The organism is Pseudomonas sp. B34(2017), assembly GCF_002112915.1.
In the GTDB taxonomy this organism is placed as follows: Bacteria; Pseudomonadota; Gammaproteobacteria; order Pseudomonadales; family Pseudomonadaceae; genus Aquipseudomonas; species Aquipseudomonas pharyngis.
The window spans coordinates 57,672-115,342 of the sequence record NZ_NEJA01000011.1 but is presented as its reverse complement, the minus strand read 5'-3'; the positions used below and the strand labels follow the sequence as shown (position 1 = coordinate 115,342).

Genomic DNA, 57,671 nt, shown 5'->3' with positions numbered 1-57,671 from the left:
CGGTCTCTACAGTGAGGGGTAAACCCACCACAAAAACCAAAGCCGAACACGCCCCGCTCCTCCCCACTCAAAACGATGAGCGTTAGCTCGAGTACCGCTTTTGATCGCAGGGCCCGTCGGCAGGCTGAGTGGAGGGATTGATCCGGGGGTGGGAGCGCAGCGACCGTGCGGCGCAGCCGCATGCATCGAGAGGAGGTGCAGCGGAGCAAACCGTAGGCGATGCCCCCGGATCAATCCCGGAGCGAAGGAACCCCGAGCCTAAGCGAGGGGCCGTACGTCAGGGTTAGAGACCTTTTGGTTACTTTTGGGGCGTTTGCCAAAAGTGACCCGCCGTAAGGGCGGAACCCTAAGCAGCCATAACCGCAGCAACGGATCTGCCCCAATCCCAATCCCAATTGACTCAAATTCCCCCTCATGGTCTCCTACACAACTTGTTACGGGTGCCCTTCACAGGGTGAAACGGGAAACCGGTGAATCATGTGCTTTACTCTAAAGCCATGTCAGTCCGGTGCTGCCCCCGCAACGGTAAGCGAGCGAAGCGTCAGATCCACTGTGCCCACAGGCATGGGAAGGTGACGCTTGCAGGTCGGCAGACAGCCACCCCTCGTGAGCCCGGAGACCGGCCCGCAACACACAGTGCGCATCTTGCGTCGCTGAACATAACAAACCCGCGGTGGGCGGGCGCTGTTCGAACCTCTGCGTGCCCGGCCGCAGGGGTTTTCATGCGCTCTATTCACCCGCTGACACTTCAGAGGGAAGCGCCATGTCGATCATCAGCAGCACCGGCAGCAATTCGGACAAGATCTCCAGCACCACCACCCTGAGCCAACGCCTGACCGCCGCCGCCTGCGCGTCGATCCTCGGTGCGTGCCTTGTGTATTTCGCCGGTTTCTCGCACATCGAAGCGGTGCACAACGCTGCTCACGATACCCGCCACAGCGCCGCGTTCCCGTGCCACTGAGACCTGACGACATGATCAAGCGTATTGCGCAGACCGCAGGTTTCACCGGCCTTCTGGCCGCCCTGCTCCTGACGTTGCTGCAAAGCTTCTGGGTATCACCGCTGATTCTGCAGGCCGAAACCTTCGAGAAAGCCGAACCGGTGGCCGAAGTTCACGAACACGCTGCCGGCACCGCCGCCCACACCCACGATGCCGAAGCCTGGGAGCCGGAAGACGGCTGGCAGCGCGTGGTGTCCACCACCGGTGGCAATCTGGTGGTTGCCGTGGGTTTCGCACTGATGCTCGCGGGCCTGTACACCCTGCGTGCGCCGACCAAAACCTCGCAAGGCCTGCTCTGGGGCCTGGCCGGTTATGCGACTTTCGTACTTGCACCGACCCTGGGCCTGCCACCTGAGCTGCCGGGCACCGCCGCCGCGGATCTGGCCTCGCGTCAGATGTGGTGGATCGGCACCGCCGCTTCCACCGCTGTCGGTCTGGCCCTGATTGCATTCAGCCGTCACTGGCTGATGAAGATCCTCGGCGTGGCGATCCTTGCCGTGCCGCACGTGATCGGCGCGCCGCAACCGGAAGTGCACTCGATGCTCGCCCCGGAAGCCCTCGAAGCGCAGTTCAAAATCGCTTCGCAGCTGACCAACGTCGCGTTCTGGTTGGCCCTGGGCCTGATCAGCGCGTGGTTGTTCCGCCGCAAAAGCGAAGGTCAGTACCAGGCATGACCGATGACAGCGCAGCGCCGACCTTCGTGGTCGGCCTGGGCTGCCAGCGCGGCTGCCCGGCCAGCACGCTGCGCGCCTTGCTTGATCAGGCATTACAGGCACATCGAATTGATCTGGAGAAGGTCAAGGCGCTGGCCAGCATCGACCTCAAGCGCGACGAACCTGGCCTGCAGGAACTCGCCGCCCAACTGGCGCTGCCGTTGCTGTATTTCAGCAGCGAAGAACTGGCCAGTTATCAGCAACGACTGAGCCATCATTCACAGATTGCCTTCGAACGCACCGGTTGCTACGGCGTAGCGGAAAGTGCCGCGCTGGCGCTCGCCGAGCAGTTGATAAGCGGCCCGGCAAAACTGCTGATACCCCGGCAAAAATACACCCAGGCAACTCTGGCATTGGCCGGCGCGGCGTAAATTCCCGATAATTCACGCTTTCGATCATGAGCATTCTTCATCTGAAGGGCTTGTGAAGCACTGCCCTGCCCCTTTTCTACAGGATCCAACGATGACCGTTTACTTCATCGGCGCCGGCCCCGGCGACCCGGAATTGATCACTGTCAAAGGCCAGCGGCTGATCCGCAGTTGCCCGGTGATCATCTATGCAGGTTCGCTGGTCCCGACGGCGGTGCTGGAAGGTCATTGCGCGGAAACCGTGGTCAACAGCGCCGAGCTGCACCTGGAACAGATCATCGACCTGATCAAGACCGCCCATGCCAAGGGCCAGGATGTGGCGCGGGTGCATTCGGGCGATCCAAGCCTGTATGGCGCGATTGGCGAGCAGATTCGTTATTTGCGCGAGCTGGATATTCCGTTCGAAATCATTCCCGGCGTGACCGCCACCGCCGCGTGCGCCGCGCTGTTGGGCGCTGAACTGACCCTGCCGGACATCTCGCAAAGCGTGATTCTGACCCGCTATGCGGACAAGACGGCGATGCCGGTTGGCGAAGAACTCGGTAGTCTGGCGCAGCACGGGGCGACCATGGCGATTCATCTGGGGGTCAATCATCTGGAGAAGATTCTGGCCGAGTTGCTGCCGCATTACGGCGCAGATTGCCCGATCGCGGTGATTCATCGGGCGACTTGGCCGGATCAGGATTGGGTAGTCGGAACGCTGGAGGATATTGCCGAGAAGGTGACGACCAAGGGGTTTCGGCGTACCGCGTTGATTCTGGTTGGGCGGGTGTTGGGTAGCGATCACTTTAGCGAGTCGTCGCTGTATCGCGCGGGGCATGCGCACCTTTATCGACCGTGAATGGGACGCGGAGCGTCCACGGCTGCATTCCCACGCAGAGCGTGGGAACGATCAACCAACGAACGATCATCGTCCGGCAGGCATAAAAAACGGCGCTCACGGGGCGCCGTTTTTCATGTCGCAGCGAACACCTTAGTAGTAGGCGTTTTCTTTCTGCGTGTGGTCGGTCACGTCGCGAACGCCCTTGAGCTCCGGAATGCGCTCGAGCAAGGTGCGCTCGATGCCTTCCTTCAGGGTCACGTCCGCCTGGCCGCAGCCCTGGCAACCGCCGCCGAACTGCAACACGGCAATGCCGTCTTCAACCACATCGATCAGGCTGACCTGACCGCCGTGGCTGGCCAGTCCCGGGTTGATTTCGGTTTGCAGGTAGTAGTTGATGCGCTCGTTGATCGGGCTGTCGGCGTTGACCATCGGGACTTTGGCGTTTGGCGCCTTGATGGTCAGCTGGCCGCCCATGCGGTCGGTGGCGTAGTCGACGACGGCATCATCGAGGAACGCTTCGCTGAACGAGTCGATGTAAGCGGTGAAGCTTTTCAGCCCCAGCGCCGTGTCTTCAGGTTTCTCTTCGCCCGGCTTGCAGTAGGCAATGCAGGTTTCGGCGTACTGGGTGCCAGGCTGGGTGATGAAAACGCGGATGCCGATGCCCGGGGTGTTCTGCTTGGAGAGCAGATCGGCCAGGTAATCATGGGCGGCGTCGGTAATGGTAATAGCGGTCATGGAAACTCCTCGCAGGCTTGGGGCGGAGTTTACGCCAATCGGCGCGCGGCACAAAGTCCTAGTATTTACGTAGGAATAGTTCGCAAATCGGCTAGGTGCCAGGTTCACCGTCAATCCGCGCTTTAAGCCATTGATAACTGCGTTTTTCCACCCATTCGTAGCTCAGCCACGAACCGATAGCGATGGCCAGCGCACAGACGACAAACATCAAATACGGGTTGATCCCGTAGCGTCGGGCCAGATAACCGCCGGCCGACAGCACCAGCACGTGCATCAGATATACAGAGTAGGAACAGTCGCCCAGCAGCTTCAGCAGCCTGTTGCGCTCGACATGGCGCTCCAGCGCCATGCTGGCCATGACCAGCACCGCACTGGGCACGCCCCAGTTCAGCAATCGGGGTTCCGGCGGCAGGTGATAGATAGCCAGCAACGCCGCACTGATCCCCAATAAGGGCAGCCACAGCGCCGGGCCGATCCAGCCGCGACGGTAGAGCATGCCGATGCCGATCCCCAGCAGGAACTCATAAACGATGTCCGAGCGATAGAACTCGCTGACCCAGCCAAATCCGGTCCAGGCCTGGCACACCGCGAACAGCAGCGCCGCGACCACCAGCAAGCGCACCTGCAACCGAAACAACAGCGCCCAGGCGAACAACACGTAGAACAGCATTTCGTAATTCAGGGTCCAGCCGACATTCAGGGTCGGGTAGATCCCGTAGCCGCCGGGGTTTTCGGTCGGGATAAATAGTAACGACAGGAACAGATGACTCCAGTCCACCGTCTGATCCGGCAGCAATGGCCGGGCGAACACCACCAGCAACGCCATCAGCACGGTGTAGAGCCAATACGCCGGGACAATCCGGAACAGTCGATACAGCAAAAACCGCGCGGGCGGCAGCGCCTTGCCTTCAGTGGACAGGAAAATCACCAGCCCGCTGATCACGAAAAAGATATCGACGCCCACGGCACCCTTGTCGATGAACAGCTGACCTATCGGCCCCCGCGCCTCGAAGTCGAAGAAAATCTGCATGAAATGATGGCAGACCACCGCCCACGCGGCGAGCGCTCGCAGGGCCTGCACTGAAATCAACATCGATGGCGCTCCCGATCCCGTACTTCACAGAATTGGGACAACCGCCATCGCTCAAACGATCAAAGATTCTCGTACCGGTTCATGTCCAGCACGCCCTCTTCCACCGGCTCGGTTTCGTGGATGTACTGGCTCAAATCGTGGAAATAGAACCAGAACTGCGGATGACTGCGGCGAATCCCCCAGCGCTCGACGACTTTCTCGAACTGCGCCGCGTCCTTTGCCCCTTCCATCGCATCGACAAACGCCGGCACCTGGTCTGCCGGAACGTTGAACATGAAATTCGGGTAGCTGCTGAGCACGCCCGGGTAGATCGTCAGCGTGTCCAGGCCCGGCTGATAACGCAGCGATTCACCGAGCAGGAACGCCACGTTGCTGTGGGCGCGGTTGCGCAGCAGGCTGTAGACCTCGCGCTTGCCGCTGCGGGTTTCAACCCGGAGCATGGTGGCTTCCGGCAATTGATCGATCACCTTCAGGCCCGCCGCCGGGCGCGAAGTCAGGCGACTCAGCGCCTGTTCGGCGTTTTGCAGCGCCGGGTCGATGTTCGGGCGCGAGCAATAGGCGTCTTCACAGCGGTTGATCGGATCCGGACGCGCGTTGAGATCGCCGTAACGCGCCAGCAATTGCATAGCGAAATCGCGTTTCGGGTCTTTCTCGTCGAGTTTCAGCGCGGTCGGCTTGTCGTCGTCGATGGCTTCGTAATCGAGCCACATCTTGAACTGGCCGCTGCTCTGGTACCAATCGTCGAGGTAGCCCTCACGGGAATCGGCGGGCATCAGGCGCAGGAAGTTCTGTTCGGCGCCGTTGCGGATCAGGTCGAAATACAAGCGCGTTTGCGCCTGATGGGAGACGTTGCCGAACACATCGAAATTCACTGCCAACTGATAATAGGTGCGCTCCAGCAGCGGATAGTCGAACAGCCACATCGTCTGCGGCACCTCGCCGATCAGGCCCTTGGTCACCGAAGCGCTGTCGAAGTGGCGGAAGATGCTGAGCAAGGCGTTATCGTTGCCGGCCCACAGGGTCGACCAGCTCGGCGCCGGCAGGTCGGCGTAGCTGTCACGGCGCAGGGCTTCGTATTGGTTTCGCTTGTTGCGGTAGTTGTGCCACAGGCTCAGGACGCTGCCGACATCGTCGTTCTGCCCCGGCATGGCCAGCAATGGCGTGGCCTGGCCGCGATAGTTCGGGTCGGTGATGTAGAGGTCGTGTTCCGGGGCCTGGAACAACGCCCAGAAGTTGTCGCGGATCACGTCAGTCGCGATCTGCCCACGGCACACCGGGCCGCGAATGAAGGTGCGCACGAAGTATTCTGCGTTATCGAGCATGAACTGATAGCGCGCCTGCGCCGGAATCGCCTCAAAGGTCGCGAACGGGTTGGCCCGGCTCTGCGGCCCGTAGCCCGGCAAGGCATTGACCTGCCAGTTACCGTTGTAGAACAGGCTTTTGACCCGCGCCATCTTCGCCGCGCTCAGCGGATAAGTGATGTGGGTCTTGTGCACGATCACGCCCTGCACCGGCCACAGGCGGTAATACACCTGAGTACCCGGATCGTCGTTCGGGCGACGGGTGGCGATCAGATCGATTGGTTGCCCGGTCGGCGTGCGCGAGCGCACCCACTGGAAGTAATGCCCCGGCTCGCCGTCCTTGAAATAGATGTGCGCGAGGAACCAGTGCTCGAACAGCCAGCGCCCGACCAGACTTTCCCGCGCGCCAGGCTGGTTGAGCAGATTTTCCCACTGGACGATCTGCATCGCCTCCTTGGCGCTTGGCGCCAGGCCTTGCTCATCGATCGGTGCGCCGGAAGCGAGCCAGCGTTGCAGTGTCTGATATTGCTGATCGGTCAGCCCGGTCACCGCCAGCGGCATTCCCTCTCTCGGATGGGCGCCGGCATAGCCTTCGAACTCGGCGGGCATCGCGCACAGGTTTTCGCGGTTGAGACCCAGGACAATGTCTTGCGGCAGTTTGGCGTTGGGGGTCAGCGGGGTTTTGTGTCCCAGCTCCAACATGCGCGCCATCAGTGCGGCCTGGCTGCCCTGGGCGTCGAGCACCGAGTAGAAGTCTTTCTGCTGCCAGGCCCGCTTGCCGAAGGCGTCATAGAACAACCGCGTGGTCGGTGCCGCCTGGGTGCGTTCGCCATCGTAGACCGGCATCTTGCTCGCGCCCCGCGCTGCGCCTTCACCGCTGCCCAGGTTGAGCTGACAGGCAGAGTCATAACACGCATGGCAGGCCACGCACTTCTCGGTGAAGATCGGCTGAATATCGCGGCTGTAAGAAATAGCGGGAGAAATCGAGGGTTGCTGCGCAGCGGCGCCCCAGCTTAAGAACAGCAAAAAAATGCTGATGACGCGGTACGACATGTCCCTGATCCTGATCCTGGAGAAAAACGCCGCGATTCTACCGTTATGACGCTCGTACCAACATGAGCGATATTCATGCAAAAGCGCCACATGCTCTAAAACCGCACAGGTTTGTTATGATCCCGGCCCTTCGTCATGGTCTTTTTCGAGTAGCCCCAATGTCCGATCGCAGCGTCCGCCTTCAAGCTCTCAAGCAAGCTCTCAAAGAGCGCATCCTGATTCTCGACGGCGGCATGGGCACGATGATCCAGAGCTACAAGCTCGAAGAGCAGGATTATCGCGGCAAACGTTTCGCCGACTGGCCGAGCGACGTCAAGGGCAACAACGACCTGTTGGTGCTGACCCGCCCGGACGTGATCGGCGGCATCGAGAAAGCCTATCTGGATGCCGGTGCCGACATCCTCGAGACCAACACCTTCAACGCCACGCAGATTTCCATGGCCGACTACGGCATGGAAGAACTGGTATACGAACTCAACGTAGAAGGCGCCCGTCTGGCGCGCAAGGTCGCCGACGCGAAAACCCTCGAGACCCCGGACAAGCCGCGTTTCGTCGCCGGTGTTCTGGGCCCGACCAGCCGTACCTGCTCGCTGTCGCCGGACGTCAACAACCCGGGCTATCGCAACGTTACCTTCGATGAGCTGGTGGAAAACTACACCGAGGCCACCAAAGGCCTGATCGAGGGCGGCGCGGACCTGATCCTGATCGAAACCATCTTCGACACTCTCAACGCCAAAGCCGCGATCTTCGCCGTGCAAGGCGTGTTCGAAGAACTGGGCTTCGAGTTGCCGATCATGATTTCCGGCACCATCACCGACGCCTCCGGCCGCACCCTGTCGGGCCAGACCACCGAAGCGTTCTGGAACTCCGTGGCCCACGCCAAACCGATTTCGGTCGGTCTGAACTGCGCCCTAGGTGCCCGCGAATTGCGTCCGTACCTGGAAGAGCTGTCGGACAAAGCCAGCACCCACGTTTCGGCGCACCCGAACGCTGGCCTGCCGAACGAGTTCGGCGAGTACGACGAACTGCCGGTGGACACCGCCAAGGTCATCGAAGAATTCGCCCAGAGTGGTTTCCTCAACATTGTCGGCGGTTGCTGCGGCACCACCCCGGGCCACATCGAAGCCATCGCCAAAGCCGTCGCCGGCTACGCGCCACGGCAGATTCCGGACATTCCCAAGGCTTGCCGCCTCTCAGGCCTGGAGCCGTTCACCATCGATCGCAGCTCGCTGTTCGTCAACGTCGGCGAGCGGACCAACATCACCGGTTCCGCAAAATTCGCCCGCCTGATCCGTGAAGACAACTACACCGAAGCCCTGGAAGTCGCCCTGCAGCAGGTCGAGGCCGGCGCCCAGGTGATCGACATCAACATGGACGAAGGGATGCTCGATTCGAAGAAGGCCATGGTGACCTTCCTCAATCTGATTGCCGGCGAACCGGACATCTCCCGCGTGCCGATCATGATTGACTCCTCGAAATGGGACGTGATCGAAGCCGGCCTCAAATGCATCCAGGGCAAGGGCATCGTCAACTCGATCAGCATGAAAGAAGGCGTCGAGCAGTTCATCCATCACGCCAAACTGTGCAAGCGCTACGGCGCGGCCGTGGTGGTGATGGCGTTCGACGAAGCCGGCCAGGCCGACACCGAAGCGCGCAAGAAAGAAATCTGCAAACGCTCCTACGACATTCTGGTCAACGAAGTCGGCTTCCCGCCGGAAGACATCATTTTCGACCCGAACATCTTCGCCGTGGCCACCGGCATCGAGGAACACAACAACTACGCTGTGGACTTCATCAACGCCTGTGCCTACATCCGTGACGAACTGCCGTATGCCCTGAGCTCCGGCGGCGTGTCCAACGTGTCGTTCTCGTTCCGTGGCAACAACCCGGTGCGCGAGGCGATTCACTCGGTATTCCTGCTGTATGCGATCCGCGCCGGCCTGACCATGGGCATCGTCAACGCCGGTCAGCTGGAGATCTACGACCAGATCCCGCAGGAACTGCGCGACGCCGTTGAAGACGTGATCCTCAACCGCACGCCCGAAGGCACCGACGCCCTCCTCGCCATCGCCGATAAGTACAAGGGCGATGGCAGCGTCAAGGAAGCCGAGACCGAAGAATGGCGCAGCTGGGACGTCAACAAGCGTCTGGAGCATGCGCTGGTCAAGGGCATCACCACCCACATCGTTGAAGACACCGAAGAGTCCCGTCAGTCCTTCGCGCGCCCGATCGAAGTGATCGAAGGCCCGTTGATGTCCGGCATGAACATCGTCGGCGACCTGTTCGGCGCCGGCAAAATGTTCCTGCCGCAGGTGGTGAAATCCGCCCGTGTGATGAAACAGGCTGTGGCGCACCTGATTCCGTTCATCGAACTGGAAAAGGGCGACAAGCCGGAAGCCAAGGGCAAGATCCTGATGGCCACGGTGAAGGGCGACGTGCACGACATCGGCAAGAACATCGTCGGCGTGGTACTGGGTTGCAACGGCTATGACATCGTCGACCTCGGCGTGATGGTGCCAGCCGAGAAGATCCTGCAGGTGGCCAGGGAGCAGAAGTGCGACATCATCGGACTGTCCGGCCTGATCACCCCGTCGCTGGATGAAATGGTCCACGTGGCCCGCGAGATGCAGCGCCAGGACTTCCACCTGCCGTTGATGATCGGCGGCGCGACCACCTCCAAGGCACACACGGCGGTGAAGATCGAACCGAAGTACAGCAACGACGCAGTGGTCTACGTGACCGACGCCTCCCGCGCCGTGGGCGTGGCGACGCAGCTGCTGTCCAAGGAACTGAAAGCCGGTTTCGTTCAGAAGACCCGCGAAGAGTACATCGACGTCCGCGAGCGCACCGCCAACCGCAGCGCCCGCACCGAACGCCTGAGCTACGCCGCCGCGATCGCCAAGAAGCCGCAGTTCGACTGGGCCACTTACACCCCGGTCAAACCGACCTTCACCGGCACCCGCGTGCTGGACAATATCGACCTCAACGTCCTGGCCGAGTACATCGACTGGACGCCGTTCTTCATCTCCTGGGACCTGGCCGGCAAGTTCCCGCGCATCCTCGAAGACGAAGTGGTCGGTGAAGCCGCGACCTCGCTGTACAAGGACGCCCGCGAGATGCTGACCAAGCTGATTGACGAGAAGCTGATCAGCGCCCGTGCAGTGTTCGGCTTCTGGCCGGCCAATCAGGTGCACGACGACGATATCGAGCTGTACGGCGATGACGGCAAGCCAATGGCCCGCCTGCATCACCTGCGCCAGCAGATCATCAAGACCGACGGCAAACCGAACTTCTCCCTGGCCGACTTCGTCGCGCCGAAGGACAGCGAAGTGACCGACTATGTCGGTGGTTTCATCACCACCGCCGGGATCGGTGCCGAAGAAGTGGCCAAGGCTTATCAGGACGCTGGCGACGATTACAACTCGATCATGGTCAAGGCCCTCGCCGACCGTCTGGCCGAGGCCTGCGCCGAGTGGCTGCACCAGCAGGTGCGTAAGGAGCACTGGGGTTACGCCAAGGATGAAGCGCTCGACAACGAGGCGCTGATCAAAGAGCAGTACTCCGGCATCCGCCCTGCTCCCGGCTACCCCGCGTGCCCGGATCACACCGAGAAGGCCACGCTGTTCGCCCTGCTCGACCCTGAGGCCCAGGAAATGCGCGCCGGTCGCAGCGGCGTGTTCCTGACCGAGCACTACGCGATGTTCCCGGCGGCAGCGGTCAGCGGCTGGTACTTCGCCCATCCGCAGGCGCAGTACTTCGCGGTGGGCAAGGTCGACAAGGATCAGGTGCAGAGCTACACCTCGCGCAAAGGCCAGGAACTGAGCCTGACCGAGCGCTGGCTGGCGCCGAATCTGGGTTACGACAACTAATCCGGCTTCATGCGACACCCTGTGGGAGCCAATTGGCTCCCACAGTTATTTCTGTGGCTTCAAAGGCGTTGGCTATGCTTGTCTGACACACACGGCAGACGAGGGATTTATGGACGATCCAGTCGACAACAAGCCACCGACGTTCTGGCAGATGCTGCATAGCGTCATGGCGGCGGCGTTCGGGGTGCAGAGCGGCAAGAACCGGGCAAGGGACTTCACCCACGGCAAGCCCAGCCATTTCATCTTTTTGGGTATCGCGTTCACGGCGGTGTTCGCGCTGACGCTGTTCGGCATTGTGCAACTGGTGGTGCACCTGGCGGGCGTCTGACGGCCCTAGTGCATCAGGGTCTGCAGATTGAACGGGTAGCGATACGAAACCGGGCGCCCTTTCGCCGAGAGCTTGCGAAAGTGCACGCCGTAGTCCGGCGAGGCGCCCATGGCAAGGATTCGGCGGGCATGATCCCTGTCGATCAGTTGCAGCAACGGAATCTGCCGATCCCGGCCGCCATACTGATTCAGATCGACGCCTTGCGCGTGATCATGCAGCTCGACCAGTGCCCAGCCACCCAGGGTGAAATGGCCGCCGAGCAACGCGCTCAGACGCCCGTCGACCACCGCCTGCAAGGCTTCGGGCGAGGTGTTGACCGCGCTGAACAGCACGTCCTTGCCCGGAACCTTGCCGGCCTCGGACGCGGCACGCATCACGCCGAAGGCCATTTCATCATTGGCTGCCCATACCAATGAAACGTTGGGATAGCGGACCAGCAACTGCTTCGCCTGCTCGTAAGCCCGCTGCTGGGTCCAGCCGCCATAGACCAGTTGCCGCAAACGCACCTGCGGATTCTCCGCCAAGGCCCGCTGCATGCCCTTTTCGCGCAATTGCGCCGATGGCGTGATCTTGAGGCCGGAAAACGCCAGCAGATCGATGCTTTCACCGGGCGCCACGGGCGGATGCAGGCGAATCAGTTCCTTCATCATCAGGTAGCCGCCCTCCTCGTCGTTGGGCACCAGGCTACCAATGCGATCCGCGCCCTCTGTCACCAGTGCCTGCTGGTTGGACGTCAGTCCCGAGTTGACGATAAAAAGCTTCACACCACTGCCATTGGCCAAGCGCAGAATCTGCGGTGCCACGTACTGTTCGTTGACGAACACCAGATAATCCGGGCGATCTGGCCCCTGCAGGGCCAGTCGCGCCTGAGCCAGGGTCAGTTCCGGCTGACGCTGGGCGTAGAGGATGCGCAGGTCGATGCCCAGATCCCGGGCGGCAGCCTGCATGAATTGCGAATAACTGACCCAGAATGCTTCCTGCGTCGAGCCCGGATTCAGGAACAGCACCGACTCCGCACGCGCGCAGGTACCGAAAACCGCGCCGAACAGCAGCAGGCTGAGGTGAAGAAGCTTGAACATGAATCATCCGGGCCCAAGGAAAAATGGCCGCGCATTATAGCCATTGATCACCTGGCCTTTGGCGCTTGATCCCGCCTTTTGTCCGACAATCGTCGCAAGCGGGGCCCGGACGAGTCGTTTTACTGATGGCTGACCCAGAATACCGCCGTTCCAACGACCAGAATGATCAGGAACAGAATCGCCCAGGCATCGACGCTGCTATCGCTTTTCCTTGCTTTGGTTGGGTTGCTCATTGCATCGCCTCCTGTCGGTTTTATCGGTGATTGCAGAAAGACTCGTCCACAGTAAAGACGATGATTGTCCGCACGACAAATGTGGTTTAGTTGACAGTGATTCTTTTTAGGCGATTTGGTTCTTTACATATACTCAAACATCACTTTTGCGCATAACTGCAAACGGGTATATTGCCCCGGCTCCGTCAGGGAGTGCGCGGCCGTGCGCGCAGAATTGCAGAGGAACCATCGGACTTCAGCAAGCGAAAACGCAGCGTTTCCGAGTGGCCAAAGCCTGAGAACAGGACTTATATGTACGTATACGACGAGTACGATCAGCGGATCATCGAGGACCGCGTCAAGCAGTTCCGTGATCAGACCCGACGCTATCTGGCAGGTGAGCTGAGCGAAGAAGAATTCCGCCCCCTGCGCCTGCAGAATGGCCTGTATATCCAGCGTTTCGCGCCGATGTTGCGAGTGGCGGTGCCTTACGGCCAGCTGACCTCGCGTCAGGTGCGCATGATGGCCAAGATCGCCCGCGACTATGACAAGGGCTACGCCCACATCAGTACGCGGCAGAACGTGCAGTTCAACTGGCCGGCGGTCGAAGACATCCCGGACATCCTCGCCGAACTGGCCACTGTGCAGATGCACGCCATCCAGACCAGCGGCAACTGCCTGCGCAACGTCACTACTGACCAGTTCGCCGGTGTCGCAGCCGACGAGTTGATCGACCCGCGTCCGTGGTGCGAAATCGTTCGTCAGTGGACCACGTTCCACCCGGAATTCGCCTACCTGCCACGCAAGTTCAAGATCGCCGTCAACGGTTCGACTTCCGACCGCGCGGCCATCGAAGTCCACGACATCGGCCTTGAGCCGGTACACAACGCTGCTGGCGAACTCGGTTTCCGCGTGCTGGTCGGCGGTGGTCTGGGTCGTACCCCGGTGGTCGGTGCGTTCATCAACGAGTTCCTGCCATGGCAGGACCTGTTGAGCTACCTCGACGCGATCCTGCGGGTGTACAACCGCTACGGGCGTCGCGACAACAAATACAAGGCGCGGATCAAGATCCTCGTCAAGGCGCTGACGCCGGAAGTCTTCGCCCAAAAAGTCGATGCCGAGATGGAACACCTGCGCGGCGGCCAGACCACCCTGACCGAAGCCGAAGTCCATCGCGTCGCCAAACACTTCGTCGACCCGGACTACAAGGCACTGAGCAGTCAGGACGCCGAACTGGCCGCCCTCGACAAAGAGCATCCGGGTTTCGCCCGCTGGCGCACCCGCAACACCCTGGCGCACAAGAAGCCGGGCTATGTGGCCGTGACCCTGTCCCTGAAGCCGACCGGCGTTGCACCGGGTGACATCACCGACAAGCAGCTCGACGCCGTCGCCGACCTGGCCGACCGCTACAGCTTCGGTCAACTGCGCACCTCCCACGAGCAGAACATCATTCTGGCCGACGTCGAGCAGAGCCAGCTGTTCACCCTGTGGGGCGAGCTGCGCGAGCAAGGTTTCGCCACTCCGAACATCGGCCTGCTGACCGACATCATCTGCTGCCCTGGCGGTGATTTCTGCTCCCTGGCCAACGCCAAGTCGATCCCGATCGCCGAATCGATCCAGCGCCGTTTCGACGACCTGGACTACCTGTTCGACATCGGTGAACTGGACCTGAACATCTCCGGCTGCATGAACGCCTGCGGTCACCACCACGTCGGCCACATCGGCATCCTCGGTGTGGACAAGAAAGGTGAAGAGTTCTACCAGGTCTCGCTCGGCGGCAGCGCCAGCCGTGACGCCAGCCTGGGCAAGATCCTCGGCCCTTCCTTCGCCCAGGAAGACATGCCGGACGTGATCTCCAAACTGATCGACGTGTACGTGGAACAGCGCACCGAAGACGAGCGTTTCATCGACACCTACCAGCGTATTGGCATCGACCTCTTCAAGGAACGCGTCTATGCAGCGAATCATTAAGAACAACGAGGTCGTCGACGAAACCTGGCACCTGCTGCCCAAGGATTTCAACATCGACGAAATCAGCAACTGTGACGACCTGATCGTCCCGCTGCAGCTGTGGCGTGAACACGCCCGCATGCTCAAGGCCCGCGATGGCGGTCTGGGTGTGTGGCTGGACGCCGATGAAGAAGCCGAAGAAATCGGTGACGACGTCAATGAGTTCCAGGTGATTGCCCTGAACTTCCCGGCGTTCACCGATGGCCGCAATTACTCCAACGCCCGCCTGCTGCGTGACCGCTACGGTTTCAAAGGTGAACTGCGGGCGATTGGCGACGTACTGCGCGACCAGCTGTTCTACATGCGCCGTTGCGGTTTCGATGCCTTCGCCCTGCGCGCGGACAAAGACCCGTACGATGCCCTTGAAAGCCTCAAGGACTTCTCGGTGACCTATCAGGCCGCCACTGACGAACCGCTGCCGCTGTTCCGTCGCCGCTGAACATGCGCCTGAGCCCGGCTACCGGGCTCAGGATCGCACCGTTTCCCCCCACTGTTTCAGCTCACAGGCGCGCAGAACCCTGTGCTTGCACACTGCTCAGTCCTGGATGCCGGGCCAGGGCCTGTTCGGTCAACTGTCGGGTCAGTCTCGCCATTTGGTTTCGATAGTTTTCGAAGATCGCCATCATTCTTTGAGTCGCAACCGGCCGTGGCAGCTCTGCCTGCACCTCCAGTCGCGCGAACGCGTCAGCACTGTCATTCAGCAGGGTCAGAAACTGTTCCCGATATATCGTATGCAAGTACTGCGACCAGAAAGGCTGTGTCTTGATCGACGCCAGCAGTGCGGGTGAGTTTTCTGCCTTGACGACCTCGGTGTAGGCCCGGTCCAGTTGCTCTTCGGTGATCTCGACATCGAGTCGGACATTGATGTCCCGTGGCTGGGCAGGCAGATCCAGTCGCTGGGCAAGCCCGACCCGGTAGCCGAGGTTCAGCTCCAGCGCCTGCTGACGACTGAGCGTGCCATCCTGCGTACGGCTGCTTATCTCGATCAACGCCTGCTTTTCCACTTCCTGCAAACGGAACAGGCCCCGCAGCAACCGGATCAGCTCCCCTTCAAGAGACTGCGCACCGGAGCGCGCAGCCTCCATTGCCCGGTAACACAACACCCTGACTTCGATATCACTGAACAGAGCCGAGGCATCTGCAGCACTGACTCGACCGACCCAGGCCATTCGAAACAGCGCGTTACGCAGTTCATCGCTTTCTGAAGCGGCCTGCAACACGTTCCAGACTCGCTGGGCCAACTGTGTATGTTGGCGGGTGTAGTCGGCGGTGTAACGCATTTGCTCGAGCACCAGAAAGAAATCCCTGGACCGCGGGTTGGTGATCAATGCCGCCCAGGTCCGCTGCATCTGGACGACCAGATCGCCTGCCACGCCCGAGACCCAGTGAGCACCCAGTGCATCCGTACGCAGCGCCTCCGGCACTCGCTGGATGTAGTCGGCAGTAATCACGCCCAGACTGATGCCACGATCCCGCTGGTAGGTTGCGATTGCTCTCAGGGTGGCAGGCGAAAGCGGATTGCCGTCGACATTAGTACCTCGGTTCAGCTCCAGACGAGCCGTGAACACTGAGTCGGGCAGTGTCGCGATCATGTTGTCACGCAGATCCAGGGTTTGCAGTTCAGCCAGACCGTATACGCCCAATGGCCACTGACTGATGCCACTGGCACGCAATGACAGGTGACGCAAGCGACTCCAGGAGGTCACGGCCGGCAAGCGGCCGAGATCAGGATTGAAACTCAGGTTCAACGATTGCAGATGTGTCATTGCGGCTAGCGAAGCCTGTGCTTCAGCGGTCAGATGAATCTGATTGTTGCTCAGATTCAGATGGGTCAGCCGTGACATGCTCTCAAGCGCCAGGGGAACCCGAGTCAGCCCGTTTCCGGTCAGGCTCAAGTCGTTCAGATTGGGGAAGTTATGCAAAAAAGCATTCAAACCGGCACTGGCGCCCACATTGTCCATTACCAGTGCATTGACATGTCGGAAGTCGGCGACGATGACAGGCAGGTCGCCAAGCGGTTGCGGATCAAACACCAGTCTGTAGAACGTCCGGGAGGCTTGCGTTACGGTAGCGGATTCCCTGCGCCAGGCCTGCAGAATCGCCTGGGCGGCCCTTGCCTTGCTGCGCGGAGGAACTTTGCGCCTCGGGCCGTCGCCCACCTGATATCGGGTGTCGCGATGAACCCATTGCTCCAGCGTATTACGCATTGACTCGTATTGTTGCCTCAACCCCTCGAGCGTCCGGACTGCCAGTACATCGTCGCTGTCCAGTGTCTTCACGAAATGATCGATTTGCGCAGCCGAATGCGAGGGGAACAACTCCCGGGCACGTTGTATCAGTACAGATGATCGCCTGGATGCCGGGTCTGCAGGTGGCTCGGCCAGCCAGGTCGATCGTTCCACCAGGCGATCAGCCAGGACCATGGGCGAGCGATAACCTTCACGCAACGCTTCCTTTTCCAGCAGGCGGGCGAAAACCTCGCGTCGTTGATGAGCCATCGCAGTGATTTTTCGACGCAAGACCTCCTCTCCTTTGTCGACGTCAACCTTCAGGGATTTTCGTGCGTGCTCCGGCAGGCCGTCCCACAGCGCATGAAAGAAACTCTCGCGAGTGCGACCGTCGTGAGTTGTAAGCACTTTTTCGTCCGCATCGAGTGCTTGAAATCGATCCGTGTAGGCTTCGATAAAAACCTTGTGGCGCGCAGTCGTACTGCCGATACTCGCGCGCTCGTCCGAATGCACCGCCCACTCCACAATCTCGATGAACACGTCGGCAGGCCACCCCGGCAGACTGGCCAGGCTATCCAGCACCAGCAGATCGCTGGACAGCCCACAGGCGGCGTCCAGATAAAGTCCTTCGTAGGCGCGATTCAACCGAACGACTTGCTCATAGCGCCGCGCTTCTTCGGCCAGACGCAAAGGCACGCTACCGGACTCGAGCTCTTCCAGTTCTCCCGAATCAGCGTTGGCCACCAGTTCATCGGCAACGCTCGCTGGCAGACCGGCAAATGCCTCACGTACCGGCTCGGCCAGGGATTCGCGAAGAACGTCGGTCTGGAGATCGACCCGATGGAACAGTCCCAGGCGTGATTTGTTCGCCTTGCCGGCGATCACGACCCTCAGCTGTTCGATCTGTCCGGCCTGGTCAGCGGGCGCCGAGCCTAGCAAGCGCAATCGTTGAGGGCTGTCGAGACCGGCCAGCAACACCGGATAGTAATCACCCTTGTGAAGCCGTTCTTCGCCGATCTTCAACCGCTGTAGCGCCTTTGCCGGACCATAGCGTTCGATTTCCTTTCCGACGACACTGACCACACTCACCGCGAGGTTTTTTGGCCACCCAGGGGCGGACGTAAGGAGGAAAAGTTGCAAGTCCGGATTGGCAGCAGAAGCGGATAAAGGGTTATTCAACTGTTTCATGAATTGCTCGACAGCCGCATCGGCGCGAAATCGCCTGACGCTGTCGACGAGCACGGCCATCGGCTTGCTTCGATCAATGAACAGTTGCCGCAACGGCTGTTCGCCGATATCGATGGTCGCCAGGACTTGTAAAGCCTGCGCATCGGTAAGGTGTTCCTGGCGATACCCCAGACGACGGAACAGTCTCAGGCGGTTCCAGTCCTGGGGAAGTTCGGAGTCGTGTCGCCAGGCGCCGGCGCGGTTGGTTTCCAGTACGGGGGAGTAACGGTCCGCCACGTCAGGATGGGCCACCTCCCAAACATCGGACTCAGGCCTCGGCCGTACGACATAATTGTCGGAGTCAATGCGCAAAAAAAGGTTGCTGTGCTCTCGGACGAGCCCCTGTTCGTCCATTTCGATCCCGCGAGGCATCGCCCGGTGTCGCCTGTAGGCCGCCAGATCGACATTCCACAACCGCAGCACACCCGACGAGATAGGCACTGAACGCAGTCGCTGGATGAAGGGGGAGGCCCTGACCACCTTGTAGGTACCGATCGCTACCTTTACGCCTGCGGTCGCAGCAGACATTACAATCAGGTTCTCGATGGTATCAAAGAGATAATCCGTGGCCCGCTCCTGGTCCCCCGCTGCCCAGCTGGAAATACCTTCGTAAATATTGTCAAGCAACTGGATACCGGCCACGGCAAACATGACTTCACCAACAACAGGCACAAATGAGGCGAAGAACAGTGCCGTATTGAACGCAATGGTTTTGTAGGTATCGAGCCTGGCCAACCGGGTCTTTTCGTCCTCGTCATCCGTCGGGATCACCAGCAATCGTGCATCTGCGCGGATGCGTTCGGCCTGCATCTGGAACATTGCCCGAAACAGATCATTCTTATGCTCTTTACCCAGATCAAGCTCTTCGAGCGGGAGATAGATAGAGTCCTTGGGCAGGATCGGAGGTGTCACCGACAACAAGCGCTTATCCAGAGCAGCGAGAAACTCGGGGCGATCCTTGAGCTTGATGAACCCCATGAAAAAACCGAGAAATTCGGTTGTTCTCAGGCGACGACTTAGATCTACCTCAAATCGGTTAAACGACAGATACTCTTTCAAAGGGTGCAGCGAATCACCCGGCAGGTAAATCACACATCGGTCGTCGTTTTCGCTGACGGGCGCTATGGATATCGGACCATGCAGTTGTACGCCCAGTATTTTCAGAGTCTTGTACGCGAGGACATTCTGATCCGGTTGGTTCGATGACTCTTCGTTCCCCACGGTATGAAGCATACGGTATACATCGGCACTGATATGTTTTTGCAGGCAGGCAAGATGCCGTTCGACCGCGAATCGATCTTTGGCATAGACCAGACCTTTATCAAGCAGGCTGCCAGTTTTATTCTTGTCACCGAACAAATCAGCCACATGGGCTTGATATTGCTTTCCCAGATCCAGATCTCGACAAAGCTTGGCAAACTCATGAGGCTCAATTGAAAGTGTCCGACTGACATGCCCCGTTATCTTTTCCGGAATATAGAGATGTGATTGTTCATGATAATTCTGGGGCAGTGTCTCGCTGACTTCAAAGTTTTCACATGCAGCGGTCAATAGATCCCGTTCAATCGGCAGCACAAGTTTTCGTCGCAGCCCAAGCAGGCTGGAAGTGGAGCGCACATGTTGAAATACCACCCCCTCCACCTGAAAAGGTTCGGCCAACCTGTCGGACATGGCCTTGGCCAGTAAAGGTTTGCAGAATTGCTCCGGCGACTTGAATGCTCGCAACGCGCTGACCGCAGCGTTCCTCGACCCATAGCTGGACTTCAGGCTTGCATATAAGTCATTCCGAACTTCGGCTGATGACTCAAGCATCCAGGCAGGGGTATGTTTTTTCAACAGATCAAAATGCACACCCTGTTCAGCCGGTGTCATTTCTAAAGTTATTTTTTCGTCTCGCCCAACTTCCATGTAAAACATCCATCAAACAATTTTGAATAATCAGCCTAGAGCCGGGGCCAATTAAAAAAAAGCATAAATAGTTGATGGATACGAACTATGAAACAGCAGTAACTTTAGACTTTAAACTATGTATGTAAAGCACATCGTTTCAATAAAAATGCAGAGGGGGCAGTTGGCATTTGCCGCCGACGCCCCCACGGAGCATTACCAGAAACGCTGCTGGGTCAGACGACTCCACCAGCTCAGCAACACGCGATCCACCGAGCCGCTGGCCGCCATGCCGATCCGCTCCTGCAGGCTTTTGCGTTCGGCGTAGTGCAGGTGATAGACCTCGGACTGTTTGGCGCGCTCGGCCAGGTATTCGTCGCTGGTCTTGAGTTCGTCGACCAGTTGCTTGTCCAGTGCCGCGATGCCGAGCCAGACTTCACCGGTGGCGACCTCGTCGATCGCCAGCTGTGGGCGATAACGGGCAACGAAGTTCTTGAACAGCTGATGGGTGATGTCCAGGTCTTCCTGGAATTTCTCCCGGCCCTTCTCGGTGTTTTCACCGAACACGGTCAGGGTGCGTTTGTATTCGCCGGCAGTCAGCACTTCAAAATCGATATCGTGCTTTTTCAGCAGGCGATTGACGTTGGGCAACTGCGCCACCACACCGATGGAGCCAAGAATGGCGAATGGCGCGCTGATGATCTTCTCACCGATGCACGCCATCATGTAGCCGCCGCTGGCTGCGACCTTGTCGATGCACACAGTCAACGGCACGCCGGCTTCACGGACGCGCGCCAGTTGCGACGAAGCCAGACCGTAGCTGTGCACCATGCCGCCGCCGCTTTCCAGACGCAGGACCACTTCGTCCTTCGGCGTGGCCAGGGTCAGCAGCGCGGTGATTTCGTGGCGCAGGCTTTCGGTGGCCGAGGCCTTGATGTCGCCATCGAAGTCCAGCACGAACACCCGAGGTTTGGCCTCGGGTTTCTTCTTCTGTTTCTTCTCGGACTTGGCCTGGCCCTTGCGCAAGGCCTTGAGCTGATCCTTGTCGAGCAGGGTCTGCTCCAGACGCTCACGCAGGCCTTTATAGAAATCGTTGAGCTTGCTGACCTGCAACTGGCCCGCAGATTTGCGCCGGCCCTTGCTGCGCAACGCAGCAAAACTGGCCAGCACCACCAGAATGGCGATGACCAGCGTCACGGTCTTGGCCAGGAAACTGGCGTATTCAGTGAAAAACTCCACAGTGACTCCTTCAAACGATGCGCGGTCATAAAACACACGCGGGAATTGGCTCCAGCATACCCATGCACCGGCCGGTCGGCCAGCCGTGAAACCTCTGGCAACAAGGCTGGAACGGGCATTTCAAACAAGCGTATGTTTTTTCATTGACAGCTCACCGTCATCCCCATAACCTCGCCACAACCTTCAACGTACCGGGATGACGCGGACGTGGGCAGCATCTACTTGATTCGACATGGCCAGGCCTCCTTCGGTGCAGACGACTATGACGTCCTGTCGCCGACCGGTGTACGCCAGGCAGAAATCCTCGGCCGTCACCTCGCCGAACTCGGAATCAGCTTCGACCGCTGCCTGTCGGGCGACCTGCGCCGCCAGCAACACACGGCCAACAGCGCGCTGGAACAGTTCGCCGCCGTCGGCCTGCCGGTACCGGCTCTGGAAATCGATTCGGCGTTCAACGAATTCGACGCCGACGCCGTGATCCGCGCCCTGCTCCCGGCCATGCTGCCGCAAGAGCCCGAAGCGCTGGAGATTCTGCGCAACGCCGCACAAAACCGTGGCGAGTTCCAGCGCATCTTCGCCTTGATCATCGAACGCTGGCTCGCCGGCACCTACGACACACCTGGCCTGGAAAGCTGGCTGGGTTTCGTCGAGCGGGTCCAGGCCGGTCTGCACCGAATACTCGAACAAGCCGACAACACCCAGAAAATCGCGGTGTTCACTTCCGGTGGCACGATCACCGCCCTGCTCCACCTCATCACTCAAATGCCTGCCCGGCAGGCCTTTGAACTGAACTGGCAAATCGTCAACACCTCGCTCAACCAGCTGAAGTTCCGCGGTCGCGAGGTGGCTCTGGCTTCCTTCAACAGTCATGCACACCTGCAACTGCTGAAGGCCCCGGAACTCATCACGTTTCGCTGAGTCCGGATTACTGTGACCCTGCTGCAATCAACCAAAAAGGATCGAACCATGACCTCCGTAGCTGATGCCGTAAAAGCAATGCAAGCCAAGTTCAACCCAGCCGCCGCTGCCGGTCTGGATCTGGTCTTCGGTTTCAACATCACTGACGAAGACAAGCAATACGCCCTGATCGTCAAAGACGGCACCTGCGACATCCAGGAAGGCGAAAACCCGGACGCCAACTGCACGCTGGTGCTGGACAGCGAAACCCTCAAAGGTATCGTCAGCGGCGAAACCGACGGCATGCAGGCTTTCATGGGCGGCAAGCTGCGCGTTGAAGGCGACATGATGCTGTCGATGAAACTGTCCGAGCTGTTCCCGGCGTAAACGTCCGGACGCAATTCGCGAATCCCGCCTCTGGCGGGATTCGTGCTTTCAGAGGCCGATGATCTCCAACCATCAACGTGTTGAACCCGGCGCTCTTTCCAGCTCTCGCTGAATATCTCGAAACGCAGTGGCCGCTTCACTTCCTTCAGCCAGATGCTCAGCCATCGACCCAGTCAGCATTTTTTTGTCGGTGACATCCCAGTCAATCGTGATGACAAACGTGTCGCCCCCAAGAGTCACAAACAACCAATAGGAATCCACCGGTCTGTCCGGTTGGGAGAACGCACTGTAGGCATATCGAATCTGGCGACGAAGATCCGGTGTATCGAGAACCAGCCCCTCTGTATCCACCTTCGGATAACGCTCTTCCATCGCAACCAGCACTTTGGTCAGAAACTCGTCATTCGAAATGCCCCTCAACGGATCAGGACTGTTGCGCAGCATGGTGACAGGACTCTGTGCGGAAGGCGTACCCATAAAACGCGGTCGATACATTCCCGAGCTGAACCATCGTGTCGCGTCAAAGCGCGTTTCTTCAGGGCTCCAGTCGCCGTAATACATCATTACCCTGGCGGACATTTGATCTTCCTTGCTGTAATAAAAAAATACCGTAGTGATGAACACTGCCAGCAAGATGAGCAGAAGGCAGTTCTTTCTCGATAGACGCAGCATGCTCAAGCGGGTCTGTATTCAAGAAGGTGGGCCGGCACCCCGGTGGGGGTATCCCCGGAACGGACATCACGATGTGCACCCAACGCATCCAGCGGGTAACCCACGGTTTTCTCGTGAAAACTGCGGCTGTCCTCATGTGCTACCAACTTGCGCTCCTCATCAGTAACCGTTGAAAGGGGTTTTTGCGGGGCCTTTTCATCTGGAAGCTCAGCCGTCGGGTTCTTCGCTGTCTTACGGTGTTCTGCAAGCTTTCGTTGATACTCGATATTCTTGCGGGTGTAGCTTTCCATCGCCTCCCTGTCGGAGGCCATCCGCTGACGCGTGCCGGGCACCGATTGCCGCTCCGCGTTGGTGCCATAAGTCGTGTCGTAATTGCTGCGACGCGGAAACGCCATGACGGTTGTCCGGGTTGCATTAGCCATGATTTGCGCGAGGCTGAGTTCATAATGAGGGTCTTCGCCCTCGAGCACCCAACGCTCGGCGTTGATGCCCAGCCCGGTGCGACAGGCATAAGAGTGAATCTTTGCACCGTATGCAAACGCTTCCGGCTTGAACATTTTCGCCTGGGCATCACGTAATCGGTAACTTTCACGCTTATCCAGCTCGTATCCCAGCTCGATTGCACCCACTACGCCATGGGAGAAAAAATCGAGCTGTTTGATTTCTCTGCCGCGACGTTGCCGGGTAAAGATGAAATCCACCAGGCCGGATATTGAATCCAGTTCCCGGTATTGCGCGCCATGATCGCGCTCGACTACCAGTTTCAAGGCCGCCAGCAGGTTTTGCGGATAGTCATCCTTGAAAATCAGAAAGACGCGTTGTTTCGAAAAACTTGGCGTGCCTTCGGGGTACTTCGTCAGTTGTCGGATGCCTTGATTGATGAAGCGCATTTTATTGCCCTTCTGCCCGCGCCAGTTTTCTATCGTCGACATGTAGGAAGCCCCCACCACGGTCACATAATCCTGTGCCAGCGTGCCCGTGACCTGAGTCGTCGCATGCTGATCAGTGGTCTTGGCCTGTTTCTTCTTTGGTGCAGCCACGCGTCGCCCTCCTTAATAGTCGATGCCCAGGGCATCCAGATGGAGGGCCGCTTCCTTGCCCCACTGAACAACAATGGATGTCGGATCGGCTGTAAATACCCTCTCGGCATTGCCATGGTTGTCGGTATGGCCGACCATGCGCTGTCCATCGCCGGTTTCGATGCAATAGAGCATGTCGGGAATTGCTTCGCCGGTGGTTTCGTCCACCAGCTGGAAGCGTTCACTGTGTTTTGGCACGGTGACAATCGGGCTGAAAGGCGCGGAACCGACCTGCGTGCCGACAAAAACGTCGCCGGAGCCGGTAATGATCATTCCGCCATGGGCTGTGGCGCTGCCGAGGAAGGCGATTGGCTTGCCGTTGATCAGGATGTTGCCGATGCCCTCGGTGACGGAATCACCGCAGGCGGTGGTATCACCGACTCGCAGCACAGGCATGCCATTGATGTTCACATTGGGTGAACCGCTGGTGCTGGGGTTGGTACCGTGTCCAGTGATCGGGCAGGCATTGAGATCGCTGAGGCGCGCGGCAGGTTTTGCCATCATCTACATCCTTGTATGAGCGGAGGCCGCGAAATTTACCGGATCTGCCCTGTGGGTGAAAGGCTGGCCTCCTGCCTGCCCGTCTCTGCCGTGACCGGTGTCACAAACGATGCAGCCAGCAGTTCCCGCGTATACGGGTGTCGGGCCGAATGAAACAACCCGGCCGTTTCGCCGCGTTCCACCACCTCGCCATCCTTCATCACGATCAGATCGTGGGCCAGCGCCCGCACCACCGCCAGGTCATGACTGATGAACAGATAAGTCAGACCGTGCTCCTCCTGCAATCGGCGCAACAACGCGACGATCTGTTTCTGCACCGTGCGATCCAGCGCCGACGTCGGCTCATCGAGCAGGATCAGATCCGGCTTGAGCACCAGCGCCCGAGCGATGGCGATACGTTGCCGTTGCCCGCCGGAAAACTCGTGGGGATAGCGATGACGCGTCGCCGGATCGAGCCCGACTTCCTTCAGTACATCGATCACAGCCTGCTCGCGCGCCTGCGCATTCAAGTCGCTGTGCACCTGCAGACCTTCGGCAATGATCTGCTCCACACACAAGCGCGGACTCAGGCTCCCGAACGGGTCCTGAAACACCACTTGCAGGCGTTTGCGCAGCGGACGCAATTGCTTGCCGCTCAGTTGTTCGAGCGCCTCGCCCTTGAAGCGGATGTTGCCGTCGGCGTCGATCAGACGCAGGATCGCCTGACCTAAAGTGGACTTGCCCGATCCGGATTCACCAACAATGCCCAAGGTCTTGCCCCGCTGCAGTTTCAAATCGATGCCGTTGACCGCGTGCAGATACGTCTTGGCCCGCAGCCATCCGCCACCCAGCGGAAAACGCACATTCAGATCACGAACCTCGAGCAGATCTTCCGCTGCATCACGGCAAAGCGCCGCGCCGCCGGGTTCGGCGTTGAGCAATTCGATGCTGTAGGGATGCTGCGGCGCGCGGAACAATTGCTCGCAAGTAGCCTGTTCGACGATTTCGCCCGCGCGCATCACCGCCACCCGCTGGGCGATGGTGCGCACCAGATTCAAGTCATGGCTGATGATCAGCAGCGCCATGCCCAGACGTTGTTGCAGTTCCTTGAGCAGCAACAGAATCCTGCGCTGGACCGTGACGTCGAGGGCCGTGGTCGGCTCATCGGCAATCAGCAATTGCGGTTCGCACGCCAGCGCCATGGCGATCATCACCCGCTGCCGCTGCCCGCCGGAGAGCTGATGCGGATACGCCTTGAGCCGCTCGCGCGGACGTTGAATGCCCACCAGTTCCAACAGCTCCAGAATCCGTTTGCGCGCCGCAGTGCCCGCCAGGCCTTTGTGCAGCGCCAGGCTTTCGCCGAGTTGGCGCTCAATGCTGTGCAACGGGTTGAGCGAACTCATTGGCTCCTGAAAAATCATTGCGATGCGGTTGCCGCGCAGTTGCCGCAGATAGCGCTCGTGCACACCCAGCAGCTCTTCGCCGCCATAGCGGATGCTGCCGTCGATCTGCGTGATGTTCGGGTCCAGCAGTTGCAGAATGCTGTGGGCCGTTACCGACTTGCCGGAGCCGGACTCGCCGACCAGGGCCAGGCATTCCCCCGGACAAATGTCGAGGTCGATGCCGTGCACCACTTCCTGCCCTTTGAAGGCCACCCGCAGGTCGCGTATTTCGATCAGATGTTCACGCATATCAAGTCCTGGGGTCGAAGGCATCACGGCAGGCTTCGCCGATGAAAACGAGTAAAGAAAGAATCAGCGCCAGGGCGAAGAACGCCGTCAGGCCCAACCACGGTGCTTGCAGATTGTTCTTGCCCTGACCGATCAGCTCACCCAGCGAAGCACTGCCGGCGGGCATGCCGAAGCCGAGAAAATCCAGCGCCGACAACGTGGCGATCGCCCCGGTCAGAATGAACGGCAGGTACGTCAAGGTCGCACTCATGGCGTTGGGCAGAATGTGCCGCACGATCACTTGCGCATCGCCGACACCCAGCGCCCGCGCCGCTTTCACGTACTCGAGCCCCCGGCTGCGCAGGAACTCGGCGCGCACCACGTCCACCAGACTCAGCCAGGAAAACAGCGCCATGATCCCCAGCAACCACCAGAAATTCGGCTCGACGAAGCCCGACAGAATGATCAGCAGATAAAGCACCGGCAGGCCCGACCACACTTCCAACAGACGCTGCCCGAGCAAGTCGACCCAGCCGCCGTAATAACCCTGCAAGGCACCGGCGGCGATACCGATCAACGCGCTCACCGCCGTCAACGCCAGCGCGAACAACAGCGAGACCCGCGTGCCGAATATCACCCGCGCCAGCACATCCCGCGCCTGATCGTCGGTGCCCAGCCAGTTTTCAGTAGTGGGCGGACTCGGGGCCGGTTCGGTGAGGTCGTAGTTGGCCGTGTCGAAGCCGAACGGGATCGGCGCAAACCACATCCGTCCGCCCTGCCCCTCGATCAGTTCACGCACCTGGGCGCTGCGGTAGTCAGGCTGGAACGGCAGCTCACCGCCGAAATCCTGCTCGGTGTAGCGCTTGAACGCCGGGAAAAGCCACTCGCCCTGATACGTCACCAGCAACGGTTTGTCGTTGGCGACCAGTTCGCCGCCCAGGCTCAGGCCGAACAGCGCGAGAAACAGCCACAACGACCACCAGCCGCGCCGATGGGCCTTGAACCGCGCCCAGCGGCGCTGTCCGATGGGAGAAAGCGTCGGCATCAGGCAGTCCTCGCGGTGAAGTCGATGCGCGGATCGACCAGCGTGTAGCACAGGTCGCCCAGCAGTTTTATCAAGAGCCCGAACAGGGTGAAGATGAACAGCGAACCGAACACCACCGGGTAATCCCGTGACACCGCCGCCTCGTAGCTCAGGCGGCCGAGACCGTCGAGGGAGAAGATCACTTCGATCAGCAACGAACCGCCGAAGAACACCGTGACCAATGCCTGAGGCAATCCGGCCACCACCAGCAGCATCGCGTTGCGAAACACATGCCCGTACAACACCTGTCGCTCGCTCAGGCCCTTGGCCCGAGCCGTGACCACGTACAGCCGTGAGATTTCATTGAGAAAGCTGTTCTTGGTCAGGATCGTCAGCGTCGCGAAACCGCCGATCACCAGCGCACTGACCGGCAACACCAGATGCCAGAAGTAATCGGCAACCTTGCCCCACAGCGACAGCTCGGCAAAGTTGTCCGAGACCAGCCCGCGCACCGGAAACCAGTCCAGCGCCGTCCCGCCGGCGAACACCACGATCAGCAGCAGCGCAAACAGAAACCCCGGCATGGCGTAGCCGATGATGATCGCCGCGCTGCTCCAGACATCGAACGCCGAACCGTTGTGCACCGCCTTGCGAATCCCCAGCGGGATCGACACCAGATAGGTGATCAGCGTCGCCCACAAACCCAGCGACAGGGTCACCGGCAGCTTCTGCCAGATCAGTTCGGTCACCGTCGCGCCACGGAAGAAGCTCTTGCCGAAGTCCAGTTGCGCGTAGCTCTTGAGCATCAGCCACAAGCGCTCGCCAGCGCTTTTGTCGAAGCCATACTGCCGCTCGATCTCGGCCACCAGTTTCGGATCCAGCCCCCGAGTCGCGCGGGACTCGCCGCCAATGTTCTCGACATGACTGGCACCCACCGCCGCACCGACACCGATCCCCTGCAATCGGGCGATGGCCTGCTCGACCGGGCCACCGGGCGCGGCCTGCACAATCACGAAGTTCACCAGCAGAATCGCCAGCAAGGTCGGCACGATCAGCAGCAGACGCCGCAGGCTATAACCCCACATGGGCGTACTCCTTGTGCTGTTGCTGCATCTGCGTCGAGGTCAGCGCGGTCGGGCTGATTTCCCACCAGGTGTCGAGTCCGGCGTCGTACAACGGCGCAATAGCCGGGCGACCGAAGCGGTTCCACCACACCGTGGAAATCCCCGGCGGGTAATAGTTGGGAATCCAGTAGTAGCCCCACTGCAACACCCGATCCAGAGCATGGGCGTGGCGCAGAAGGCTCTCGCGATTGTCGGCCTGCACCACACCTTCTAGCAGCGCATCCACCGCCGGATCGCGCAGCACCATGTAGTTGTTCGAGCCAGGATCGTCGGCACCCTCGGAGCCGAAGTAGTTGAACAGCTCGCGCCCCGGCGCCTGACTCACCGGGTAACCGACGACGATCATGTCGTAGTCGCGGCTGCGCACGCGGTTGGTGTATTGCGCGGTGTCGACCTGGCGGATATCGAAGCCGATGCCGATCTGCGCCAGGTTGCGCTTGAACGGCAGCAGCAGGCGCTCGAAGCCCTTCTGGCCGTTGAGAAAAGTGAATTGCAACGGCTCACCGGCGGCATTCACCAATTGATCGCCACGGGGTTTCCAGCCGGCGGACTCCAGCAATTTCAGCGCCTGCAACTGTTGCGCACGAATATTGCCGCTGCCGTCGGTGCGCGGCGCCTCGAATACCTGGCTGAAGACTTCATCGGGAATCTTGCCGCGCCACGGATCAAGGATTTTCAGTTCCTCGGCATCCGGCAGTTCGGTGGCCGACAACGCGCTGTGGGAAAAGAAGCTGCGCTGGCGCAGGTACATGCTGCGCATCATCTGCCGGTTGCTCCATTCGAAATCCCAAAGCATGGCGATCGCCTGCCGCACCCGACGATCCTGAAACATCGGTTTCTGCAGATTGAACACAAACCCTTGAGACCCTTGCGCAGCGCCGGGTGCGAGGTGTTCGCGCAGCAACTTGCCCTGCTCCAGCGCCGCGCCGGCGTAACCGATGGTGTAACTGGTGGCGGAGAACTCGCGGTTGTAATCGAAGCCGCCGGCCTTGAGCACTTGTCGCGACACGTCGGTGTCGGCAAAGAACTCCACGCTCAACTGATCGAAGTTATAGAGCCCGCGAGTGATCGGCAGATCCCTGGCCCACCAGTCCTTGATCCGCTGGAATTTCACGCTGCGTCCGGCATCCACCGCGCTGACCTTGTACGGCCCGCTGCCCGGCGGAATCTCGAAGCCTGCGCCATCGGCGAAATTGCGTGTGCGCCACCAATGCTCGGGCAGCACCGGCAACGTCGCCAGATCCAGCGGCAATGTGCGGCTCTCGTTGTTCTTGAACACGAAACGCACCTGGGTCGGCGACTCGACCTGCACCTCGGCGACATCACGAAACTGCTGGCGATACTTAAGGCTGCCCTGGGTAGTGAACAGTTCGAAGGTGTAGCGCACGTCTTCAGCGGAGATCGGCGTGCCGTCCTCGAACCGCGCCTTGGGGTTCAAGTAAAAGCGCAGCCAGCGGCGGTCCACGTCCAACTCCATGCGTTGGGCCACCAGGCCGTAGACGCTGTAGGGCTCGTCCTTGCTGCGATAGGCCAGCGGCGCATAGAGCCAGCCGTCGATGTCGGCAACGCCGGTGCCTTTGTCGATGTAGGGAATCAGGTGATCGAACGGGCCGCTCTCCAGCGAAGAGCGGCGCAAGGTTCCACCCTTGGGCGCAGCGGGATTGGCGTAGGCCAGGTGCTGGAAGTCCGGGGCGTATTTCGGGGCTTCGCCGTAGACCGTGAGGGCGTGTTGGGGCGCTGCGAACAGCGCCGGGCTCAGCAACAGACCGACACTGAACAGAATGACTCTGGAAAACATGGGCAGATCCTTTCACCACGTGCCTGCCTGACTGTGATGTGCAACAGGCCGGGCCTTTTTATAGGGCGGGGTTTAGAACGATGTGTTACTAAAACCTGCCCCGACCGATCTTTCTCAGAACTTGTAATTGACCCGCGTGTACAGCGTGCGGCCAAACGGGTCGCCGTATTTCGGGTCGTAGCCGCTCTGGAACGTGTAGGTCTGGTTGCTGAACGGCGGCTCGCGGTCGAACAGGTTTTTCACCCCGAGGGTCACCGCCAGGGTCTTGCGCCATGTGTAGGTGCCGGCCACGTCCCAGACGTTGTACGAACCGACGTAATCGTGAGTCTCGCGATCCGAGTCGTGGTAACCACTGGTGTAGCGGTTGGTCAGGCTTGCGCCGAGCGGGCCGTAGTTCCAGCTGCCGGTCAGGCTGTGACGCCAACGGGCCACGGCGCCGGCCGAGGCAAAGTCGCCGCCGCGAAAATCGCCGAGCTTGTCGATGTAGTCACCCTTGAGCTGCTGCTGATAGTCATAACGGGTCACGTAAGTGCCTTGCAGACCGATGCCGAAATCACCGTACGGCGTGCTCGGCAGGCGATAGTCGAAACTCACGTCGACGCCGTTGGTCTTGATCTTGCCGAGGTTGGCCAGCCCGGTGACGATGTGGTCGATGGAACCGTCGGGCTTGCGGATCAGGCGCTCCGGGTACAGCTCCGGATTCTCGAACACCGCCGATTCGGGGAACTCAGCGATCTGGTTGGCGATGTCGATCCACCAGAAATCCAGGCCGGTGGTCAGGCGATCGAACGGCTGGTAAACGAAACCGAGGGTGACGTTGCGCGCGGTCTCCGGGCTCAGGTCGGTGTTGCCGCCGGAGGTGCGATTGAACTGCTGGGCGCAGTCGCGGTTGGCAATGCCGCCGTTGCTCGGGTTGCCTCCAGCGCACAGGCGCGGGTCGTTGTAGTTGGCGTTGGTGAAGGAGGTAAACGTCGGGTTGTACAACTCGTACAGCGATGGCGCACGGAAACCTTCGCTGTAGGCGCCGCGCACCACCAGTTCCTTGAACGGCTGGAAGCGGAACGAGTATTTCGGGTTAGTGGTGCTGCCGAAGTCGCTGTACTTGTCGTGGCGCACGGCGGCGGACAGTTCCAGGCTGTCGAGCACCGGCACGTTGACCTCGGCGTACTGCGCCGAGACGCTGCGATCCCCTTGTACGCTGCCGTTGGGATCAACACCCAGGCTCTGCACGTCGCCGGCAAACGCAGCGAAATCCTGATGAAAATCTTCCTTGCGATACTCGCCGCCCAGCGCCAGTGCCGAAGGCCCTGCACCGAACCAGTCGCCGATCTCGCGGCTGACACGCCCGTCAATCGCCTTGACCCGGCCCACTGCGGTCGCGTAATCGCCTTCTACCTCGTTGGCTGCCAGTAGTGCCGAACCGGCGGCGGTCTGCGGGCCGAACGGGTTGATCACACCGTTGGCGATGCCCTGGCTGACGGCGCGGTCGTTCACATAACCGCTGCGAATCGTGTTGACCACCTTGTTCTGGTTGTACGACGCGCCGAGGTTGTAATCCCACCCGACCAGGGTGCCGTCGAAGCTCAACAGCAGGCGCTGACCGGTGTTGTCGTCCTCATGCTGACGGGCACCGACGGCGGTTTCACGCCAGTTCACGTCCACCGGCTGCGTCGGGTCGAGGGCAAAACCGCTCGGTCCGGGCGTAATGCCGTTCCCCGGATAGAACGCCGTGCCAGGGTTGACCTGATTGCCCATCAAAGTGCCGGGCCCGATTTGGGTACGGTTTTCGTTGCGCGCCCAAAAGTATTCGAGGCTGACGTTGTGATCGTCCGACAGCTTGCCGGTGGCCTTGGCGAAGGCCGAGGTCTTCTCGGTTTCCGGCACCAGATCAAGGTAGTTCCACAGGCTCTGGCGGCAGATGCCGTTGCGTGACAACAGCCCCGGCGCATTGCAACCGGAGCCGGCCAGCGGGTTGGTGGCATTGCTGCCCTGGCTCCAGTTGGCGGGCGATGCCGTGCCGGAGGTGTAATCGAGTCCGCGCCCCGGCTGGTAGTTATAGGTGTAACCACGGTCGTCGGCGGCCAGGCGATTCTGCTTGTCGTAACTCACCACGCCGAAAACGTTGAAGCGATCGTCCTGTAAATCGCCAAAACCCCAACTGCCGCTGAAATTGCGACTTTCACCACCGCCAGAATGGGTCGGTGTGTCGTAGTTCGTGCTGATCTGACCTTCGGTGAGGCTGGTCTTGGTGATGAAGTTGATCACCCCGCCGATGGCATCGGTACCGTACAGCGCCGAAGCACCGTCGCGCAGCACTTCCACCCGGTCGATGGCAGCGAACGGGATAGTGTTGAGGTCGACGCCAGAGCCATTGATCGCATTGGTCGCGTTGTTGCTCAGACGCCGACCGTTGAGCAGCACCAGGGTCTTGTTCGGGCCAATGCCGCGCAGGTCGGCATAAGACGCCCCGCCACTGCTCGACCCCACCGAGCGCCCGGAGCCCACCGAAGACTGGTTGGCCGAGATGCGGTTGACCAGCTCTTCAGTGGTGGTCACGCCCTGCTTCTGCAACTCCTCGACCCGCAGGATGGTGACCGGTACGGCGGTTTCGGCATCGACCCGACGGATCGCGGTGCCGGTGACTTCGACCCGTTGCAGTTGGGTGGTCGGTTCGTTTGCCGTGCTGTCGGCAGCGATGGCCGGCAACGTGTTGATCGCCAGCAGCAAGGCCAGGCTCAAAGGGGATTTAACGGGTGAAAAATGGATCATGAACAGCCATCCCTGCGTTTTGGTTTATGCAGGGATGTGCGATGGCAGATAGGGATTTATAGGGTGCGATTTAGACCGTTGGGTGCTGAGGTTATGCAAAAAGAGGCGCGTGATTTTTCATACCAGTTCTGCGTCCTTGAGCAATCGCGTATCCAGCCCGAATCGCTCTTGCGAGACCATCCTGAATTGCCCCTCCGCCAAATCGCAGCTCACCAGCAAATTCCACGAGTGCCGGGTGGCTGCCGATGGAATCAGTACAAACGGGTGCTCGGCGAGCAACGCGTCGGCAAAATCCTGCTGGTTGGGCGAGGCCTGTGCGGGACTCATCCAGTAGGGGTTGGGCAGCTCCTCGGGTTGCACGATTTTCACAAGCGCCTCGCTGACCACCTCAAAGCACGTCAGCACATAGGGACTTCTATCAAGTGCGTTGAAACTCCCGTGAGCGGCCACCTCCAGAATGGCTGTAGATGGATCGATCGAAGCATAAACGACACGGCGGCCGGGCCGGTTCCATCGACCGCCCTGCAGTTCTGAACCGATGCCGCTGTCCCATGTGCACCGATAAACCTCAGGGTCCAAACGCCACGCATACCAGCGGTCGTCCCAAGGCAGCGGGTTCATTGATAAACCCCGTATTTAATCCGGTGCAGATAAGCAATGACCGATTGATACCCCAGTGAGCTTTCAATCAATGTAACGGGTCTGTAACCGTTTAACCATTTGGTCGCCTTGCTCATCCACTCCTCGGCGCTCGGCTGATCGTGGAACACCTCGATAGCGGACTCAAGAGCGTGCGCATACTGAAAAGCGATCATGCTCTGCTGTCGGCTCATTCGCGTCGGCTCGCCACTACTCAGCAAGCGCCGCACGGTTCTGACCGACTTTCCGGTGATGAGCTGCACAAGCTCGCTTTCCCGGTAGAGCTCGGATGTTGAAATCATGTTCACAACGTCCCGCAGATCAAAACCTTCCCGCGCGTAACCAACAATGTGCATGGTGTCTCTGTCCCATATCCGGCCGTTCAGCAACACCTCAACAGGCTTCCCCTCGACCTTCTTCAGCCCCGTAAACCGGGGTGCTTTCGCTTGGGGCATCGGAACACCCTCCATAGGGCATCTGGCATGATCGTGGCGCCAGGAATCACGAGGGGAATAAGTAGAGTTTTCGTGCTCGAGATGTGGGATTCGCATAATCCATCCAATGTCAGGGGCCCGAGTCTCCAGGCCGGTCAGTGACTTCATGTCACGACCGATGCTATAGGCCCTGCTTCCGACGGCCAACCTTAAAAAGTCGTCGGAAATATCCCCGTTTTCGCCCAAAGTCCGGCAACTTCCGTAGGACGCTACCGGGCATTATTCCGCCTTCAACTCCCGAAGTGATAACTCACATCCAGCCACCACTGGCGCCCGTACGGGTCGTAGTTGCCGGTCGGGTAATACGGCCATCCCGCCGAGTCGTCATGCTTGACCTGATTGAGCACATTGTTCACGGTCAGCCCGACACTCGCCCGGTCGTTGAGCTTGTACCGTGCACTGGCGTTGAACACCGTCCACGGCGACAGACGCCCGTCGCCCGCGCCGTTGGTGACCGAGCCGTAACGAATCCCCATCAGCGTCGCCGTAGCTTTCTGGTAATCCCAGGTCAGGCTGGCGTTGACCTTGCTGCGCCAGTCGTAGTTGGTGCGCGAGGTGCGCCAGTCCTGGGTCGGGGCTTCGTCCGATTCCTTGTAGTAGTGCGAGAGCACCAGGGTGTAGCCCAGCGCCGAACTGAACGCGCCGTACTGCCCGGCGCCCCAGCGGATGTTGCTCTTGAAGTCCAGGCCGCTGACCCGCTCGCTGGCGGCGTTGATCGCGTTCACTCGCACCCGCTGCAACTGATTGGGATCGACGGCGGCGTTGCCGGGATTGCGATCGACGCGCGCCAGGGTCGACTGGCAGTTGGCCGAGTTGATGTCCTGGGTGCCATTGCGGCATTCGTTCTCTTGCTGCAGCAGACGGTTTTCGTCGACGGTGGTCAGCAGGTCATCGATCTCCACCCGCCAGAAATCGGTGGAGAAATCGAAATTGCGCGACGGCGACCAGACGAAACCGTAGGTCCAGGATTTGCCGCGTTCGGATTCCAGATCCGCCGTGCCGCTCTGGGTGTAATCGACCCGCCCGCGATCACAGGCGCCCTCCACGCCCTGGCTGCAACCGTAATAGTCGATCTGCGCCGGGTAGTAACCGTTGCTGTCGGACTGATAGATGTAGTTCAGGTCCGGGGCGCGGAAACTGGTGCCGTAGCTGCCGCGCACCAACAGGCTGTTCACCGGCCGCCATTCCAGGCCGAGGTTGTAGGTTTTCTGTTGTTCGGTGCGGCCACTGAATTTGTATTGGTCCCAGCGCCCTGCGGCTGTCGCCAGCACCGTGTCGGTGACCGGAATGCTGAACTCGCCGCCGGCCGCGTAACGCTTGCGCGAGCCGCCGGAGCTTTGCGCCGGGGTCACGCCGTAGAAACTGCCGTCATTAAGGCTGTCATCCGGATCGATGCGATATTCCTGCTTGCCCGCCTCGAGCACGCCGGCAAATCCCACCGGACCGGCGGGCAGGTCAAACAACTCGCCGTTGACCGACGCGTTGTAACTGGTGGAAACCGACTTGCTGCTCTGCGTCAGGTTGCCGCGAAACTGCTCCCATTCCTGCTGCGTCAGTGGCCGGTCGAGGCGCGAGGCATCCGGCGCGAACACCGGGTAACCGTCACGGGTGCCCAGCTGCGGGCCGAGGTAGAAATCCTGGATCGACGACAGCGGCGTGTAACGGGTGGTGCGCACGCTTTTGTACTCGGACCGGTTGGCCGCCAGTTCATAGTTCCACCCGGTGTCGGCGATCTTGTCCGAGAGGCCCAGGGTGCCGGTCCAGGAGGTGTCGCGCCACTTGCTGTTGTTGCTGGTGCGCCCGCCAATTTCCTCTTCGCCGAAGCGTCGATACCAACGCTCCAGATTGCCGCTGTTCTGGTTGATGAAATCCGGCGAGGTGAAGCTCGGGCCGCGTGTGTTGTTCTGGATGTGATCGAGGCCGTACATCAAATCGGCGAAGACCTGCCCACTGTCGCTGAAATGCCAGGTACCACGGGTGTAGCCGTCGTAGTTTTCCTTTTGCGTCTGCACCGTCCAGTAATCGTTGTAAATCTGGTCGGTGCGGCAGCGCCCGCCGCTGTTGAACAGCTTGTTGTCGAACGTGCCCTGATAGGCGCCGCAACCGGGACCCAGATAGCGGTTGTTGGTCAGGTCGCGACGGTAGCCGACATCCGCCAGCGGCCCGCTCTGCATGAAGCCACGGTCATCGGCCCAGATCGGATCGCGGTTGGTCAGTTCGAGCCCGAACAGCCCGTCGAAGTCGCCCCAACTGCCGCCGCCGCTGATCTGCAAGCGCTGGTTGTCACCGCCGCCGCGCTCGCTGGTGCCGCCCTTGAGATTGACGTCGACGCCATTCATTTTGTCTTTGAGGATGATGTTTACCACCCCGGCAATCGCGTCCGAACCATAGATCGCCGAAGCGCCGCTGCTGAGCACTTCGATGCGCTCGATGATCGCCGACGGAATGTTCGCAAGGTTGGTGAAGTTGACCTTGCCGTCGTACGGCGTCGGGTAATCGGCGACCCGTCGGCCGTTGATCAGCACCAGCGTGTGGTTCGGGCCGAGGCCGCGCAGGTTGAGGGCGCTGGCCGCCGGTTGCCAGGTATTGCCGTAGTCTTCGCCCTGGGTCATGCCGGTGTTTTGCGTCTGCGTGGCGAGGGCGTCGTAGACGTTCTTGTAGCCGCGCGCTTCCATTTCTTCGTGGGTGATGACATTGACCGGGGTCGCACCATCGCTCTGCGCGCGGGCGATGCGCGAGCCGGTGACGGTGACTTTTTCCATGCGGTAATCGGCAGTGCTGGCGGGTACCACGGCAGCGGCCTTGACCGGCGTGGCACTCGGCGTATCGGCCGGGCGAATGCTGAGGCCCTGCGCCCCCTGTTCGACTTGCAGACCACTGCCGAGCAAAGCCTTCTCCACCGCCTGGCGGCCACCCAATGCGCCGCGCACCGCACTGCTGCGTTTGCCCTGAACCAGATTCTGACTGAAGGAAATCGGCACGCCGGTCTGGCGCGAGATGTCCAGCAGCACCTCGTCGAGGGCCCCGGCGGCAATGTCGAAGGTAAAGACTTGAGTGGCGGCGTCTTGCGCCAGAACGGCGGCCGGGACCATACCCGTCGCCAGCACGATGGCCAGTGTCAGGCGGGACAATTGTTGTTGTTTGAATGAAAACATGAGGGGCTTCCCTGTTGAAGGCGTCTGCAGGGAATGAGCAGCGGGCCGGCGCTTTTTATAGGGGGACGGATAGACCGGGAAGTTATGGATTTATAACCGTGCTTCGATGCTGACCCAGTACGGGTTGTGCCAGGTGACACGGATCGGCAGCGAACGCTCCAGCAGCTGCAGGGTGCGGTCGCTGTCGTCCAGCGGATAGAGACCGCTGAGGCGCAAACCGGCGACCTCGGGACTCAGGTGCAGGATGCCGCGACGGTAGCTGCGCAGGCTGTCGATGACTTCGCTCAAGGGGCGATCACGCACTTCAAGCCGCCCTTGCACCCAGGCACTTTCCTGCCCTTTGCTGGGTTCCAACCCGAGGATTTCCTGCCCGTTGAACAGCAGACTTTCGCCCGCCTCCACCACTTGCCGCGCGCCGCTGGCGGTGACCACTTCGACCTGTGAATGCAGCATCACCAGCCGCGTCGAATCCTCACCGCGCTGCACCAGAAATTTCGTCCCGAGCGCGCGCATCCGCCCATGCTCGGTTTCGACCACAAAGGGGCGTCCCAGATTTTTCGCCACATCGATCAGCAGTTCACCGCTGCGCAAGTCCAGCAGACGCTCAAGATTGTTGAAGCGCGGCACCACGCGGCTGCGGGCATTGAGGGTCAGGGCGCTGCCATCCTCCAGCGTGAACGCCCGACGCTCGCCCGTTCCGGTCGACAACTCGCCGGCCTCCGGCAGCCAGCCATAGCGTCGCCCGAGCAGACCCGCCAGCACCGCGATCCCGAGCACACTCAAACTGCCGCTGAGGAATCGACGCCGACTGGACGGCGCATTCAGGCTGTGCAGGACACTTTCACGCGGCAAGCCGCGCAGGTTCGCATGGCGCAGCAGGTTCAACCCGCCACCCATTTGCTCGATGATTTGCTGATGCCGTGGATCCGCCGTGCGCCAGGCGTCGAAGGCCGCGCGCTCCTGCAAGCTGACGTGCCCCGATTGCAGCAGCGCCATCCATTGCGCGGCTTCGTCGATCAGCGTGTCGTCCGGCCTCATGCCTGCATCGCCTGATAGCAACGTTTGAATGCCTCGACCATGTATTGCTGCACTCGGCTGGTGGACACGCCGAGGCGTTCGCCGATTTCGCTGTAGGTCAGGCCATCGAGCTGGTGATAGAGAAACGCAGCCTTGGCCTTGGCCGACAGGCCGTTGAGCAAGCGATCCACCGCCAGCAGCGTTTCGATCACCAATTCCCGTTCCTCGGGCGACGGGTGCACCGGTTCCGGCGCCAAGGCAAGGCTTTGCAGATAAGCGCGCTCCAGATCCTGCCGGCGCCAGCCTTCATAGACCAGCCGCCGGGCAATCGTGGTCAACAGCGCGCGGGGTTCGCGAATCGCCAGCGGATCGGGCAGTGCCAAAACCCGAAGAAAAGTTTCCGAAGCAATGTCCTGTGCGCTGTGCGGGCAGCCGAGGGTACGGCTGACCGCTGCGCACAACCATCGGTAGTCCTTTTGGAACATTTGCCCGATGACCTGGTAATGCGGGTTGTGACTCCCCATGCCTTACTCCCTGAAAACGGGCTCCACCCGCTGCGAAAATCCATGGATACGCCGGGATCTTCCGGCGGTGATCAGGGGTGCGACTGTGCAATAGCGCCCGATACATTTGAAGTAATAAAAAATCAGGATCAGCAAACCTTTGAGAATAAGGCACGTCGTCGCCGCAGCAACATTGGCTGACACAACGTTGATCTCGATCAGTGGCGCCGGCCACGCCAGTCTCTAACCTTGCGCCTCCATCGATAGCCACGGACGGCTCACCGGGAGCCTGCGGCTAACCTTTCAAGGACGAGAAATCATGCGATCACTCAACATCATTCTTCTGTCGTCGGCGTTCAACGGCCTGACCCAGCGTGCCTGGCTGGAACTGCGTCAGGCCGGGCACTCACCCAGCGTGGTGCTGTTCACCGACGAAACCGCCGTGTGCGAGCAGATCGAAAACAGCGGCGCCGAGCTGGTGATCTGCCCGTTTCTCAAGGACCGCGTTCCCCACGCGCTGTGGAGCAACCCGCAGCGTCCGGTCGTCATCATCCACCCGGGCATCGTCGGCGATCGCGGTGCCAGCGCACTGGATTGGGCGATCATGCGCGAGCTGCCGTCCTGGGGCGTAACCGCCCTGCAAGCGGTGGAAGAAATGGACGCCGGACCGGTCTGGGCCACCTGCGAATTCAACCTGCCGACAGGCTTGCGCAAATCCGAGCTGTACAACGGGCGAGTCAGCGACGCGGCGATCCGTTGCATCCGTGAGGTGGTGGAAAAATTCATCGACGGCTTCGTGCCGGTGGCGCTGGACTACAACGATCCCAAGGTTCGTGGACGCTTGCAGCCGAACATGAAACAGGACGATCGCACCTTCAGCTGGCACGACTGCTCGCGCTTCATCAAACGCTGCATCGATGCGGCGGACGGCCAGCCCGGTGTGCTCGCCAGTCTCGCCGGCGGGCAATATTACGTGTACGACGCGCACCTCGATCAGCGCACCGGCATGCCCGGCGAGATTCTCGCGGTGCACGACGACGCGGTATTGGTGGCGACCGGTGATCACAGCCTGTGGATCGGCTCGCTGCGGCGCAAACCGCAACCGGGCGAGGAAACCTTCAAGCGTCCGGCGCGGCATGTGCTGGCCGGTCAGTTGTCTGGCGTGCCGGTGCTGGACTGGTCGATTGCCAACGCGCCGTTCAGCGACGAGCCGTATCAACCGATCCGTTATCGCGAGTCCGGTCTGGTCGGCGAGCTGACGCTGGAGTTCTACAACGGCGCCATGAGCACCGAGCAGTGCCGGCGCATGGTCGAGGCCCTGCGCTGGGCTAAATCCCGCGACACTCAGGTGCTGTTGATCAAGGGCGGACGCGGCAGTTTTTCCAATGGCGTGCATCTGAACGTGATCCAGGCCGCCGAAGATCCGGGCGCCGAAGCCTGGGCCAATATCCAGGCCATCGACGATGTGTGCGAAGAATTGCTCAGCGCACGGCAACTGGTGGTCAGCGGGGTTACCGGCAATGCCGGTGCCGGCGGTGTGATGCTCGCCCTGGCGGCTGACATCGTGTTCGCCCGCGCCGATATCGTGCTCAATCCGCACTACAAGAGCATGGGCCTGTATGGCTCGGAATACTGGACCTACAGCCTGCCCCGCGCCGTCGGCCCGGCCATGGCCGAACAACTGACCCAGGCCTGTCTGCCGGTCAGCGCTGCGCAGGCGCTGCAACTGGGCATGGTTCAGGAAATCGGCCCGCGCTGCCCGGACGAGTTCTCGCTGTGGCTGCTGCAACGGGCCAACAGTGTGCTGAGCGATCCGACTTATGCGTCGGTGCGCGAACGCAAGCTGCGGGTCGATCATGTGTTGATTCGTCAGTGCCGCGAGGCGGAGCTGCGGGAGATGCAGGAAGACATGCTGTACAACCGCAATCAGTTTGCCGAGAAGTGCCGCAACTTCGTCTACAAGCGCAAGACTTGCTGCACGCCGGCGCGGTTGGTGGAAGATTGGGCGCGGGTGCGTGAAGTCGAAGTGGCTGACTGAACAATGACGCGGTCCCGGGGCTGCCCGTACAATGCGCGGACCTCAACCACCGGCCCGCCCATGGACATCGACCTCGCCCGCACCTTTCTGGAAATCGTCCGCCACGGCAGCCTCGCCGCGGCGGCGGAAAAGCTGTTTGTCACGCAAACGGCAATCACCGCCCGGGTCCAGAAACTCGAAAGCCAGTTGGGCAGCACGCTGTTCGTGCGCAACCGCGCCGGTGCGCGGCTGACCGCCAACGGCGAGGCCTTCGTGGTCTACGCCAATCAGCTGGTGCAGACCTGGGAAGCCGCACGCCGCGACCTGCCCTTGCCCGAGGGCTATCACAACGTGCTGCACATCGGTGGCGAGGTCAGCCTGTGCAACCCGTTGATGCTCAGTTGGGCCGCCGAATTGCGCGAGAAAATCCCCGGCCACGCCTTGCGCATGGAGATCCGCGATGGTGAAAACCTGCTGCGTCAGCTCGAACTGGGGGTGCTCGATGCGGCGCTGGTCTATCAGCCGGAATACTGGCCGGGGCTGCAGGTCGAGCAGGTGCTGGAAGAGAAACTGATTCTGGTGACCACGCCCGGCCGCCCTGCCCCTTACGTGTACATCGACTGGGGCCCGGATTTCCGCCGCCAGCACGACGCCGCCCTGCCGGAAAAAGCCAAGGCTGCCCTGAGCTTCAACCTCGGCCCGCTGGCCCTGCAATACATTCTGGAGAACGGCGGCAGCGGCTATTTCCGGACCCGGGTCGTGCGTACTTATCTGGAAAGCGGCGCGCTGGAGCCGGTGACCAAAGCCCCGGAATTCGGCTACCCGACCTACCTCGTCTACTCCCGTGACCGCGACTCGGCGATCCTGCAACAGGCGTTTGACCTGCTGCGCGAGGTGATCAGGGCCGATGACGACTGGTCGCAGCGCTGGAACCCGTTGAGCTGACGGCCGCTATGCACCGGAGCATGGCACTTGTGACCTGAAGGTTGGCGCTGCACAAACGGCGGGATCGGCTACGCTGCCGGGATAACGACAATATCCGCAGGTGAGCGCAGTGAGGCAGACCACCGAGGCATTTCGCAGCCGCTACCGGGCGGCGATCCATCCCCGCTACAACCCGTGGCTGCACGGCGCGTTCGTGCTGCTGTTCGGCGTGCTGGCCATCGGCGCGTTCTGGAGCAGCGTGCACCTGGTGCGGCCGCTGGAATGGCTGACCGTGCCGCTGACCCTGCTGTTCTTCAATTTCGGCGTGTACATGGTGCACCGCCACCTCGGCCACCACAAAAAGAGTTTCGCGCGGATGTTCTACGCCCGGCATGCCGGCGATCATCACAGTTTCTTCACCCCCGGCCACATGACCTACGACGGCGCCCGCGACTGGCGGGTGATCCTGTTCCCGGCCTGGCTGATCGTGCTGCACACGCTGGCGATCACCCTGCCCCTGTGGTGGCTGTTCGCGCAGGTCAACAGCAACGTCGCCGGACTGTTCGGTGGCTGCATGGTGTTCGGTTACCTGACCTATGAAGTGTTTCACGCCTGCGAGCATCTGCCGCCGCAGAACCCGCTGACCCGCCTGCCGTGGATCCGCCAGATGCGCCGTCTGCACGAATTGCATCACCGTCGCGAGCACATGCAGGAGCGTAATTTCAATATCGTTTTTCCGCTGATGGACTACCTGTTCGGCACCCTCTACCGGGAGCCGGAAATCGCCCCTTTGACCGATTCGAGAACGCCCATGACCCGCATGCAGCACACAGTCGATATCGCCGGCGATCCGATCGCCGTCCTCGCCTACGCCGCCACCGTCAGTCGCTGGCCGGAGTGGCACCCGTCTTCGCTGAAGATCGACGGCCCGAGCGGTGCGTTGCATGCCGGTGCGCGATTCGACGAGGACATTCACGCCGGTGGGCGCGAGGGGCATTTGCGCTGGGAGGTCACCGAGTACCTGCCCGGCCGACGCTGGTGCGCCCGGGCCCAGGGTGATCAGGGTCTGTCGTTGCGGCTGACCTATGAATGCTCGGCGCACGACGCTGCCACGCGGTTCGTGCGCACCCTCGATTACCGGTTCGAAGGGATCGGCCTGCGCATCGCCAACCATCTGCTGCTCAAGCGGCGCATCGAGCGCGAGTCGGCAACGTCGATGCTGGCCCTGCGCGACATGGCCACCCGGCATCTCGCACTCGCGGGAGCCCACGTGTGAGATGGCGTTATCTGGTGTTGCTGCTGGTTGTCGGGGTTCTGGGCTTTTTGCTGTTGATGCCGACCAGGGTCGAGCCCGTGGCCTGGACGCCGCAACCGGCGCCCTCGCTGACCGAGGGCCAGTACGCTGACAATCAGCGGCTCAAGAGCGCGGCACAGGTCGGTCCAAGTGACATCGAAGGCCCGGAAGCGCTGCTGCTGGAAAACGACTTTCTGATCACCGGACTGCACGACGGACGCCTGCTGCGCACCAGTCTCGATGGCCAGCAGCGCAAGGTGCTGGCCGATACCGGCGGCCGGCCGCTGGGGCTGGCGCGGCATCCCAACGGTTTGCTGGTGATCGCCGACGGGGTCAAGGGTTTGCTGTCCCTTGATGCACAGGGGCAACTGGTGGCGCTGACCACCGAAGCCAATGGCCTGCCGTTCGGGTTTACCGATGACGTGGCCATCGACAAGTCCGGGCATTACGCCTACTTCAGCGATGCCTCCAGTCGCTGGGGTTACGGCCACGATGGCGAAGCGATCATCGAGCATGGCGGCGACGGGCGCCTGCTGCGTTACGACTTCCAGACCGGAAAAACCAGCGTATTGCTGGACAAGCTGGAGTTCGCCAACGGCGTGACCCTCGGCCCGGAAGACGCCTATGTGCTGGTCAACGAAACCGGCGCCTACCGCATCAGCCGCTACTGGCTGACCGGGCCGCAGGCCGGCACCCATGACCTGTTCATCGACAACCTGCCGGGGCTGCCGGACAACCTGGCATTCAATGGTCGGGATCGTTTCTGGGTGGCGTTGTACACACCACGCAATCCGCTGCTCGACCGTACCGCCGCCCACCCTTTCGTGCGCAAGATGCTGGTGCGGGCGATGACCGTGCTGCCCAAGCCGGTGGAAAAGCGCGGGTTCGTGCTGGGGCTGGATCTGGACGGCAAGGTTATCGCCAATCTGCAGGATGCCAGCGCCGGCAATTACTCGCCGATCACCACAGTGCGCGAGTATGGCGACTGGCTGTATTTCGGCTCGCTGAAGGCGACGCACATGGCGCGGATGCCATTGGACGCCGCCTTGAAGTGAGGCCCTGGACTTTGTATTGGGTCGACTGGCCCTATCGCCAGCAGGCTGGCTCCCACAAAGAATTTGCATCCCAAATGTGGGAGCCAGCCTGCTGGCGATAGCGGATAGTCAGTTACTGGATCTATCGAAGGTTTCCGGGTCTTCGTCCTCCGGCACTTCCTCGCTTTCGCGTTCCTCTTCAGGATTACGGACGGTGTGCGCCGGACTGTTCGGCTCGGGATGGGTGGGAACCGGGTCGAATGCGCCCTGTTCTTCACTGGGGAATTTTGGATCGTTCATAAGGCACCTCGTTGAGAGTCGCAATGTGAAGACTCTGAACATTCGAGGTGCCGGTCGGGGCTGTCGTTCCAGTCAATTCACCACCGCAGGCCGGTGGTGCGACTGACGGTCAGGATCGAGCCTGCAACTGCTCGACGATCTTGTCTTTGACCTGCAGGCGTTTCTCTTTCAGTTTCTTCAGGGTGTCGTCGCTCGGCGCATCCGAGGTCGCCGTCTCGGCCTTGACGACTTCGGCGTCCGCCTGGGAATACTTGTTGATCAGTGCATCCAGATGTGGATCCGCGGTGCGTCGTTGCTGGATCTCTTCCTTTGTAAGTTTCAAGTCCTGTAACAGATCATGGGTCACCGGCATGGAACACCTCCGTCAGTTGATCGGCAGCCAACGCGACCGATTGCGCTGGCCAGGTATCAGAATGGCCTCGGTTGGCCACTTCTGTCGACCACCTGTCAGACCAGCGGTGTCCGTTCGTCGCCCTTTCGCAAATGCGATAAAACCTTTGGTCGGCGAACTCCCTCCATTGAATAACGCTCACAAAAACCTGCGTGGAGAAACACCAATGGACGGATTCAAACTGCGTCATCTCTTTCTGGCCGTTGCATTGAGCACCGGCATGGGCTCGGCTTTCGCCGCTACCGATAACGATTTTGTCGACAACGCAGCGGCCGGCGGCATCGCTGAAATCGAAACCAGTCGCCTGGCGCTGGAAAAAAGCCAATCCGCCGACATCAAAGCGTTTGCCAACATGATGATCGCCGACCACGGCAAGGCCAACGATGAACTGGCGACAATTGCCAAGGCCAACGACATCGAGGTGCCGGACACCACGACCCTGGTCAAACAGGCCAAGGAAAAAATACTCGAAGTCCGTGATGAGTCGTTCGACGCCGCCTATGCCAATAATCAGGTGAAGGCTCACGAAGAAACCATTGAGCTGTTCAAGAAACAAGCCAACACCGTGACCGACGACAAAGTCAAAGGCGCCACCGAACTCAAAGCCTTTGCGCAGAAAATGCTGCCGGCACTGGAAAAACACCTGGCCCACGCCAAAGAGCTGCAGGCCAAACACCCCAGCAAGTAACCGCCAGGTACACAAAGAGGCCGCCTCCATTGGACGCGGCCTCTTTGCGTTGGGGCTTTGTTGCAGGCAAAAGATCAGCATTCCTGGCCGCGCCGACTAGAGTTACCGGTGCATTACTTGCGGCAGATCAAAAATATCCTCGGGGGAACGAACAACTATTTCGAACGGCCAAGGTCATTCACTTCGCGCCGGTCATTTTCCGAAGAACCGGCCCCCAATTCGCAATGGAGCAACAGGCACATGGCAGCACTGCAGAACAGCACACTCGATGCGATGAAAAACAAACAGGTACAACTGCTGGGCGAATGGACTAAAGGACTGGTCGACAGCGGTGCCACCCGCAATCTCAAAGAACACGACTTGCAGCAGCAAACCAGTGAATTCCTGCAACTGGTGGTCAGCGGCCTGGAAAACGACAGCGGCACCAACATCGCCGCGCCGGGCTGGGAAGGCATGCGCCAGTTCCTCGAAAAACTCTCCCATAGCCGCGCCCAGCTCGGTCAGGATTCCCAGCAGACCGCCAGCTTCATTTTCTCGCTCAAGGGCCCGCTGTTCGCCCTGCTGCAAAACCATTATCAGGATCAGCCCGCCCTGCTCGCCGAACAGCTTTGGGAAATTTCCGAATTGTTCGATGCTTTCGGCCTGTACACCATTCGCACGTTCCAGAAGTCCCGTGAAGCGGTGATCAAGCGCCAGCAGGAAGAACTGCTGGAGTTGTCGACCCCGGTGGTCAAATTGTGGGATGGCGTGCTTGCACTGCCGATGATCGGCACCCTCGATTCACAGCGCACCCAAGTGGTAATGGAATCGCTGCTGCAACGCATCGTCGACACCGGTTCGGAAATCGCCATCATCGACATCACCGGTGTGCCGACCGTCGACACGCTGGTCGCCCAACACCTGCTCAAGACTGTGACCGCGATCCGCCTGATGGGCGCCGATTGCATCATCAGCGGCGTGCGACCGCAGATTGCCCAGACCATCGTCCATCTGGGCCTCGACCTGCAAGGCGTGGTCACCAAAGCCAATCTGGCCGACGCATTGAAGCTGGCCCTGACCCGTCTGGGCATCACCCTCACCAAGACGGTCTGAACAATGGAACGTATCCCGATTCTTCAGATGGGTGACTTCTTGCTGGTGACCATCCAGGTCGACATGCACGACCAGCTCGCCCTCACCCTGCAGGACGACCTGTCCGAGCGCATCAGCAAGACCTCCGCGCGCGGGGTGCTGATCGACATCTCGGCGCTGGACATGGTCGATTCGTTCATTGGCCGGATGATCGGCACCATTTCCGGCCTGTCGAAAATCATGGATGCCGAAACCATGCTCGTCGGCATGCAGCCGGCGGTCGCCATTACCCTGGTCGAGCTCGGTCTGTACCTGCCGGGCGTCAGTACCGCGCTGAACGTCGAGCGCGGCATGAAACTGCTGCAGGAACGAGTACGCCAGCAATGACCGTGCGCAGCAGCGGTACCCAACCGATCAACATCGAGCAGGACGTGGTGCTGGCCCGGCAACAGGCGCGAAAGCTGGCCACCGAATGCGGCATGCGCCTGATCGACCTGACCAAACTGGTGACCGCCGTCAGTGAACTGGCGCGCAACACCATGGTGTATGGCGGTGGCGGAGACATGGACTGGCAGATCCTCGACGACAACCACAAGGTCGGCCTGCGCCTGACCTTTCGCGATGAAGGCCCGGGCATTCCCGACATCAAACTGGCGATGACCGACGGCTGGACCTCCGGCAGCGGTCTGGGCCTGGGCCTGACCGGGGCCAAGCGGCTGGTGGACGAATTTGAACTGGACACCGAGCCCGGCAAAGGCACTCGCATAACGATCACCCGATGGACATGAACATCAGCGGGACATTGACCCAGGTGTTGGTGATCGAGGACAGCAGCCAGATCGGCCATGCCCGGCGTACGGCCCAGCGTCTGGCCGAGCAACACGGTTTTGGCGAAAGCGACGCAGGCCGTGTGGCGCTGGTGGCCACGGAGCTGGCGAGCAATGTGCTCAAGCACGCCGGGCGCGGGGAATTGCACCTGCGCCTGTTGCCCCGTCAGGGTGACGACGGTATCGAGATGATTGCGGTCGACCGTGCCCAGGGGTTTGATCTGGACGCGTGTCTGGCGGACGGCTTTTCCACCGGTGGTACTCAGGGCATCGGCCTCGGTGCAGTGGCTCGACAGGCGGATATCTTCGACGTATTTGCCGATCATCGCGGCGCTGTGCTGCTGGCTCGTCTGTATCCGCGCAGCGACCGGCAGTTGGATATGCCGTATGGTGTCAGTCAACACTCGCTGCACAACGATCCCGCCTGCGGCGACGTCTGGCATCTGGCGATTCACGGCAGTGACATCAGTGCCCTGATCGTCGATGGTCTGGGCCATGGCGAAGACGCCGAGCGTGCGGCCCGAGCAGGAGAGAAAGCCTTTGCCCTGAGCCCGTTCGGTGCGCCAACGGTCCTGATGGAAGACATGCACCGGGAAATGATCGGGAGCCGGGGTGGCGCAGTGGCATTCGCGCAGTTTCATGCCGGGCGTGCCAGTCTGTCGTTCACCGGTGTCGGTAACATCGGTGCCAGCCTGATCGCCTCCGACAAGTCGCGCGGACTGGCCTCGCATCCAGGGATAGTCGGCGGCCAATACCGAAAAGCCCAGCCCTTTGACTATGCTCACGTGAACGGACATCTATTGATCATGTACAGCGATGGCTTGCAGTCCCGTTGGAACCTTCAAGACTACCCCGGTCTGGTGCATCGCCATCCCGCCGTGATAGCCACCGTCCTGCACCGCGATTTCTGTCGCGGGCGCGACGATGTAACGGTGCTGGTCGTTGCCCTGGAGGCCGCCCATGGCTGAGTCCCCGACACTGAGCAATGCCGAACAGGCTGCGTTGATCGCCCAGTTGCAGAGCGAAACCGCTGCGTTGCGCGAAGAGCTCGACGAAACCAATCAGGGCGTGCTGGCCCTGTACGCCGAACTCGACACCCAGGCCGAACAACTGCGTCAGGCGTCCGATCTGAAAAGCCGCTTTCTGTCGTACATGAGCCACGAGTTCCGCACACCGCTGGGCTCGATCCTGAGCATCAACAGCCTGCTGGCCGACGAACTCGACGGCCCGCTGAGCCCCGAGCAGCACAAACAGGTGGCCTTCGTCAGCAGCGCCGCCCGGGAACTCAGCGACATGGTCGACGACCTGCTCGACCTGGCGAAGATCGAGGCCGGACGCATCAGCATTTCGCCTGCGTGGTTCGACATGTTCGACCTGTTCGCGGCGTTGCGCGGAATGTTCCGGCCGATTGTCGACGCCACTGCCGTAGACCTGATTTTCGAAGAGCCAGTGGGCCTGCCGCGTCTCTATACCGACGACAAGAAGCTCGCGCAGATCCTGCGCAACTTCATTTCCAACTCGCTGAAATTCACCACCCGTGGTGAAGTAAGGATCTCGGCACGCCTTGAGGGTGAGGACAAGGTACGATTCGCCGTCAGCGACACCGGTATCGGTATCGCTTCGGAGCTGCATGGCACCTTGTTTGAAGACTTTTCTCAGGTCGACTCACCGCTGCAGAAACGCCTGCGCGGCACCGGGCTCGGATTGTCCCTGTGCAAACGCTTCGCCGAACTGCTCGGTGGCGAGGTCGGCGTCCAGAGTACCCCGAGCGTGGGTTCGTGCTTTTTCGTGATCATCCCGTTGGCGATCGCCCAGGAGAACGTCGATGAAACATGACATCCGTCTGTTGATCGTCGATGACAACGTCGCCACCCGCTACGCCTTGCGCCGACGGCTGGAACGCCACGGCTATGAGGTGTCAGAGGCCGGCACCGGTGGCGATGGCTTGGCATTGATCGCCAGTGAAAAGCTCGACGCGTTGATTCTCGACGTCAACCTGCCGGACATGAGCGGCTTCGATATTGTCCGCGAACTGCGCGCCGACGCCCGCACCGCCCTGCTCCCGGTGATCCACGTGTCGGCCGCGTCGATCCAGACCGGCGACATCATCACCGGTCTCGATGCCGGGGCCGATGCGTATCTGATTCACCCGGTCGATCCCGACGTGCTGCTGGCAACATTGCGCACCCTGCTTCGGGTGCGCGACACGGAGAACGCGTTGCGCGAAAGCGAGGCGCGTTTCCGCGAGATCTTCGTCAACATCTCCGCGCCCATCGCGGTGCTGGATGCCGACCTGAAAGTCCATGAGTGCAACCACGCTTTCTCCCAACTGATCCAGGACAACCGCGACCCGCAGACCCTCAGCGAATGCTTTGCCGAGGATCAGAGCGCGATCCTCGACGAACTGCGCCTGCGGCTGGTGGATGGCGAGCGCTGGAAAGGCACGCTGAACATGCGCGTACAGGGCGAGATCCGTGAGACCGAGTGGCAGATTTCCCCCTACCGCACCCCGAAACTGAGCCTGGTATTCGTCGAAGACGTCACCGAACACCGTCACCGCGAACGTTCGCACCTGGCGCGGCTGGACGACACCACCACGCAACTGGCCAAGGAAGTCGCCGACCGGGTGCGCGCCGAGTCGCAACTGCTGCAAGTACAGAAAATGGATGCGCTGGGCAAACTCACCGGCGGCATTGCCCACGACTTCAACAACCTCCTGACCGGGATCATCACCAGCCTTGAGCTGATCCAGAAACGGGTCGCCGATGCCCGCCCGGACAAGGTGCAGTTTTACGCCGAAGCAGCTCTGAACTCGGCGATGAGTGCGGCCTCGCTCACCCATCGCCTGCTGGCTTTTGCCCGCCAGCAACCGCTCGACACCCGTCCGGTGGACATCAACAAGCACGTCCGCTCGCTGGAAGAATTGCTGGTGCGCACCATCGGCGAACGCATCGCCCTCAAACTGGAAATGACCACCAAACCTGCCATCGCGCTGGTCGATCCGATCCAGCTCGAAAGCGCAGTGCTCAACCTGGTGATCAATGCCCGGGACGCATTGCCACGGGGCGGCAATATCTGGGTCAGCACTTACGCGGCATATTCCCACGGCGACCCGAACCTCGCCGATGGTTCCTACGTGGCGCTATCGGTGCGCGATGACGGTACCGGCATCGAGCACAGCGTCATCGATAAGGTGTTCGAGCCGTTTTTCACCACCAAACCGCTGGGCCAGGGCACCGGGTTGGGGCTGTCGACGATCTACGGTTTCGCTCGTCAATCCGGTGGCGATGCGCACATCCGCAGCGTGGCGCGACGCGGCACCGAAGTGACGATCATGCTGCCGGCCACCAGTGATCCGACCGCTGTCGATGTGGCCCCGGTGACCATCGATCCGCAAGGCTCGGGCGAACATGTGTTGATCGTCGAAGACATGCCGGCGGTACGCCTGTTCGTTACCGAAGTGCTGGAGGACGCCGGTTACCGCTGCACCCAGGCCGCCGATATCGAAACCGCGCTGGAGCGCTTGCGGAACGACCCGTCGATCGACCTGCTGCTGACCGACGTGGGCCTGCCACGCATGACCGGCCGTGAACTGGCGGACGTTGCCCGGGGCTGGCGTGAAGCGCTGCCGATCCTGTTCATGACCGGTTACGCGGAAACCGCGATCAACCGCCAGGTGTTCCTCGGGGCCGGCATGGAGATGCTGGTCAAGCCGTTCCAGATCCGCGAGTTGCTGGACAAGGTGCGCCGCACGCTCGACGGCGCCTGATACACCGCCATTGCGGGCAAGCCCGCGATGAGGCCCGCCCAGGCGACGCAGTTATCGGTTCAAGGCACGGGCTAGAAACGCCGCAGTCCGGCTCTTCTTGCTCGCCGCCACTTTCTGCGGCGTTCCGGCCACGACGATCTTGCCGCCCTGATCCCCCGCACCCGGACCGATGTCGATCACCCAGTCGCTCTGCGCCACCACGCGCATTTCATGCTCGACCACGATCACCGTGTGCCCCGCCGTGACCAGCGTATCCAGTTGCTCCAGCAAGCGGTCAACGTCGCGCGGGTGCAACCCGGTGGTCGGTTCATCCAGCACATACAGCGTCGCGCCGCGCTGGTTGCGTTGCAGCTCGGTGGCCAGTTTGATCCGCTGGGCTTCGCCGCCGGACAGCTCGGTCGCCGGTTGCCCGAGGCGCAGGTAACCGAGACCGATGTCGCGCAGTACCTCCAGCGAACGGCGGATCGCCGGTTGCTCGGCAAACACCGTCACCGCTTCGTCCACCGTCAGCTTCAGCACCTGCGCGATGCTCAAGCCCTGCCAGAGGATGGCCAGGGTTTCGGGGTTGTAACGCGCGCCGTGACAGGTCGGGCACGGCGCATAAACGCTGGGCATGAACAGTAATTCGACACTGACAAACCCCTCGCCTTCGCAGGTCGGGCAGCGCCCCTTGGCGACATTGAAGGAAAACTGCCCGGCGTCGTAACCTGCCGCTTTCGCCTCATCGGTCGCGGCAAACAGCTTGCGCACGTTGTCGAACAGCCCGGTGTAGGTCGCCAGATTCGAACGCGGCGTGCGGCCGATGGGTTTCTGATCGACCTGCACCAGACGCTTGATCGACTCCAGCCCGGCGCTGACCTGGCCGGTGCTGGCAGACGGGGTATCGTCTTCCAGATTGAGCTCTTCCGGCTCGGCGTCACTGACGCTGCGCCCGAGCTGCGCGCCGACCAGTTCCAGCAGCGCCTGGCTGACCAGACTGGATTTGCCCGAACCGGAAACACCGGTGACCGAAGTGAAACAACCCAGGGGAAATTCGGCGCTGAGGTTATTCAGGTTGTTGCGAGTGACGCCGTCGAGTTTCAGCCAGCCCGACGGTTTGCGCGCGGCTCGGTTCGGCCGTTGCTGTTCGGCGAACAGATAGGCGCGGGTCTGCGAGTCCTCGATCGCGGCCAGCCCCGGCGGCGGGCCGCTGTAGAGAATCTGCCCGCCCTTCTCACCCGCCGCCGGGCCGACGTCGATCAGCCAGTCAGCGCGGCGCATGGTGTCCAGATCGTGCTCGACCACAAACACGCTGTTGCCGTCGGCCTTCAGACGCTGCAAGGCCTCGAACAGCGCCTCGCCGTCAGCCGGGTGCAGGCCGGCGGAGGGTTCGTCGAGCACGTAGATCACGCCGAACAATTGCGACCCCAATTGAGTGGCCAGTCGCAGGCGTTGCAACTCACCGGACGACAGGGTCGGTGTGCTGCGCTCCAGGGCCAGATAACCAAGGCCGAGATCGGTCAGGGTGCTGACCCGTTCCAGCAGGTCCTCGGCAATGCGCTGCGCGGCCAGGCGTTTTTCCAGCGAGAGGTTCGGCGTATGGCGCACGTCCGGCGCGTTGGCGTGGCCGCTGGCGCCATGGGCCACGCGCTGCTGGCGGGCTTCGCGGGTCTGGCTGTGGGTCAGGGTTTCACCGCTTTCATCGGCGTGTTCCAGCCAGCTCGCGTCCGCCACCGGCTTCAAGACTTCGGCGACTTGCAGCAGCGGCATCCGCGACAACTCGCCGATGTCATGCCCGGCAAACGTCACCGACAGCGCCTCGCGCTTGAGGCGCTTGCCATCGCACAGCGGGCAAAGGCTGCCGATCATGAACTGCGACACGCGCTTCTTCATCAGCGCACTTTGCGAATGGGTAAACGTGTGCAGGATGTAGCGCCGGGCGCCGGTGAAGGTGCCTTGATAACTCGGTTCCATGTTGCGCTTGAGGGCGACGCGGGTTTCTTCCGGCGTCAGCCCGGCGTACACCGGAACGGTCGGTGTTTCCTCGGTGAAGAGGATCCAGTCACGCTGTTTTTTCGGCAGTTTGCGCCACGGGATATCGACATCGATGCCCATGGTCACCAGGATGTCGCGCAGGTTCTGCCCCTGCCAGGCCAGCGGCCAGGACGCCACGGCACGCTGGCGGATGGTCAGATTCGGATCCGGCACCATCAACGCCTCGGTGACCTCGTAAACCCGGCCCAGTCCATGGCATTGCGGGCACGCGCCTTGCGGCGTGTTCGGTGAGAAGTCCTCGGCGTAGAGCATCGGCTGCCCCGGCGGATAGCTGCCGGCGCGCGAGTACAGCATTCGGATCAGGCTCGAGAGCGTGGTGACGCTGCCCACCGACGAGCGCGTGCTCGGCGTGCCGCGCTGTTGCTGCAGGGCCACGGCCGGGGGCAGACCTTCGATGGAATCGACGTCCGGTACGCTGACCTGATCGATCAGCCTCCGCGCATAGGGCGCCACCGATTCGAAATAGCGCCGCTGGGCTTCGGCATACAGCGTCGAAAACGCCAGCGACGACTTGCCCGAACCCGACACCCCGGTGAACACCACCAGTGCATCGCGAGGAATGTCGACGTCCACGTTCTTCAGATTGTGTTCACGGGCACCGCGCACGCGAACCATGCCGGCGGCAGAACTGGAATTGCGTCTGGAAGTCATCGGCCAGCCTTGGTCAAGGGATTGGAGCTCAGGTGCTGAGCACGGAACGGATCATCTGCAGCAGTGCTTCGGGGCCATAGGGCTTGCCGAGCAAATGGGTGTCGGGGCTGAGCTGGTGGTTGCGCGAGATGATGTCGCGGGTGTGCCCCGAGGTGAACAGCACCGCCACCGGCGGCATTTGCACCTTGGCCCACGCCGCCAGATCGGAGCTCTTGATAAGACCGGGCATGACCACGTCGGTGAAGATCAGGTCGACCCGAGCGCCTTCCATCAACATCTGCATGGCCGCGTCGCCGTTGCCGGCGATCAGCACGCGGTAGCCTTCTTCGCGCAACAGTTCGACCGCCGAGGTGCGCACCGCTTCGTTGTCCTCGACCACCAGGATCGTCTCGTGACCACCCGCCTGCTGATGATTGACACTCGGCGAGTCATCGAGCACGGGGCGCAGGCTGCGTGGAAAGTACAACTGCACCCGCGTGCCTTCGCCAATCCGACTGTCGATCTCCACATGCCCGCCGCTCTGCTTGACGAAGCCGAACACCATGCTCAAGCCGAGGCCAGTGCCCTGGCCGTCGGCCTTGGTGGTGAAGAACGGTTCGAACACCTGCTCGAGCATGTGCGGGGCAATGCCCACGCCGCTGTCACTGACCGAAACCCGGACGAAATCCCCCGGCACGATGCCCTTGCCCGAACAGAACGCCCGGTCCAGTGAGAGGTTGGAGGCGCCGAGTACAATCGTGCCCTCGCCCTTCATGGCGTCCCGGGCATTGATCGCCAGATTGAGAATGGCGTTTTCCAGTTGATTGCGGTCGACGTTGATGTGCCACGGCTCAACAGGCAGTTGCACGTCGATCTGAATGGTTTCGCCCAGCGCCCGTTGCAGCAACTCGCCCACGCCTTCGAAAATCTGGCGTGGGTTGCAAACCGCCGGCGACAGCGGCTGACGCCGGGCAAACGCGAGCAGTTGCGAGGACAGCTTGGCGCCGCGCTCCACCGCCGCCAGCGAGGCGCTGACCCGACGCTGGACATTGGCATTGTCCGGTTCATGGCGAGCCAGCAGATGCAGGTTGCCGGCGATCACTTGCAGCAGGTTGTTGAAGTCATGGGCCACGCCGCCCGTAAGGCCGCCGATGGCTTCGAGCTTCTGCGACTGACGCAATTGCTCTTCGGCGGCGAGGCGCGCCTCGACTTCATCCGCTACCCGCTGTTCGAGGTTGCGGGTGAACTTGAGCAGCGATTCCTCGGCGGTCTTGCGCTCGTGAATATCGATCAACACACCGGGGAAACGGAACGGCCGGCCCTGCTCGTCGAATTCGCAAGCGCCGCTGGCGAGCACCCACAGACAACTGCCATCGGCACGCACCACCCGGTACTCGGCGTTGTAGGGCTCGCCGGTACGCACCGCATTCTCGACGCATTCCTGCACCCAACTGCGGTCGTCGGGATGAATGTGCGCCTCGGTAATGTGCTGCGGCAGGTTGGTCAGGTCCTGATCCGCCGGAAAGGAAAATGTGCGGGCAAATCGCTCATCGGCCGACAGCACATTGTTTCTGACGTCCCAGACAAACGAGCCAAGCAGTGCCCCGGCATTGAGTGCCAGTCGCACCCGCTCGTTATCGGCGCGATAAGCGTCTTCGGCGGCCTGACGCAGACGCTCGGACAGCACCAGTTCAGTGGTTTCCACCACCATCGCCATCACGCCAGAGGGCACGCCGGCATCGTTGGCCACCGGGCTGTAATACAAATCGAGCCAGACATCCTCGGGCACGCCGTCGCGCAGCAACACCAAGACCTTGTTGCGATATTCCAGGGTGCCGCCGGCCAGACAAGTGTCGACCACATGCCGGTTGAAGTCGGCCACCTCCGGCCAACCCAGTTCCACCGGCGATCCGAGCAGGTACGGATGCCGGCCGCCGGCGAATCGCGAATAGGCGTCGTTATAGATCATGTAACCGGCATGGCCCCAGAGCATGACCATCGGCAGCGGCGAGGCCAGCATCAACTGGACCGTGCTGCACAGGCTGGCCGGCCAGGTTTCGAGGGGGCCCAGATCAGTCCTGCTCCAGTCAAACGCACGAATGCGCCCGGCCATCTCGCCTTGCCAGCCGTCACACCCATGGCTATCGGATAAAAACTGCATCAGCTGCTTCAACGCCTTGTAGTGGGTCCGGTTCTATCGCCGCGCGTTCAAACGCCACGCCCGTCTGTTTCGAGCGTGTCGGGCAGCGATGGTTTCATTAGAGGTATAGCCGATTTCACCTGCACTCGACGCTCACACTCCGATCAGGTGTTTGAGCGGATGGTAGCCGGTCTTCATTTTCGCAGCGACGTCGAGGATCGCCTTCTGGATGCCGTCCAGGTGCATGCAGGTCAGCTCGATCGCGGCGCTCTGATTGCCGGCCTCGATGTACTCGATCAACCGCAGGTGCTCGTCATCACGGCAGGCTTCGTGGCTGTCGTCATCCAGCGCGGCGGCGTACAGCGAGGCGCGGGAAATCAGCTTCTGGAACCAGTCGAGCAGTACCGGGTTGTTCAGGCTGCGGGCCAGTTTGATGTGGAACTCGCCGAGCAGGTGAATCAGTCGCTCGTGGTCGCCGGCATCGTGGGCTTCGTCTTCCAGCAGCAAATGATCACGCAGGTCCTGCATCGCCGCAGAGTCCTTGCGCCGGCACAGCTCGGTGACGATGCCGATTTCGATCAGACGCCGGGTTTCGAACAGGGAACGGATTTCCTCATCACTGGGCAACGACACCGATGCACCTTTATTGGGCTCGGTGGTGACCAGTCCGTCGGCCTCCAGTTGCTTGAGCGCGGCACGAACCGACGTGCGGCTGACATTGAATAACTCCGCCAGCGACGCCTCGCCCAGCTTCATCCCCGGACGCAGCGAACGCTTGCTGATCGCCTCGTAAACCCCTTGGTAGACGCGGTCGACCGTGGTTTCCGTTTTTTTCTCGGTCATTTGAAAGCTCCTTCAACGCTGGCGACGCTGCCCGACGAACGACTCAGTCAGGGAAATGGGGGTTGCGCCAGCAGATTAATCCGGGTATTTCTAAATTGCATTCAGATATTGCATACAATAATTAGAGGATTGCACCATTATGGGTCAACCAATAGCCATTGAAGTGCGTAACGTATCCAAGCGGTATTCTGATGACCCTGGCCTCGCGCCAGCCCTCGACAACGTATCGGTGAACATCGCCGACAACGAGTTTTTCACCCTCCTCGGCCCCTCGGGCTGCGGCAAGACCACCCTGCTGCGCACCATCGCCGGTTTCGAACACGTCAGCGACGGCGAGATCCGTCTGGCGGGGGAAACGGTCAATCACCTGCCGCCGTTCAAGCGTCGGGTCAACACGGTGTTCCAGAGTTACGCGCTGTTTCCGCACATGAGTGTCGCGCAGAATATCGCCTTCGGCCTCGAGATGCAGGGTCTTGATCGCAAGACGATTCCCGGACGGGTCGACGAAATGCTCGCGCTGGTGCAGATGGAGCACCTGGCCGGGCGCAAACCGGCGGAATTATCCGGCGGCCAGCAGCAACGCGTGGCTCTGGCCCGGGCCCTGGCGCCGAAGCCGAAAGTGCTGTTGCTCGACGAGCCGCTGTCGGCGCTGGACCTGAAGCTGCGCAAGGAAATGCAGGTCGAACTCAAGCGCGTGCAGCAGGAAGCCGGGATCACCTTCATCTTCGTCACCCACGATCAGGAAGAGGCGCTGACCCTGTCCGACCGGATTGCGGTGATGTCCGCCGGCAAGATCCTGCAGATCGGCACCCCGACCGACATCTATGAACGCCCGC

At 61.0% G+C, this 57,671-nt stretch carries 46 protein-coding genes and 1 riboswitch (1 of these 47 only partly in view); of the genes, 22 read left to right on the top strand and 24 right to left on the bottom strand.

All coding sequences use genetic code 11. The annotated features are described in order from the left end of the window. Positions 1-421: 421 nt before the first annotated feature. Positions 422-643, top strand: a riboswitch (cobalamin riboswitch). 120 nt (positions 644-763) lie between these two features. The 4 genes from CAF80_RS28250 (at position 764) to cobM (ending at position 2,922) form a co-directional block, all read left to right on the top strand. After that, positions 764-961 (top strand): CbtB domain-containing protein, encoded by a 198-nt coding sequence (locus CAF80_RS28250; protein ID WP_039768819.1) that lies wholly within the window; start codon positions 764-766, stop codon positions 959-961. A gap of 11 nt (positions 962-972) precedes the next feature. Continuing rightward, positions 973-1,674 carry a CbtA family protein gene (locus tag CAF80_RS28245; RefSeq protein WP_039768821.1) on the top strand — a complete coding sequence of 234 codons (702 nt, stop codon included), beginning with the start codon at positions 973-975 and terminating at the stop codon, positions 1,672-1,674. Beyond that, on the top strand, positions 1,671-2,084 hold the full coding sequence (locus tag CAF80_RS28240; RefSeq protein WP_074690340.1) for a cobalamin biosynthesis protein: 414 nt from the start codon (positions 1,671-1,673) through the stop codon (positions 2,082-2,084). The genes CAF80_RS28245 and CAF80_RS28240 overlap by 4 nt, the downstream gene beginning before the upstream one ends. A gap of 91 nt (positions 2,085-2,175) precedes the next feature. Beyond that, entirely contained in the window at positions 2,176-2,922 is a 747-nt protein-coding gene (cobM, locus tag CAF80_RS28235; RefSeq protein WP_074690338.1) for a precorrin-4 C(11)-methyltransferase, read from the top strand. A gap of 132 nt (positions 2,923-3,054) precedes the next feature. Here the strand turns inward: cobM and nfuA are convergent, their stop codons facing one another. The 3 genes from nfuA to CAF80_RS28220 all read right to left on the bottom strand — a co-directional run bounded on the left by nfuA (position 3,055) and on the right by CAF80_RS28220 (position 7,086). Beyond that, positions 3,055-3,639 carry a Fe-S biogenesis protein NfuA gene (gene nfuA, locus CAF80_RS28230; RefSeq protein ID WP_007959519.1) on the bottom strand — a complete coding sequence of 195 codons (585 nt, stop codon included), beginning with the start codon at positions 3,637-3,639 and terminating at the stop codon, positions 3,055-3,057. Positions 3,640-3,730: 91 nt separating this feature from the next. Further along, positions 3,731-4,732 (bottom strand): acyltransferase, encoded by a 1,002-nt coding sequence (locus CAF80_RS28225; protein WP_074690336.1) that lies wholly within the window; start codon positions 4,730-4,732, stop codon positions 3,731-3,733. A 59-nt stretch (positions 4,733-4,791) separates the two neighbouring features. Next, positions 4,792-7,086, bottom strand: a complete 2,295-nt coding sequence (locus CAF80_RS28220) for a fatty acid cis/trans isomerase (RefSeq protein WP_074690334.1) — start codon at positions 7,084-7,086, stop codon at positions 4,792-4,794. A gap of 158 nt (positions 7,087-7,244) precedes the next feature. On the opposite strand from CAF80_RS28220, the gene metH reads away from it, so the two are divergent. Together metH and CAF80_RS28210 are read left to right on the top strand one after the other, a co-directional pair. Then, positions 7,245-10,955 carry a methionine synthase gene (gene metH / locus CAF80_RS28215; protein ID WP_039768830.1) on the top strand — a complete coding sequence of 1,237 codons (3,711 nt, stop codon included), beginning with the start codon at positions 7,245-7,247 and terminating at the stop codon, positions 10,953-10,955. A 109-nt stretch (positions 10,956-11,064) separates the two neighbouring features. Beyond that, positions 11,065-11,283 (top strand): DUF2970 domain-containing protein, encoded by a 219-nt coding sequence (locus CAF80_RS28210; RefSeq protein WP_007959515.1) that lies wholly within the window; start codon positions 11,065-11,067, stop codon positions 11,281-11,283. Positions 11,284-11,288: 5 nt separating this feature from the next. On the opposite strand, the gene CAF80_RS28205 is transcribed toward CAF80_RS28210, so the two are convergent. Continuing rightward, positions 11,289-12,362: an ABC transporter substrate-binding protein gene (locus CAF80_RS28205; RefSeq protein ID WP_039768832.1), complete on the bottom strand. Its 1,074-nt coding sequence runs from the start codon at positions 12,360-12,362 to the stop codon at positions 11,289-11,291. Positions 12,363-12,886: 524 nt separating this feature from the next. On the opposite strand from CAF80_RS28205, the gene CAF80_RS28200 reads away from it, so the two are divergent. Together CAF80_RS28200 and CAF80_RS28195 are read left to right on the top strand one after the other, a co-directional pair. Beyond that, on the top strand, positions 12,887-14,545 hold the full coding sequence (locus tag CAF80_RS28200; RefSeq protein ID WP_085668220.1) for a nitrite/sulfite reductase: 1,659 nt from the start codon (positions 12,887-12,889) through the stop codon (positions 14,543-14,545). Next, entirely contained in the window at positions 14,529-15,023 is a 495-nt protein-coding gene (locus CAF80_RS28195; RefSeq protein WP_007959510.1) for a DUF934 domain-containing protein, read from the top strand. The genes CAF80_RS28200 and CAF80_RS28195 overlap by 17 nt, the downstream gene beginning before the upstream one ends. Before the next feature lie 61 nt (positions 15,024-15,084). On the opposite strand, the gene CAF80_RS28190 is transcribed toward CAF80_RS28195, so the two are convergent. Together CAF80_RS28190 and sohB are read right to left on the bottom strand one after the other, a co-directional pair. Continuing rightward, positions 15,085-19,947 carry an NEL-type E3 ubiquitin ligase domain-containing protein gene (locus CAF80_RS28190; RefSeq protein ID WP_170928304.1) on the bottom strand — a complete coding sequence of 1,621 codons (4,863 nt, stop codon included), beginning with the start codon at positions 19,945-19,947 and terminating at the stop codon, positions 15,085-15,087. A 195-nt stretch (positions 19,948-20,142) separates the two neighbouring features. Beyond that, on the bottom strand, positions 20,143-21,165 hold the full coding sequence (sohB, locus tag CAF80_RS28185; protein WP_074690330.1) for a protease SohB: 1,023 nt from the start codon (positions 21,163-21,165) through the stop codon (positions 20,143-20,145). A 207-nt stretch (positions 21,166-21,372) separates the two neighbouring features. Here sohB and CAF80_RS28180 point away from each other — a divergent pair, with 207 nt between their 5' ends. After that, positions 21,373-22,083 (top strand): histidine phosphatase family protein, encoded by a 711-nt coding sequence (locus CAF80_RS28180; RefSeq protein WP_085668223.1) that lies wholly within the window; start codon positions 21,373-21,375, stop codon positions 22,081-22,083. A gap of 48 nt (positions 22,084-22,131) precedes the next feature. Further along, positions 22,132-22,449 carry an SCP2 sterol-binding domain-containing protein gene (locus CAF80_RS28175; RefSeq protein ID WP_007959502.1) on the top strand — a complete coding sequence of 106 codons (318 nt, stop codon included), beginning with the start codon at positions 22,132-22,134 and terminating at the stop codon, positions 22,447-22,449. Between the two features lie 72 nt (positions 22,450-22,521). Here the strand turns inward: CAF80_RS28175 and CAF80_RS28170 are convergent, their stop codons facing one another. The 13 genes from CAF80_RS28170 to CAF80_RS28110 form a co-directional block, all read right to left on the bottom strand. After that, positions 22,522-23,121, bottom strand: coding sequence for a hypothetical protein (locus CAF80_RS28170; protein WP_039768838.1), 600 nt, complete (start codon positions 23,119-23,121; stop codon positions 22,522-22,524). A gap of 2 nt (positions 23,122-23,123) precedes the next feature. Continuing rightward, on the bottom strand, positions 23,124-24,161 hold the full coding sequence (locus tag CAF80_RS28165) for a hypothetical protein (RefSeq protein ID WP_039768839.1): 1,038 nt from the start codon (positions 24,159-24,161) through the stop codon (positions 23,124-23,126). A 12-nt stretch (positions 24,162-24,173) separates the two neighbouring features. Next, complete coding sequence (locus CAF80_RS28160) at positions 24,174-24,701, bottom strand: PAAR domain-containing protein (protein WP_085668224.1); 528 nt, start codon at positions 24,699-24,701, stop codon at positions 24,174-24,176. Positions 24,702-24,736: 35 nt separating this feature from the next. Then, complete coding sequence (locus tag CAF80_RS28155; protein ID WP_085668226.1) at positions 24,737-26,371, bottom strand: ABC transporter ATP-binding protein; 1,635 nt, start codon at positions 26,369-26,371, stop codon at positions 24,737-24,739. A gap of 1 nt (position 26,372) precedes the next feature. After that, complete coding sequence (locus tag CAF80_RS28150; protein WP_085668227.1) at positions 26,373-27,395, bottom strand: ABC transporter permease; 1,023 nt, start codon at positions 27,393-27,395, stop codon at positions 26,373-26,375. Next, the gene (locus CAF80_RS28145; RefSeq protein ID WP_085668228.1) at positions 27,395-28,459 is read right to left on the bottom strand and encodes a microcin C ABC transporter permease YejB; all 1,065 of its coding nucleotides are present in this window, start codon (positions 28,457-28,459) and stop codon (positions 27,395-27,397) included. Before CAF80_RS28145 ends, CAF80_RS28150 begins: the two co-directional genes overlap by 1 nt. After that, the gene (locus CAF80_RS28140) at positions 28,446-30,296 is read right to left on the bottom strand and encodes an extracellular solute-binding protein (protein ID WP_039768843.1); all 1,851 of its coding nucleotides are present in this window, start codon (positions 30,294-30,296) and stop codon (positions 28,446-28,448) included. The genes CAF80_RS28145 and CAF80_RS28140 overlap by 14 nt, the downstream gene beginning before the upstream one ends. Positions 30,297-30,410: 114 nt before the next feature. Further along, the gene (locus CAF80_RS28135; protein WP_085668229.1) at positions 30,411-33,065 is read right to left on the bottom strand and encodes a TonB-dependent receptor; all 2,655 of its coding nucleotides are present in this window, start codon (positions 33,063-33,065) and stop codon (positions 30,411-30,413) included. Between the two features lie 117 nt (positions 33,066-33,182). Beyond that, positions 33,183-33,686 carry an RES family NAD+ phosphorylase gene (locus CAF80_RS28130; protein ID WP_039768845.1) on the bottom strand — a complete coding sequence of 168 codons (504 nt, stop codon included), beginning with the start codon at positions 33,684-33,686 and terminating at the stop codon, positions 33,183-33,185. Next, the gene (locus CAF80_RS28125) at positions 33,683-34,159 is read right to left on the bottom strand and encodes an antitoxin Xre/MbcA/ParS toxin-binding domain-containing protein (RefSeq protein WP_170928303.1); all 477 of its coding nucleotides are present in this window, start codon (positions 34,157-34,159) and stop codon (positions 33,683-33,685) included. The genes CAF80_RS28130 and CAF80_RS28125 overlap by 4 nt, the downstream gene beginning before the upstream one ends. Positions 34,160-34,428: 269 nt before the next feature. Next, positions 34,429-37,353 (bottom strand): TonB-dependent receptor, encoded by a 2,925-nt coding sequence (locus tag CAF80_RS28120; RefSeq protein ID WP_074690315.1) that lies wholly within the window; start codon positions 37,351-37,353, stop codon positions 34,429-34,431. A gap of 90 nt (positions 37,354-37,443) precedes the next feature. Beyond that, positions 37,444-38,391 carry a FecR domain-containing protein gene (locus CAF80_RS28115; protein ID WP_074690313.1) on the bottom strand — a complete coding sequence of 316 codons (948 nt, stop codon included), beginning with the start codon at positions 38,389-38,391 and terminating at the stop codon, positions 37,444-37,446. Beyond that, entirely contained in the window at positions 38,388-38,894 is a 507-nt protein-coding gene (locus CAF80_RS28110; RefSeq protein ID WP_011334510.1) for a sigma-70 family RNA polymerase sigma factor, read from the bottom strand. Before CAF80_RS28110 ends, CAF80_RS28115 begins: the two co-directional genes overlap by 4 nt. 298 nt (positions 38,895-39,192) lie before the next feature. Between CAF80_RS28110 and CAF80_RS28105 the strand changes: the two genes are divergently transcribed. The 4 genes from CAF80_RS28105 to CAF80_RS28090 all read left to right on the top strand — a co-directional run bounded on the left by CAF80_RS28105 (position 39,193) and on the right by CAF80_RS28090 (position 44,163). Continuing rightward, complete coding sequence (locus tag CAF80_RS28105) at positions 39,193-40,911, top strand: hydrogenase maturation protein (protein ID WP_074690311.1); 1,719 nt, start codon at positions 39,193-39,195, stop codon at positions 40,909-40,911. 60 nt (positions 40,912-40,971) lie between these two features. Beyond that, entirely contained in the window at positions 40,972-41,835 is an 864-nt protein-coding gene (locus CAF80_RS28100) for a LysR family transcriptional regulator (RefSeq protein WP_039768849.1), read from the top strand. Between the two features lie 109 nt (positions 41,836-41,944). Continuing rightward, the gene (locus CAF80_RS28095) at positions 41,945-43,090 is read left to right on the top strand and encodes an SRPBCC family protein (RefSeq protein ID WP_074690309.1); all 1,146 of its coding nucleotides are present in this window, start codon (positions 41,945-41,947) and stop codon (positions 43,088-43,090) included. 56 nt (positions 43,091-43,146) lie between these two features. Continuing rightward, positions 43,147-44,163, top strand: a complete 1,017-nt coding sequence (locus CAF80_RS28090; protein ID WP_371855447.1) for an SMP-30/gluconolactonase/LRE family protein — start codon at positions 43,147-43,149, stop codon at positions 44,161-44,163. Between the two features lie 108 nt (positions 44,164-44,271). Here the strand turns inward: CAF80_RS28090 and CAF80_RS28945 are convergent, their stop codons facing one another. Both CAF80_RS28945 and CAF80_RS28085 read right to left on the bottom strand, forming a co-directional pair. Then, entirely contained in the window at positions 44,272-44,442 is a 171-nt protein-coding gene (locus CAF80_RS28945) for a hypothetical protein (protein WP_166742314.1), read from the bottom strand. 109 nt (positions 44,443-44,551) lie between these two features. Next, positions 44,552-44,794: a YdcH family protein gene (locus CAF80_RS28085; RefSeq protein WP_039768852.1), complete on the bottom strand. Its 243-nt coding sequence runs from the start codon at positions 44,792-44,794 to the stop codon at positions 44,552-44,554. 205 nt (positions 44,795-44,999) lie between these two features. On the opposite strand from CAF80_RS28085, the gene CAF80_RS28080 reads away from it, so the two are divergent. The 7 genes from CAF80_RS28080 to CAF80_RS28050 all read left to right on the top strand — a co-directional run bounded on the left by CAF80_RS28080 (position 45,000) and on the right by CAF80_RS28050 (position 51,188). Further along, positions 45,000-45,521 (top strand): DUF4142 domain-containing protein, encoded by a 522-nt coding sequence (locus CAF80_RS28080; protein WP_074690306.1) that lies wholly within the window; start codon positions 45,000-45,002, stop codon positions 45,519-45,521. A gap of 240 nt (positions 45,522-45,761) precedes the next feature. Next, positions 45,762-46,613, top strand: a complete 852-nt coding sequence (locus CAF80_RS28075) for an STAS domain-containing protein (RefSeq protein WP_074690304.1) — start codon at positions 45,762-45,764, stop codon at positions 46,611-46,613. 3 nt (positions 46,614-46,616) lie between these two features. Then, positions 46,617-46,979: an STAS domain-containing protein gene (locus CAF80_RS28070; protein WP_011334518.1), complete on the top strand. Its 363-nt coding sequence runs from the start codon at positions 46,617-46,619 to the stop codon at positions 46,977-46,979. Beyond that, positions 46,976-47,380 carry an anti-sigma regulatory factor gene (locus tag CAF80_RS28065; protein ID WP_039768856.1) on the top strand — a complete coding sequence of 135 codons (405 nt, stop codon included), beginning with the start codon at positions 46,976-46,978 and terminating at the stop codon, positions 47,378-47,380. The genes CAF80_RS28070 and CAF80_RS28065 overlap by 4 nt, the downstream gene beginning before the upstream one ends. Continuing rightward, positions 47,377-48,387, top strand: a complete 1,011-nt coding sequence (locus tag CAF80_RS28060) for an ATP-binding protein (RefSeq protein WP_039769014.1) — start codon at positions 47,377-47,379, stop codon at positions 48,385-48,387. The genes CAF80_RS28065 and CAF80_RS28060 overlap by 4 nt, the downstream gene beginning before the upstream one ends. Then, positions 48,380-49,255: a sensor histidine kinase KdpD gene (locus tag CAF80_RS28055; protein ID WP_085668230.1), complete on the top strand. Its 876-nt coding sequence runs from the start codon at positions 48,380-48,382 to the stop codon at positions 49,253-49,255. Before CAF80_RS28060 ends, CAF80_RS28055 begins: the two co-directional genes overlap by 8 nt. Beyond that, positions 49,245-51,188, top strand: a complete 1,944-nt coding sequence (locus CAF80_RS28050; RefSeq protein ID WP_085668231.1) for a response regulator — start codon at positions 49,245-49,247, stop codon at positions 51,186-51,188. Before CAF80_RS28055 ends, CAF80_RS28050 begins: the two co-directional genes overlap by 11 nt. Positions 51,189-51,239: 51 nt before the next feature. Here the strand turns inward: CAF80_RS28050 and CAF80_RS28045 are convergent, their stop codons facing one another. The 3 genes from CAF80_RS28045 to CAF80_RS28035 form a co-directional block, all read right to left on the bottom strand. Next, positions 51,240-53,873: an excinuclease ABC subunit UvrA gene (locus CAF80_RS28045; protein ID WP_085668232.1), complete on the bottom strand. Its 2,634-nt coding sequence runs from the start codon at positions 53,871-53,873 to the stop codon at positions 51,240-51,242. 28 nt (positions 53,874-53,901) lie between these two features. Next, positions 53,902-56,013 (bottom strand): PAS domain-containing sensor histidine kinase, encoded by a 2,112-nt coding sequence (locus CAF80_RS28040; protein ID WP_085668255.1) that lies wholly within the window; start codon positions 56,011-56,013, stop codon positions 53,902-53,904. A gap of 132 nt (positions 56,014-56,145) precedes the next feature. Beyond that, positions 56,146-56,835, bottom strand: coding sequence for a GntR family transcriptional regulator (locus tag CAF80_RS28035; RefSeq protein ID WP_074690296.1), 690 nt, complete (start codon positions 56,833-56,835; stop codon positions 56,146-56,148). A gap of 139 nt (positions 56,836-56,974) precedes the next feature. Between CAF80_RS28035 and CAF80_RS28030 the strand changes: the two genes are divergently transcribed. Then, positions 56,975-57,671 carry the 5' portion of an ABC transporter ATP-binding protein gene (locus CAF80_RS28030; protein WP_085668233.1) on the top strand. 389 nt of this gene lie beyond the right edge of the window, so 697 of the gene's 1,086 nt are visible here — the first part of the coding sequence; its start codon is at positions 56,975-56,977; the stop codon falls past the right edge of the window.

Coding starts and splice junctions, on each gene's coding strand:
- CAF80_RS28250 (WP_039768819.1), top strand. CDS start 764: ATGTCGATCATCAGCAGCACCGGCAGCAATTCGGACAAGATCTCCAGC.
- CAF80_RS28245 (WP_039768821.1), top strand. CDS start 973: ATGATCAAGCGTATTGCGCAGACCGCAGGTTTCACCGGCCTTCTGGCC.
- CAF80_RS28240 (WP_074690340.1), top strand. CDS start 1,671: ATGACCGATGACAGCGCAGCGCCGACCTTCGTGGTCGGCCTGGGCTGC.
- cobM (WP_074690338.1), top strand. CDS start 2,176: ATGACCGTTTACTTCATCGGCGCCGGCCCCGGCGACCCGGAATTGATC.
- nfuA (WP_007959519.1), bottom strand. CDS start 3,639: ATGACCGCTATTACCATTACCGACGCCGCCCATGATTACCTGGCCGAT.
- CAF80_RS28225 (WP_074690336.1), bottom strand. CDS start 4,732: ATGTTGATTTCAGTGCAGGCCCTGCGAGCGCTCGCCGCGTGGGCGGTG.
- CAF80_RS28220 (WP_074690334.1), bottom strand. CDS start 7,086: ATGTCGTACCGCGTCATCAGCATTTTTTTGCTGTTCTTAAGCTGGGGC.
- metH (WP_039768830.1), top strand. CDS start 7,245: ATGTCCGATCGCAGCGTCCGCCTTCAAGCTCTCAAGCAAGCTCTCAAA.
- CAF80_RS28210 (WP_007959515.1), top strand. CDS start 11,065: ATGGACGATCCAGTCGACAACAAGCCACCGACGTTCTGGCAGATGCTG.
- CAF80_RS28205 (WP_039768832.1), bottom strand. CDS start 12,362: ATGTTCAAGCTTCTTCACCTCAGCCTGCTGCTGTTCGGCGCGGTTTTC.
- CAF80_RS28200 (WP_085668220.1), top strand. CDS start 12,887: ATGTACGTATACGACGAGTACGATCAGCGGATCATCGAGGACCGCGTC.
- CAF80_RS28195 (WP_007959510.1), top strand. CDS start 14,529: ATGCAGCGAATCATTAAGAACAACGAGGTCGTCGACGAAACCTGGCAC.
- CAF80_RS28190 (WP_170928304.1), bottom strand. CDS start 19,947: ATGGAAGTTGGGCGAGACGAAAAAATAACTTTAGAAATGACACCGGCT.
- CAF80_RS28175 (WP_007959502.1), top strand. CDS start 22,132: ATGACCTCCGTAGCTGATGCCGTAAAAGCAATGCAAGCCAAGTTCAAC.
- CAF80_RS28170 (WP_039768838.1), bottom strand. CDS start 23,121: ATGCTGCGTCTATCGAGAAAGAACTGCCTTCTGCTCATCTTGCTGGCA.
- CAF80_RS28160 (WP_085668224.1), bottom strand. CDS start 24,701: ATGGCAAAACCTGCCGCGCGCCTCAGCGATCTCAATGCCTGCCCGATC.
- CAF80_RS28155 (WP_085668226.1), bottom strand. CDS start 26,371: ATGCGTGAACATCTGATCGAAATACGCGACCTGCGGGTGGCCTTCAAA.
- CAF80_RS28150 (WP_085668227.1), bottom strand. CDS start 27,395: ATGCCGACGCTTTCTCCCATCGGACAGCGCCGCTGGGCGCGGTTCAAG.
- CAF80_RS28145 (WP_085668228.1), bottom strand. CDS start 28,459: ATGTGGGGTTATAGCCTGCGGCGTCTGCTGCTGATCGTGCCGACCTTG.
- CAF80_RS28140 (WP_039768843.1), bottom strand. CDS start 30,296: ATGTTTTCCAGAGTCATTCTGTTCAGTGTCGGTCTGTTGCTGAGCCCG.
- CAF80_RS28135 (WP_085668229.1), bottom strand. CDS start 33,065: ATGATCCATTTTTCACCCGTTAAATCCCCTTTGAGCCTGGCCTTGCTG.
- CAF80_RS28130 (WP_039768845.1), bottom strand. CDS start 33,686: ATGAACCCGCTGCCTTGGGACGACCGCTGGTATGCGTGGCGTTTGGAC.
- CAF80_RS28125 (WP_170928303.1), bottom strand. CDS start 34,159: ATGCCCCAAGCGAAAGCACCCCGGTTTACGGGGCTGAAGAAGGTCGAG.
- CAF80_RS28120 (WP_074690315.1), bottom strand. CDS start 37,353: ATGTTTTCATTCAAACAACAACAATTGTCCCGCCTGACACTGGCCATC.
- CAF80_RS28115 (WP_074690313.1), bottom strand. CDS start 38,391: ATGAGGCCGGACGACACGCTGATCGACGAAGCCGCGCAATGGATGGCG.
- CAF80_RS28110 (WP_011334510.1), bottom strand. CDS start 38,894: ATGGGGAGTCACAACCCGCATTACCAGGTCATCGGGCAAATGTTCCAA.
- CAF80_RS28105 (WP_074690311.1), top strand. CDS start 39,193: ATGCGATCACTCAACATCATTCTTCTGTCGTCGGCGTTCAACGGCCTG.
- CAF80_RS28100 (WP_039768849.1), top strand. CDS start 40,972: ATGGACATCGACCTCGCCCGCACCTTTCTGGAAATCGTCCGCCACGGC.
- CAF80_RS28090 (WP_371855447.1), top strand. CDS start 43,147: ATGCCGACCAGGGTCGAGCCCGTGGCCTGGACGCCGCAACCGGCGCCC.
- CAF80_RS28945 (WP_166742314.1), bottom strand. CDS start 44,442: ATGAACGATCCAAAATTCCCCAGTGAAGAACAGGGCGCATTCGACCCG.
- CAF80_RS28085 (WP_039768852.1), bottom strand. CDS start 44,794: ATGCCGGTGACCCATGATCTGTTACAGGACTTGAAACTTACAAAGGAA.
- CAF80_RS28080 (WP_074690306.1), top strand. CDS start 45,000: ATGGACGGATTCAAACTGCGTCATCTCTTTCTGGCCGTTGCATTGAGC.
- CAF80_RS28075 (WP_074690304.1), top strand. CDS start 45,762: ATGGCAGCACTGCAGAACAGCACACTCGATGCGATGAAAAACAAACAG.
- CAF80_RS28070 (WP_011334518.1), top strand. CDS start 46,617: ATGGAACGTATCCCGATTCTTCAGATGGGTGACTTCTTGCTGGTGACC.
- CAF80_RS28065 (WP_039768856.1), top strand. CDS start 46,976: ATGACCGTGCGCAGCAGCGGTACCCAACCGATCAACATCGAGCAGGAC.
- CAF80_RS28060 (WP_039769014.1), top strand. CDS start 47,377: ATGAACATCAGCGGGACATTGACCCAGGTGTTGGTGATCGAGGACAGC.
- CAF80_RS28055 (WP_085668230.1), top strand. CDS start 48,380: ATGGCTGAGTCCCCGACACTGAGCAATGCCGAACAGGCTGCGTTGATC.
- CAF80_RS28050 (WP_085668231.1), top strand. CDS start 49,245: ATGAAACATGACATCCGTCTGTTGATCGTCGATGACAACGTCGCCACC.
- CAF80_RS28045 (WP_085668232.1), bottom strand. CDS start 53,873: ATGACTTCCAGACGCAATTCCAGTTCTGCCGCCGGCATGGTTCGCGTG.
- CAF80_RS28040 (WP_085668255.1), bottom strand. CDS start 56,013: ATGCAGTTTTTATCCGATAGCCATGGGTGTGACGGCTGGCAAGGCGAG.
- CAF80_RS28035 (WP_074690296.1), bottom strand. CDS start 56,835: ATGACCGAGAAAAAAACGGAAACCACGGTCGACCGCGTCTACCAAGGG.